The sequence below is a fragment of the Peribacillus sp. P4_B1 genome, from assembly GCF_056402395.1.
Genome location: NZ_JBFUHM010000031.1, coordinates 1 through 57,671, shown reverse-complemented (window position 1 = coordinate 57,671; position 57,671 = coordinate 1). Strand labels below are relative to the sequence as shown.

Below are 57,671 nucleotides of genomic sequence, written 5' to 3'. Positions count from 1 at the left end.
AACTTTTTTCGGACCATATCCCTGAATTTCTATAATCATCTTTCCTTTATAACCCATAGACCTGAATCTAGGTAAAGTTTTGAAATCTGAAACGACAACAACAGCGGAATAATCTCCATCTTCCAATATTTTTTTGATTTCAGCATCATCGTTGGTAATAAATGTTGGGGCACTATGGTCATTCAAGAAATCCCTTCTATTTTCATAATAAAGAAAATGAGCATCGATACTGTATTTTTTCAGAGCGGCAAATCGTTGTCGATTTAATGTTTCCACTCCACCACTTGGAACATAAAAAACAAACAATATATTCATTTTTCCCCTCCTCATTAATAATGGAGCAACAGGACTCATATTTAGGCTCGACCCTACCTATCAAGGAAACAGTTACAATAGATCCTTCCATTTTGAATGGATGTGACAAATAGCCATGTAATATACGTATGACTCACTAATCGGATTTATAGCCGTTTTAATTTGTGATGACTTCATCGGGAATAGTACATTTCTTACTAGGTGTGAATAAATATAAGAATGAAAATGAATCATTATTTATAAACAGATAGTCCTGATGTTCATGAAATAAATGGTAATTATTTGAAAGGCGGTTCATAAATGTCTAAAGTGTCGATTGTTGTTCCATTTTATAATTGTCCATATATCGATAAAGCTTTGGAGAGTTTGGTCAATCAAACCTACAAAAATATTRAAATTATCGTAGTTAATGACGGTTCTACATTATATTCAGAAAAAATCGATCCGTTTCTAGATAAAATCATTTACATTAAAAAGGAAAATGGCGGTACGGCCAGTGCCTTGAATACCGGCATCGAAAAAGCGGCAGGTGACTATTTATGCTGGCTTAGTTCTGATGACATCTTTTACCCAGAAAAAACGGAAGTCCAGTTGGATATAATGAAAAGGGAGAATGCCTATTTTAGTTATACCAGTTATTACTGCATGGATGATGATGGAGAGATCATTTCTCCCATAATAGGGATATACCCGTCTAATCAACTTGAACTTTTTAAAGCAATGATCAGAGGAAACATTATTAACGGCTGCTCGGTCATGATTCACAGGAAGGTTTTCGAGCTCATCGGAGTTTTTGATGAAACGCTTCAATACACACATGATTATGATTTATGGTTGCGGATCTTGCAAAACTTCAAATTTCACTTTGTGCCTCAACCCCTATTACTTTATAGGATTCATACAGAAATGGGCTCTAAAAAACATGAAGGTAGCATCAAATTGGAAAATAGGCTTGTGGTTAATCGACATCATGCCAAAATGAAACAATTATTGGTAAATGAACTTAGGAAACAATAGATGATCATGATGGATAGTGAAGGTCCTTGTTTATAAAACAGGGGCTTCTTTAGCTTGGATATCATCACCAGACCTCGAGAGTGCCCACATTAATTTTCCAACCTCCTCTTAAGTCAATTAACATACATAAAGCTCTTTGCATATCTTATAGAAATCATTCATTTTTCCCTAATAATAGGGGATTGTCACCAATTGGAAAAAGCTTTTGTTAGCAAGACTTAATTCCGATAATCGACAATTGGACGAGCGTAATTCATTGGTAAGTTACCGAAACTTGGCAACATGTAGGTTATAAAAATAAGGGAATGCTCATGTAGGAGGAGAAAATGAGAAAGCTCATTATATTCGCGTTTATCGGATTTCTGGCTCAGCTGATCGATGGGTCATTAGGTATGGCATATGGGGTTACATCCACATCGTTGTTGCTGACATTCGGAATCGCACCGGCAGTGGCCTCGGCATCTGTTCATTTGGCAGAAGTCGTGACAACTGCGGCATCAGGCATTTCTCATTTGAAATTTGGAAATGTGGACCGCCAAGCCCTTTTTAAATTAATCATCCCAGGATCTGTTGGGGCATTTACAGGAGCGTGTTTTTTAAGTAATTTACCAGGAGATGTGATAAAACCATACATTTCAATATTTTTGCTGTTTCTTGGCGTGTATGTACTTTTTCGCTTTTTAAAAACGTCTCAGAAAATAAATGAAAAGAAATCAATTAATCTATCCAGAAAAAAATCGATAGCATTAGGTTTGATAGCCGGTTTCGCAGATGCAACCGGTGGGGGAGGCTGGGGTCCCATCACAACTCCTGTCCTATTATCCCAAAAAGGCGTTCCTGCCAGAAAAGTTGTTGGAACTGTTGACACAAGCGAGTTTGCTATTGCTGTTTCCGCAACCTTAGGGTTCCTCATTGCATTAGGTTGGCAGGAAGTCAACTGGTTTTGGGTAATCTCCCTTATGGTAGGCGGGATTATTGCTGCCCCGATTGCTGCATGGATCGTTACGAAATTGCCATCTTATTTATTGGGCGTCCTTGTTGGGGGTTTTATCATCTTGACGAATGCCAGGACGTTGATTGCCACTTGGACTAACCATGATCATTGGGCACCCTATATATATATGATTATTTTAATTGCGTGGGCAGGTTCTTTAGTCTTTGTCATCAGGAACAATAAAAAGGAGTCCCATAAAGAATAAAGGGGAGATAGTGTGAGTCAACAAGAGAATATCCATCAACATCCTTTTTCCATTACGAAAGAGCTAAGGCAAGCTCTGCACGGACATAAAAGCTATATTCTTTGGTTTACAGGGTTATCAGGGTCGGGTAAGTCTACCATCGCAAATATGGTTGAAGGAAGAATGTATGCGATGGGAATTTCGACATATATTTTAGATGGAGATAATTTACGCAATGGATTGAATGAAGACCTTGGTTTCAGCTCGGATGACCGTAAAGAGAATATAAGGAGAATCGGGGAAGTCTCCAAAATTTTTGTGGATAGCGGAATCGTTGTGTTGGCCACTTTCATTTCGCCTTATGCCAGTGACAGGGAGGAAGTAAGAAAAAAGGTACAACAAGATGAGTTTATTGAAATTTATGTAAAGTGTCCCGTCGAGGCCTGCGAAAAACGGGATCCAAAAGGATTGTACAAGAAAGCTAGAAATGGGGAAATCACTCACTTCACAGGCGTTTCGGATCCTTATGAAGAACCTGGAAATCCAGAGATTCTTATAGAAACCAATCATTACACCATTGAAGAATGCGTGCAGCAGGTCATGAAATATTTAAAGGATAATGGTCTTTAACATGTACATGTCCGAATTTGAAAAGGAGAATATGAAACAAACCAAACCAAATCTAATGATTGAGGAGTTATAAATGCAGGCACAAAGGAACATTATCGATCCACATGGCGGGAAATTGATTCAACGTGAATTATCAGTAACTGACCGTCAAGAGTATTTGGAAAAGTGTAAATCCTTATCGTCCCTGACCATCTCGAAATGGAATGTTTCCGATCTGGAAATGATTTCAAACGGCGGGTTCAGCCCGCTTGTGGGATTCATGGGAAAAGTGGATTACCGGAGCGTCATCAAAGATATGCATCTGGCAAATGGTTTACCATGGACGATACCGATCACTCTTCCTGTCACGAAGGAGGAGGCAAGTCGGCTGAACATTGGGGACGAAGTCGCTTTATACAGTGATGAAGGGGAACTTATTGGTATCATTCAGGTGGAAGAGAAGTTTGAATACGATAAGCAGGAGGAAGCCGAACTCGTATATAAAACAGCAGATCCCAACCATCCTGGGGTTAAAAAGCTGTTTGGACAAGGGGATATATATGTCGCAGGACCTATTTATTTAATAAATGGGGCATCACATGAGCCATTCGAAAAATTTCATTTGAACCCTTCCGAAACGAGAAAGATGTTCAAGGATTTAGGTTGGAATACTGTTGTTGGGTTTCAAACGAGGAACCCTGTACACCGGGCCCATGAATACCTGCAAAAAACAGCATTGGAAACTGTTGATGGACTATTATTGCATCCTCTTGTCGGTGAAACGAAAAAAGATGATATACCTGCCGATGTTCGGATGGAAAGTTATCAAGCTTTACTAAAAGGATACTACCCATTGGATAGGGTATTGCTTGCCATATACCCAGCGGCAATGCGCTATGCAGGGCCAAGGGAAGCAGTATTTCATGCAATTGTTCGTAAGAATTATGGGTGCACACATTTTATTGTCGGCCGAGATCATGCAGGTGTAGGCGACTATTATGGCACATATGATGCCCAAGAAATCTTTAGCCAGTTTGACCCCCTGAAAATAGGCATAAAACCCCTGTTCTTTGAACATAGCTTTTTCTGCAAAAAATGCTTGAACATGGCTTCCATGAAAACCTGTCCCCATAAAGATGAAGACAGGTTTATATTAAGTGGGACCAAAGTCAGGGAAATGCTTCGAAAGGGGCTTATCCCGCCACTTGAGTTTACGCGTCCTGAGGTGGCTGAGGTACTTATTAGAGGCATGAAGAGAAATGAAGCTGAGTAAGCTATTATAAACGCCTTTAGAGATTATACAATAGTTACTCGCTTCTTGGATAGGATCCGGAATAAGGCAATGAAAGTGCAAAGCATACCATTCCATTATTCCTGTTAACATCATTCCTATAAAAATGGCTCTCACTTCAGTTTGGATTGCCAAAATTTAGGGTTTGGGTTATTCTTTATTAAAATAACGGAGCAGGATGGTTTAAGAACAGTTTTTGACGATTCGTAGGTATTAAGTGAATATATCGAATTGGAGGAGGGTAAATGAAAGCAATTGTATACACAAAGTATGGTCCCCCCCACGTTCTTCAACTGAAAGAGGTAGAAAAACCTACTCCTAAAGATAATGAAATACTGGTAAAAGTAAAAGCGACAACGGTAACAATGGGGGATATTCGGTCACGTAGCTTTAAAGTTCCTCTCTCTGTTTGGCTGCCTGCTCGGATCATAATTGGTTTAAGACGTCCAAAAAAATCCATATTAGGCTTGGAGTTATCTGGGGAAGTTGAGTCAGTAGGTAAGGATGTCAAGCTGTTTAAAGCAGGTGACCATGTATTTGCAGCTTCCCAAGTGGGTTTTGGTGCTTATGCCGAGTATAAGTGTCTGCCTGAAGACGGATCAGTAGCCATTAAGCCCAATAATTTATCATTTGAGGAAGCCGCAGCCATTCCAATAGGGGCACGTACAGCATTGTTTTATCTTAGAAAAGCTAACATAGAAAGTGGTCAAAAGGTTCTTGTTTATGGTGCTTCAGGAAGTGTCGGAAGTTATGCAGTTCAGATTGCCAAGTATCTCGGAGCAAGAGTTACAGGGGTTTGCAGTACCACAAATTTAGAATTGGTAAAATCTCTGGGAGCAGATAAAGTAATCGACTACACTAAAGAAGATTTATCCAGAATGGATGAGACCTATGATGTTATATTTGAAGCGGTAGATAAGAGTTCGTTTTCAGCTTGTATGAAATCGCTGAAAAAGGACGGAACTTATCTAAATGTCACTGTACCGTTACCAGGTGTTCGAATGCTATGGACTAAATTGACAAGCGGCAAGAAGCTAATATTGAGTCAGAATTCACCTGAAACCCCCGAAGCTCTAAACTTACTTAAAGAACTTGTTGAAGCGGGGAAGTTAAAAGTGGTCATTGACAGATATTATGCGTTTGAAGAGATAGTTGAAGCCCATAGATATGTCGAGAAAGGACACAAGAAGGGAAATGTCGTAATAACTGTGGAACATAACAGCAAATCCTAATTATGGCAGAGGATATTCAATTACTGTATTCATTGAATGTCTATATATCATGTAATCTGGATTGGGAAACTATGTCAAGCCCTCATAAAGCTAAAGGGTGCGTTCTTATTATAGGGTTAGCCGGTTTTTATACTGGATGACCTTTTTTTGAATGGAAGTCTGATATTTCAGTAGCTAGGGTAGTACGTACGGGTTTGCGCTACAAATTTATGGAGAACTAAAGGTAGTTGATCGAAATTAATCGGCCATGAAAAAAATGGGGATGCACAAAAATTCATGCATATCTAAGTAGGCAATGCGAAGGGACGTGTATAGAAAGTAATTTCAAGGGCCTGGGGCGGTTATTTATATAAATGTTCATAAACAAATAAAGATGGTTTTTCTCAAGGATTTATCCAAGTTTAAACTAATTTGAATGGCTAAGAGGAATCTAGTTTTAAGGAGTGGAGAAATGTTTCCTATATTACGAACTGAACGGTTGGTCTTGAGAGAATTGGTCGAAGGTGATGCATTGGATATATTAAAATGTTTTTCCAATCCAGATGTATTACGGTATTATGGTCAAACTCCATTAACAAATACAGATCAGGTGAAGCAAATTATTAGGAATTTTTCAAAGAATTTCGATGAAAAACGTGGGATTAAATGGGGAATTGAATTGAAAGGGAAGGATGGCATTATAGGAACAATTGGATTTCAAGAGTGGTCTCATGAACATAAGAGAGCAGAACTGAGCTATGCACTTTTCCCAAGTGATTGGGGTAACGGTTATGCAACAGAAGCTGCCAGTGAGGTGATTTCTTATGGTTTTAAAGAGCTTGACCTAACGCGTATTGGAGCAATTGTTTTTATTGAAAATAAAGCATCCAATAAGTTGTTGGCAAATTTAGGTTTCAAAAAGGAAGGGATATTGAGAAATTATATGTACCAAAATGATGTTTCATTTGATACTAATCTATACTCTTTAATAACAGTAAAACCTTAATGAAATAACAAATTCCTATTAAACTAACGCATCCGTTAACTAAAAATCGGAGCTGTCTTAAGGCACCTTTTTCTTTATGGACAAACGGGACTGGCTAATTGAATATGACTAAAGATTCGTTTGCCTTAAATTAAAGAAAATGTTATTAAAGGGAAATGCACAAATTGTTCACGAATAATAAAGTTTTTTTAAAAATAATATAGTCATTTAAAAATAAAAAAGTCGTTTAAATAGATGGTATGAAATGAAAGTTTCATATGTCGTAAAGTATAATGAAAATAAGAATATTTTGATATTCATATAGTTAAGAAATGGGCAGAATAGGAGTGGATAAAGATATTGGATAGATTGAAAAATGCATTTCTATCTAAGGAATTAACTTGTACTAATTGTGGTAGAAAAATCAAAGAAGGTGAACGTTTTACTGCTATTGTAACAATGCCTTCTGAAAAAGATATGTTAGTATCACGATTAGATAATGCAATCGCAAGAACTGCTGATAGTGTATTGTGTGAAGAATGTAAATAAGGGCGCAATTTTAAAAGATTTGTTCTCCGAAAATTAAACAAGTTTATTATTTCTTAAAATCAAAGATCTATAGAAATATTCACTTTTTAAATAGCTTTAATAACTATCTATCAGCGTAATGGATAGATGGTTTTTGTATTTCTAAGAATAGAATTGAACAACTTTATTATCAATACACACAAATGTATATTTCTTGCAAAATAAAAATGGGGATTTTGCATTAATAGCAAAATCCCTTTCTTAATATAGTAATAGAATTTGTAGTTCAAGATTTTTACGCGTTAAACTGTTCCACAGATGTTTCTAAGTCATTAGCGAGCTTTACCATCGAAGAGGTTGAGAAGGAGATGTCCTCCATGGATTTTGCTTGTTGATCTGTTGATTGTGCCACTTGTTTTGAAGCCACTGCAGTTTCCCTTGTTAACTCTGCAAAAACTTCTATCGAAGCATTGATTTCTTGAGAACTTGCTGCCATTTGTTCTATAATGGCGGATATTTCCTGTATTTGATCACTTACATGCTCAAAAGAGCTCATCGTCTGTTTAAAAGTTTCTCTTGTATTCAGGACAAATCTTGTCCCTTCCTCTACCTCTTTAGTTCCAGTTTCCATCATTTTCACTGATTCATTTATGATGGATTTAAAATTAAGTAGGGACTCTTGTATATTGATAGCAGATTCCTTGGTGCCTACTGCCAATTTCCGTACCTCGTTCGATACGACCGCAAACCCTTTACCCTGTTCACCGGCTCTAGCAGCTTCAATAGCCGCATTTAGTGATAGCAGGTTTGTTTGCTCTGCTATTCCAGTAATTAAATGTACAATATTCACAATCTCGTTTGCTTGTTCGTCCAACTTTTTTATTTCTGAACTTGTTTGCAGCATCACATCTTTTACTAGTAGAATTTGATTTGAAAGTTCATTTATATCTTTATTTCCAATGGACATTCTAGTCGAAACATGATTTGTTTGTTCGCTGACTTCTGACGAAGCTTCGGCAATTCTTTGTATTCCTATGGTCATTTCCTCGATGATTCTTCACTTCTGTGCAATTGTACTTCTGCAGCTCCTGCAACTTGTTGAATGCCTTTAACGATATTTTGTGTGGAAGTATCCATTTCTTTGATTTTGTGTTCGATATCACTTGATGACTCCAATAGCTGGAATGATGAGCTTTTCATGGAGTTGACGATCATACATGTATTGGTAATCATTTCTTCAAAGCATTTCACTAAAATCTTGATTTCGTCGTTTCCCTTTACCCTAGTGTTGCTAATCAGTTTATTGGCTGTTAATAAATTTCCATTTGAAATTTCCTTTGCAGCCATACTGACTTTGAGAAGTGGGCTTAACTTTCTAGTCAAGAACCATATTAAGGCACCCACTACAATTGCCATTAAGATTACATTGATAATTATGGTTAGAGGAAGGATGTCACCCAGAACCTTGCTGGTTGTGGCATCGACTTTGCCGGCATCAATATCTACCCCTAATATTCCAATGACCTCGTCACCTTTCTTTATGGGAACAAAAACGGATAAATAGTCACCATAATCAGAATCATGGACGATGGAAGTGGTAGATACCTTTCCCTTCATTACGCTTTCTACATCCTGATATGAAGTTGCGGTTGTGGGGCTTAAAATGGGAGATGCTTTTTTAGCTCTCTTACCCATTCCATCTATAAGAATATGGACTTTTTCGCTATTTTCGTTAATCCCCAATGTATATACATATAATGCTCCAGTTTTTTGTCTATAATCGTTTAACTGTTCGCGTATCTCCCAATATGTAGAAGTTTCGGATTGATTACTTAAAAAATTAACATAAGATGTTGGATTTATTCCTTGAGTGATGYTGCTTGCTAAGTCTAAGCTGCTCATAGCAATTGTTTTCTCAACCGTATCATTTGTATTTTTATACATCAATAGTAAACTTCCAATTAAGGTAATGACCATACCTATTAAAAGAACAAAGCCTATTTTCGTACTGAGTTTATTCATCTTTGTTTTTTCCTTCCCCGTGATGTATTAACCTTGTTTTATATATCGGTAATATATTTAATGAGACCTTTTTAAAATCTTCGGGTGTCCTTTAGTCTTTAAACTGTTGGTAAGAGAGGTTCATTATGAAAAGATCTCAATATTAATAATGAATGGTAATTTTTCAAAAGAGAAAGTAAGAAATAAACCTTTAAAAATGGAATATATCTTTTGAAGGTAGTGGACGGGTTAATAAACTTAATAACAAGGAAAAAAATTAAACAGTCAATACCACTTTGATAAAGCTCAAGTTCAAATAAGAAAAATAATTTCTTATAGACAGATTTTTCATCTGGAAATACCAAATTCCCGACTAAAAGTTAATTTAAAAGAGTAAGGGAATGTATTTTTAAGAAAACCTGGTTTTGTATGATTTTCAATCCTATAAATATCCTAATATAGAAAAAAAAAAATTTTCTTTTCCGTTCTCATCTATAAATCTTGACTGGAAGGATGAAATTATTACATGTTGTACCTCTAAATATTAATAAGTGAAATAGAGGATTTGTTAAATTGTTATAAAATTCAAAAAATTGTTTGACATTAGTGAAAATGGAAGCTTATAATCAACGTAAGATTTCAAATTCAAAAACCGGGTTTTATATTATAGAACAAATTAACCCTTCATTTTATTAAAAGTAATCGTTTAACGTCATGAATCAACTTGAAAACCGTAATTAGAGGTAAAGTGTTTTCCTTACTCCGGATAAAACAAAAACGGAGTTTTATAATATAAAACGATTTAATTTTGCTTATACAAGGGTGAGGAGAAGTTATTAACATCAGCCATAAATGATAACGCTTACAAAAAACTTTGGGGAGGGTTTTTATTGAAAAAAAGAAAGCTTTTTGCATTCTCCACAAGCTTAACTCTAGCTATGGCATTCCTTTTATCAGGATGTGGTGGAGGCGAGGGAGAAAAAACCAGTGGATCTGGAGTTGAAAAGAAAACGATTAAAGTGGCACATTATTTTGCCGAAAATCATCCTCAAAATATTGCCTTGAAAGAAAAATTCAAAAAAATGGTTGAAAAGGAGAGTAATGGTGAACTAGAGGTTCGGATTTATGCGAACAGTACATTAGGTGCAGAAAAAGAATTTTATGACGGAGTCAGAAATGGAACGATCGAAATGGGTGTTCCAGGACTAATTATGCAGTCGGACATTCCTAAAATGGGTGTTCCGGAATGGCCCTTCCTATTTAGGGATTATGATCATGTAAAGAAGGTATTGAATGGACCTATCGGAGAGGAACTGACAGAAGAGCTTGATCCAAAACATGGAGTGACACCGCTTGCTTGGAGTGCAAACGGATTTAGGATGTTTTCGAGTAATCGTCCAATTAAGAGCATGAAAGATTTTGACGGGCTCCGACTGAGAATGCCGAACATCCCGAATTACATAAAATTAGGTGAATCATTGGGAGCGAACGTTAGCCCATTACCCATTTCAGAAGTTTTTACCGCACTTGAACAAAAGGTGGTTGATGCTCAAGATAATCCCATTGCCACGCTGAGATCCTCGGGGTGGAATGAAGTTCAAAGTGATGTATTAGAATCCAAGCATATGTTCAGCCCCAATATTTACATTATCAATAGCAAATTCTATAAAGGGCTAACAAAGGAGCAACAAAAAATCATTCAAAAAGCAGCAAAAGAGTCGGCAGCATATGAGTTTGAATTGATGGAAAAAAGTTATGAAGATGACAAAGCATATCTTAAGGATAATGGAATCAAATTCACTACGCCTGACGAAGACTTTTCAGAAAAAATGTTAAAAGCATCCCAACCTGTTTATGATGACGTCTTTAAGGAAAATGACTGGGCGGAGGAGCTCGTCGGAAAAATAAAAGCAGAATGAAGCAGGCGCTCTAGATTAGGAAGGGGGAGATGTATAGGTGAATAAAATATCCAAAATCTTGGAAAATTCGTTGAACATTATTATGGCATCTGCTTTAGCAATAATGGTCGTACTCGTGTTTGGTAATGTGATCCTTCGTTATTTCTTTAATTCAGGGATTACTTGGTCAGAAGAAATGTCAAGGTATCTCTTTATATGGTTGACGTTCCTCGGCGCCATCGGAGCTTTCAAAAACAAAGAACACTTAGGTGTCGACATGGTCATTAAACGGCTTCCGAATAAAATGAAAAAAGTGGTACTTGTTATTAGTGATTTGATGATGTTATTCGTTCTTCTCTTAATCCTGGATGGAAGCTGGAAAATGACTATGATAAACATTGATAGTGCTGCACCGGCCACTGGAATGCCACTGGCTTTTGTATATGGGACAGGTATTCTTGTAAGTATTTCAATGGGCAGTATGATCATTTTCAATTTGTTTCGGATTTTCTTCAATAAAATTAAAGACGAAGAATTGGTGATGATAAGTGAGTCAGAAGAGCTAATTTCCCTCCATGCTGATGAATTTGAGTCAGATATTAGGATAGTTAAGGAGGAGAAGCAGGGATGATAGGTGTATTTGTCGGATCTTTACTGGGAGCCATGGGACTTGGAATACCTATTGCATTTGCCTTACTTGTTAGTAGCGTAGTCCTTATGTTCTTTCTTGGTATTTTTGATAGTCAAATTATTGCACAAAACCTAATCAGTGGTGCGGATAACTTCCCTCTAATGGCCATACCATTCTTTATGCTGGCAGGAGAGGCGATGAATCGGGGCGGTTTATCACGGCGTATCGTTGAGATGGCAATGAAATTGGTGGGTCATATCAAGGGAGGCCTTGGTTATGTTGCGATCATTGCCAGTGTGTTGTTTGCGAGTTTATCAGGATCTGCTGTTGCCGATACGGCAGCGCTTGGGGCTATATTAATTCCAATGATGGTGAAGTCCGGTTATGATGTGAACCGGTCAAGTGGGTTGATTGCATCAGGTGGTATCATTGCCCCGATCATTCCGCCAAGTATTGGTTTTATCATTTTCGGGGTCGCAAGCGGTGTGTCCATTACAAAGCTGTTCATGGCAGGAATCGTTCCAGGTATTTTACTGGCGGTTGGACTTACGGTTACCTGGGCCATTGTTGCACGAAAAGATAAAGTCGCCGTTAACCCCCGAGCTTCAGCAAAAGAAATACTTACTTCTCTTCGCCAAGGCATTTGGGCTCTATTCCTGCCCGTCATTATCATTGGTGGATTGAAATTCGGTTTATTTACACCGACTGAAGCAGCAGTGGTGGCTGCAGTCTATGCAATATTTGTTGGTCTTGTAATCTATCGCGAAATGAAAGTGAAAGATTTGTATGAGGTTCTTGTTCATGCAGGAAAAATGACGAGTGTTGTCATGTTTCTGGTTGCTGCAGCACTCGTGTCATCCTGGCTGATAACCGTAGCCGATTTACCTGGTCAGGTAATTGGATTGCTGGAGCCATTTATGGATCATCCATTGCTTCTATTAATAATGATAAACCTATTGGTTATCGTAGTTGGAACTGCTATGGATATGACGCCGACAATCCTTATTCTAACACCTGTCTTGATGCCATTGGTGGTCGCTGCAGGTATTGATCCAGTTTACTTTGGTGTCCTGTTTATCCTGAATAACGCCATCGGTTTACTTACACCACCTGTCGGAACCGTTTTAAATGTCATGTGCGGCATAAGTAAGATCAGTATGGAAGAAATCATGAAGGGGATTTGGCCTTTCTTGCTCGTGGAAGTGATTGTATTGATCTTGTTGATTTTGTTTCCTTCATTGGTGCTGGTTCCTCTAGGATGGTTTACCTCCTAACGGAATTAAACAAGTATTAGGGTGTGTATGTTGGTATTCATCTTATTTTATAGGAGGAAAATGATAATGAATAATTTGTTTAAACGTTTGGCGGTCGGAGTTTTACTGCCAGCAGTACTGTTATTAAGTGCTTGCGGAAGCGGACAAAATGAAAGCGCTTCAGCTGACGGTATCCAGAAAAGAACAATCAAAGCAGGGATCGGAAATAGTAAAATGCATCCACAAGGAAAAGGAATGGAGAAATTTAAAGAACTGGTTGAAGAAAAAAGCGGGGGGAAAATGAAAGTCCAAAACTTTTTTGATGCCACCCTCGGAGATGATCAGAAAATGACTGAAGCTCTTCAAGGTGGCTTACAGGAAGTAACTGTTCCTTCAACCTCACCACTTGTTGGTATGATTAAGGAATTTGGAATTTATGACTTCCCATTTGTCTTTAATAATGAAGAAGAAGCTTATACAGTACTTGATGGTGCAGTAGGCAAAAAACTTTTGGATAAATTACGGGAACATGATTTAGTAGGTTTGGGATACTGGGAAAATGGTTTCCGAAACATAACCAACAGCAAACACTCTGTTAAAACGGCTGACGATTTCAAAGGGCTTAAACTTCGTACCATGCAAAATGAAGTGCATTTAGATGCATTTTCAAAGTTAGGGGCGAATCCATCGCCGATGGCTTTCTCAGAAGTATTTACTGCACTGGAAACAGGCACAGTTGATGGGCAGGAGAACCCTCTCGCAACCATTCAAACGCAAAAATATAATGAAGTGCAAGAATACTTAAGTCTTACAAATCATGTTTATACACCATTTGTATTCCTTGTAAGCAAAAAGTTCTGGGATGACCTATCAGAACAAGAGCAAAAAATCATGAGTGAAGCTGCACAAGAGGCTGGAAAGTACCAACGGGAAGTTAACCAAAAAGAAAATGAAAAAGCACTTAAGTATCTAAAAAAAGAAGGAATGAAAATCAATGAAGTAGAGCCGGAAGAAAAGGAAAAAATGAAGAAAATCATCCAACCAGTGACGGACGAATATGCTCAAAAATTCGGGCCGGATCTTGTAGAGGAAATGATGAGCGAAGTTGAAAAAGTACGCGGTAAATAATCCAGACTGTTTGGAGGATTGAAAATGGATATTATCTCTGAACTTTTACGTGAAATACAATTACCGAAAATGGTCAAAGTGAGGCAGAAATTTCGTACACCTCAAATCGCTGATGTAGCTGGTGAGGTGAAGAAGGCGATAAAAGAAGCAGATGTCTTATCAAGAATAAATGAAGATGACAGGGTGGCGATTGCAGTAGGAAGCAGAGGGGTAGCGGATCTTCCTACTCTAGTAAGAGAAACGGTGGCTGCCGTTAAGGAGGCTGGCGGCAATCCTTTTATAGTCCCTGCAATGGGAAGCCATGGGGGTGCTACAGCGGAGGGACAAATCGATGTATTGCTTCAGCTGGGTATTTCAGAAGAATCGGTTGGAGCGCCAATAATGTCATCGATGGAAGTTATCCAACTGGATGAATTGCCAAATGGGCTCCCTGTCTATATTGATAAGCTTGCATATGAATCAGATAAAATCATAGTCATTAATCGGATAAAACCACATACGGCATTTCGTGGACCGGTTGAAAGCGGACTAATGAAAATGATTACAATCGGTTTAGGCAAGCAAAAAGGAGCCGAAGCTGCACATGCATACAGCTTTAAGTATATGGCGGAACATGTCCCTGAAATGGCGAAAATTTCCTTAGCAAAAGCTCCTATCATATTTGGTCTTGCGACTATTGAAAATGCCTATGATAAACCAGCGAAAATCGTCGCAGTCCCAGCGGAGGAACTGGAGGAAGTGGAACCGGGACTATTGCTTGAAGCAAAATCATTGATGCCAAAAATCCATTTCGATTCGATCGACGTACTTATTGTAAATGAACTCGGAAAGGATATTTCGGGCGATGGAATGGATCCGAATATCACGGGTAACTTCGCCACTCCATATGCTACCGGGGGGCCAGAGGTTAAACGGACCGTTGTACTGGGACTTACTGAAAAAACTCACGGTAATGCAAACGGCATCGGCATGGCTGATATGACGACGAAGGCCGTCATGAATGAAATTGAATGGGAAAAAGGCTATGCGAATGCACTCACAAGTACAGTGACAGATGTAGTAAAGCTCCCGATGTTTTTAGATACGCAGGAATTGGCTGTTAAAGCTGCTATCAAAACGTGCAATGCGTTCGATTTGAATAAAGTGAAAGTGGTAAGAATAAAAAATACGCTTGAAATCGGTGAAATTTGGATTTCTGAAAGCATGATGGTAGAAGCTTTAAAAAATAAAAATATCGAGCTCCTTTCAGAACCAGAGGAATTGGCACTAGACTAAAAACCTCCGTTAATATTTTAAGAGAATGGAAGAATTCATTTGAAATCAGAAAAGGAGTGCTGATATGACACACCTATATCCACTTATTGATAACGAAATAAACCCTTACCGCGATAATGTACAGGGAAAAGCAAATGAACCCATTACGGTTGCGGGTTTGTTGGACCGTTCGAAGCTGACGCTTGGCTCCACATATGAAGGGGGGAAGCCTGATTGGACGCTTGAAGAAATTTATTTGCGGCTCGAGAGGAATGCCCCGCGTATCGCAATTATCGGTGGTTCGTCCGATCATCCGGCCCACATAATGGATTACCAAACGTCGGCACGGGCAGCAATACGCATCTGGCAAAACGGCGGCGTGCCGTTTCATTTCTCGACACCGGTAATGTGTGATGGAACTGCGCAAAACAATCAAGGAATGAGTTACTCTCTCCAGAGCCGAAACGCGGTTGCACAAATGGTTGTCAACCAGCTAGAAGCTCACAGTTATCATGGTGCATTCGTCATTCAAGGGTGTGATAAGCAGCCTCTTGGTGTTGTAAGTGCACTCGCACATGTTGATCGTATTCGCCGAAACCGTGGTGAAGCCCCCTTTTTCGCAACATTCGCACCTGCTCACGTATTAGAAGGCGGCTCGATTCCAGCTGACGTGATCGAGGAATTGGAAACTCTTGCGAAAAAAGCGGAAAGAAAAGGAGCTAATGATGTAGCCGTTGATTTACGAGATACGATGGCATATATATTGCAATGTTCATCGAATACTGCATTTCAGGGCGTGTTTGAAAGGGCGTATGAAAGAGGAATATTGACGAAGGAACAGCATAAGTATTTTGAAATGAGACTTGCTGTCGCAACATGTGACGGGCAGGGCGGTGTATGTGCATTCAATGGTACGGGGAATAGTTCACGTCACTTAGTGGCAGGCATGGGTCTCGTTCATCCAGCCGTGGAGCTGTTAACCGATCCACCAACACAACGCCAGATTAACTCGGTGCTTGATAGCTTCGCCGGCATGATAAACGAAGAGCGCTATGGTGTGGCCAACATTGTCGCTGCGAACATAAAAAATGCAATCCGTATTCACAGCGCTTCGGGCGGTTCTACTAACTTAATGATGCATATTGTCGCAGGCATGCTTTATGCAGGATTCAAATTCAGCTTATGGGACCTTGACCGCATTCATCATTCACATCCAATTCCTGACTTATTTGATTACAGTTTGACAGAAGGAAGGGACATTTATTCACTTGCGATGCAGTGTTGCAGCGGGACAAGCAGAGGAATGGAAACACTTTTTTATGAACTTATCGAGAATGGTGTACCAATGGATCAGGATGCGCCGACAGTCTCAGCAAAAACCTGGAAAGAACGTCTTGCGATTACAAGTAGCCTAAAAGCGGTTAATGTAAAGAAAAATCAGGTCATTTTATCCAATCCACGCCGTGGATTCAGCGGTGTTGATGTTTTAAAAGGAAACTTCTTTGAAAGCGCCGTTGTAAAAATCAGCGGAATGCCGACACCACAGCTTGACCATTTCGATGATAAGCTTGCATTTGTCCTTTATTACGAAAATGAAGATGATGCAAATAAAAGCCTGCTCGATTCAAATCTGCTTTCAAAAATAAAAGAGCAAAGGCTTTTCGAACATAAGCTATTGCTAGAATCTCTTAAATACAACAATGAGCCGGAATGGTCTCTTCTAAAAACTGCTACATATGGGGAGTTATTTGACAGGATGGTTGAAGCAGGCACATTGAAAATTGCGGTCATTATCTCAGGGCAGGGGCCAGTAGCATTCGGAATGCCGGAAATGTTTACACCAATGCAACACATCAATGCAAATCGCGTTATGAAAAAAATCGCCACAATCATTAGTGACGGCCGCTATTCAGGAGTCACATATGGTGCTGCTATAGGACATATGACACCGGAATCGTATGAGGGCGGCGGCATTGGTTTACTTAAATCAGGGGATGTAATTCACCTTCAGCTTCGTGATCGCCGGATTGATTTTGTGAATGCTACTCAACTTCATTCAGGAAAGGTTGTTCATGAATTTGCGGATCATTTTAAAGAAGAAAGACAATCATTGGCAGCTGAACGCAAGGAGCGGATGAAAGTTAGACAAAAAATGGTTGCGGCCAGCAACCGGATGTTTGGACATACAGATGCAGCAAATGGTGTTGTCCCTATCGCTGTAATTGAGGATGCGGTACTCGATTATGAACAGGATATTTTACTTCAAGGAAAAAAAGTAGAAATAAAGTGAGGAATGCTCGTCATAAATCCGATAATATAAAGGTAGACAGAATAAAAGGAGTGAGGAACGATGCCTATCATCCAATCGGTGGAGCGTGCCTTGAAAATATTGGATTTATTTGATGAGCGTGAGCGCGCACTAACTATCACAGAGATAAGCAAGCGAATGAATTTACATAAAAGTACGGTTCATTCACTATTAAAAACCTTACAGGAGCATAACTATATTTCACAAGGCGAAGAAAATGGAAAATACTCGCTAGGGTTAAAGCTTTTGGAGAGGGGAAACGTTGTTGTGACCCATCTCGATTTGCGCAACGTAGCAAGAAAACATCTTGAATGGCTGTCAGCAACAACGAATTTAACGCTGCACCTTGTCATATTAGACGGTCAGGAAGGTGTCTATGTCGATAAAGTGGAGGGCACAGGGGTAACGGTCCTCTATTCCCGTATTGGCCGGCGAGTTCCGATTCATACGAGTGCTGTTGGCAAATCTCTTGTTGCAACCAAAACGGATAGTGAACTGGATTTGCTCTTGGCCGGCTATGATTATACGGGTCCGACCGAAAGATCGATTCGATCCAAGGAGCAGTTTTTAGCGGAAATCGAAAAAGTACGTATTAATGGCTATTCAATGGATAATGAAGAAAACGAACCGGGCATTTACTGTCTTGCTGTACCGATAAAAGATTATTCAGAAAAGGTAATCGCTGCAATGAGTGTATCGATGCCTGCTTCGAAAGTAAATGAAGAAACACATGAGTATTATGTACGTCTCTTAAAGGAATGCAGCAGTAAAATTTCGCAGGAGCTCGGTTATGAATATCAAAAAATATAAATGAGGCCTGCCATGTAGGAGGAACTAGAAAATGAGAATTATTCGCTATGTAAAGGAAAATAAGAAACAACTTGCTGCCGTGACAAACGAAAACAATGTGGTGGACCTTCCCTTTACGGATTTTATGTCGTTGATTACAGCGGCACGCCATGATAACAAAACGGCGTTTGACATTGTAAAACAAATTGTAGCCGAAGGGGAAAAGCGGCCATTGCAAGGTCTTCAATTAACAACGCCTATTGATGCACCGGAAGTATGGGCATCTGGCGTTACGTATAAGAAAAGCAAGGAAGCACGTAACTACGAAGCCACACAAGGAAAGCTGGACCGCCAAACTTTCTATGACAAAGTTTATGATGCTGTGCGTCCTGAGATTTTCTTTAAATCGACTGCAGCAAGAACCGTGGGCCCGAATGATCCGGTATACTTGCGTTCTGATTCAAAATGGCAAATTCCGGAGCCGGAGCTTGGTCTTGTCATCGATAAAGAGGGAATTGTACTCGGATATATCGCAGGTAATGACATGAGCTGCCGTGATATTGAAGGTGAAAATCCGCTTTATCTTCCACAGGCAAAAGTATGGAAAAACTCTTGCTCCATTGGACCGGCCATCTTGTTAAAAGAGGCTGTTCCGGATCCATATGAGCTTAAAATCATGTGCCGTATTTATCGAAATGAAGAAAAAGTATTTGAAGGTGAGGCGAAAGTAAACCAACTGAAACGAAAATTGGAAGAGCTTGTCGACTATTTAGTCTTAGATAACACTATTTTTGACGGATCAGTGTTACTTACAGGTACATGCGTGGTTCCGCCAAATGAATTTACATTGAAAGGCGATGACCGAATCGAAATCGAAATACCAGGGATTGGCGTATTAAACAACCCGGTTATCCAAAGTAAAGCAGTTCAAACAATTTAAGGGGTGACAAAATGGGCGAGTACAAAACACTTTACTTAAGTACGAAAGATAGTGTAGCTGTCGCTTTATCCGAAATCCCTGCAAACACATCGGTAGTTGTGAAGACAGACCTTGAAGAACTTGTCGTACCCATTCTTGAACCGATTCGTTTTGGACATAAGTTCGCAGTCAAAGCCATCGAACAAGGGGCAGATATATTTAAATATGGGGAAGTCATTGGGGCAGCCTCAGCTTTTATTCCCGCTGGTGCACATGTTCATGTACACAATTTAGAAGGTAAAAGAGGAAGGGGTGACAAAATTGCTGAATGAAAAAATGCAGTTTTGGGGCTATCGCCGTCCGGATGGCCGCGTCGGAGTCCGGAATCATGTACTGATTTTGCCAACGATAACATGCGCAACCCAAACTGCACAGCGCGTCACAGAATTGGTGAGCGGAACTGTCACATTCATTCATCAGCATGGCTGTGCGCAAGTGGGCTCTGATTTTGATCAAACAGCCAGAACCTATGCGGGAATGGGGATGAATCCAAATGTATATGGTGTCATAGTACTCGGCCTTGGCTGTGAAACACATCAGGCGCACCGTATTGGAGATGAAATTGCTAAATGCGGTAAACCAGTGGAAACTGTATCGATTCAGGAACATGGCGGCACTCTTCAAACCATCGCCGAAGTAGCTAAAATTGCGGTCAAAATGGTCCAGGATGCCTCAATGGTGCAACGGGAATTATGTGATTTTAGCGAGCTGATTGTCGGCACAGAATGCGGTGGGTCTGATGCATGCTCCGGCTTATCGGCTAACCCGGCAGTCGGACGTACAAGCGATTTGGTTGTTAAACAGGGGGGAACCGCAATATTAGCGGAAACAACTGAACTTATCGGTGCAGAGCATTTGATCGCTAACCGGGCTGCAAACGACCAGGTAGCCAAAAAAGCTTATGCGGTTATTAAAATGATGGAAGACCGCTCGATTCAAATGGGCGTAGACATCCGCACCGGAAATCCGAGTCCGGGAAACATTGAGGGAGGTCTCAGCTCAATCGAAGAAAAATCACTGGGGGCAGCGACAAAATCAGGCACAACCAGGCTGGAAGAAGTCATTGATTATGCCCAGGTGCCCACAAAAAAAGGGCTCGTATGGATGGATACGCCTGGCCACGATATTGAGCAATTGACGGGTATGGTCGCAGGCGGGGCCCAAATCGTCCTCTTTACAAGTGGAAGAGGGACGCCAACAGGTTCTCCTATAACACCTGTCATAAAAATCTCAACTAATACACCAATGTTTGACAGGATGAATGAAAATATGGATTTAAATGCAGGTACGATTGTTGATGGTTTAGAATCTGTTGATGAGGTGGGAAGTCGCATCATGGAAGAAATCCAACATGTTTCAAACGGAAAACTAACAAAAGCGGAAATCTTAAAGCAGCATGACTTTGGTATTTGGAGAATTGGACCGACATTCTAAAACGAAAAAGGGGCTAAAGTTTATGATATCAACTACATTTGCAACGAAGACATATAAAAACTTCATTAATAATGAGTGGGTGGATGCATCTTCTGGAAATACAATCGAAAGCATTAATCCTGCGGACAAAGAACCGGTTGGCTACGTTCAAAGCTCAACCGGAGATGACTTAAACAAGGCTGCAGCTTCTGCGCATGAGGCAAAGAGGGATTGGCGCAGGCTCGGGCAGTCTGCACGTGGGCAAATCCTTTTCAAAACGGCCAATATATTGGAAGAAAATCTAGATGAAATTGCCGAAACCATGACTCGCGAAATGGGTAAAACGTTACCTGAAGCAAAAGGGGAGACGGCACGAGGTGTTGCGATTCTCCGTTACTATGCTGGTGAAGGGATGCGGAAAGACGGCGATGTTATACCGTCATCCGATAAAGATGCCCTCATGTTTACAAAACGCTCCCCACTTGGTGTTGTCGGGATAATCACACCATGGAACTTCCCGGTTGCAATTCCCATCTGGAAAATGGCTCCAGCTCTTGTATATGGCAATACAATCGTATGGAAACCCGCTACGGAAGGGGCCGTTACCGCAGCGAAAGTCATGGAATGCTTTACCAAAGCAGGCTTCCCTGAGGGTGTTGTGAATTTTATTACCGGTAAAGGATCAATTATTGGCCAGGGGCTCATCAATCATCCGCTTTTAAATGCAATCACATTTACCGGTTCTGAAAGTGTCGGTCAGAGCGTCGCAAAATCAGCTTCCGCCCGCGGCATAAAATATCAGCTTGAAATGGGAGGCAAGAATCCAGTCATCGTGACGAAAGATGCAAACATCGAACAAGCAGTCGAGGCGGTCATCAACGGTGGATTTCGTTCCTCCGGCCAAAAATGCACAGCTTCTAGCCGTGTTGTTGTTGAATCATCGGTCTATGATGTATTTAAACAAAAACTAGTTGAAGCAGCTGCGAAAATAACGGTTGGCAACGGCCTTCAAGAGGGAATTTGGATGGGTCCCTGTGCAAGCGAAAGCCAGTTCAATACGGTGAAAGAGTACATTGAAAAAGGCAAGCAGGAGGGCGCAAAACTTATACATGGCGGGGAGATATTAACTGGCGGAGACTATGATGGAGGCTTTTTCATTACACCAGCGATTTTTGAAGAAGTGACGACGGATATGGTGATTGCGCAGGCAGAAATTTTTGGACCAGTTATCGCGCTTATGAAAGCTAGCGATCTAGTCGAAGCGATAGACATGGCAAATAATACGAAATACGGATTGAGTGCTTCAATCTTCACATCAAATATTAGCTCGATTCTGGAATTCATCGATGAAATTGAGGTAGGGCTTGTCCGTATTAACGCAGAAAGTGCTGGCGTAGAGTTGCAAGCCCCATTCGGAGGCATGAAAGCATCGAGCACGGGTTCGCGAGAGCAAGGTGAAGCGGCGAAAGAATTTTATACAGCCATAAAAACGGTTTTTATTAAAGGTTCTTAATAAGAGTAAGAGAGGTTTCCATGTTTGAAACTCTCTCTTTCTTCCAAAAAAAAACAATGCGAGGTGCTTGATGAAAATCATAAAAATTTCTTTATACAAAGTTCCACCCCGCTGGCTGTTTTTAAAAATCGATACGGATGAAGGCATTTCCGGCTGGGGAGAGCCTGTCGTGGAAGGGCGTGCTGAAACGGTTAAAGCAGCAGTTAACGAATTGACCGATTATTTGATCGGGAGAAATCCGAACGACATTGAAGACATCTGGCAAACACTTTATCGAGGTGGATTTTACCGTGGGGGGCCAATTTTAATGAGTGCCATTTCTGGCATTGAGCAGGCACTATGGGATATAAAAGGAAAATACTTCAATATTCCTGTATACCAAATGCTCGGCGGTAAAGCTCGCCAAAAAATTAAAGTGTACTCATGGGTCGGAGGAGATCGACCAGTGGATGTTGTGGCAGCTGCAATCGAAAAACAGAAAGAGGGCTTCCTTGCTGTCAAAATGAACGCATCAGAAGAAATGAATTACATAGATAGCTTTTCGAAAGTAGAGGCGGTCATCGAACGCGTTGCTTCAATTAGGGAAGCGGTTGGCAAAGACTTTGGCATTGGGGTGGATTTTCATGGAAGGATTCATAAAACGATGGCAAAGGCGATTGTGAAAGAACTTGAACCATACCATCCAATGTTCATTGAAGAGCCAGTGCTACCGGAAAATAATGAAGCACTTCGTGAGATTGCCTGGCATACTACGTGCCCGATTGCAACGGGTGAAAGGATGTATACACGCTGGGGCTTTAAGCAGCTTCTTCAAGATGGCTATGTCGATATTATTCAGCCGGATCTATCCCACACAGGTGGTATTTTAGAAGGGAAAAAAATTGCCGCGATGGCAGAAGCCTATGATGTAGCGATCGCTCCGCACTGCCCGCTCGGTCCGATGACTCTCGCTTCATCAATTCATTTGGACGCAACGACACCGAATTTCATTATTCAAGAGCAAAGCCTTGGTATTCATTACAACGATGGCATGGACATTCTCGATTATATGAAAAATCCAGAATTATTCGACTATGAAAATGGTTATGTGAACATTCCGGATAAACCGGGTCTTGGGGTGGAAATCGATGAGGAAAAAGTGAAGCTGGCAGCAGAAACTGGTCATGATTGGAAAAACCCCATTTGGCGTAATGAAGACGGGAGCATCGCTGAATGGTAATAAAAGGAGGAAAAACAATGGACTTTCATGGCATCATTCCACCGGTAGTCACCTTATTTGATGAAACGGGGAACTTAGATATGGCGCTGAACAGAAGCTATATCGACCTATTAATCTCACGGAATATAGACGGTATTTTATTGATGGGAAGTTCAGGTGAGTTCTCATCGCTTACAACAGAAGAAAGAAAATTATATGTACGCGAAATGATAAAGCATATAAACAACCGAGTGCCTGTTATGGTCGGGGTCGGGCATACCGCATTAAAAGAGGTGCAAGAACTGACTTCTTATGCAGAAGAGCATGGAGCCGACGGCGTTCTAGTAGTCAACCCATATTACTGGAAGCTGTCTGACGAGCAGTTATACCGATATTTTTCCAGTGTAGCGAATCATACTAATCTGCAGGTTTTCATTTATAATATACCGCTCCTGACAGGTCAAAATTTATCAATCGAATTGATTAAAAAATTAGCTGAAGATCATTCAAACATTACAGGTATTAAAGAGACGGTTAGTGATTTCGGGCATCTTCGTCAAGTGCTGGCGGAAGTGAAGAAAGTTCGCAGTGATTTCCGCGTCTTCTCTGCTTTTGACGAGCACTTGCTTCCGGCTCAAATGATTGGTGCAGCGGGAAGCATTAATGGAAGCGCTGTCTTTGCGCCGGAAATTTCCGTTGATTTATATCAATCGTATCATAAAGGTGACCTTGCTGAAGCACAGAAAAAGCATCAAGTGATTTCAAAACTGATGGATGTGTACAATTACGGTCCGACATTTTTTACTGCCATGAAAGAAGCAGTTCATCAGCGCTGGTTTGACGTTGCGGCTGGACACCGTGCACCATGCGACGTATACCCTGCTGATTTGAGTGACAAAGTAGCTGCTCTTTTAAAAAATATAAATATGAAAGAAGGCGTCCAAAAATGAAAGAATCACGAGACTTGCTTGAACAATTAGGCTACCCATCAACTGATCTTAAAGAACTTCCTACATCAACGAAAACATTTCCAGACGGTGCTCAATACCGCATTGAACTCCCAAGCGTAGAAGGTCCAATAGCACTAAAAGAAACATTGAAAGAAATTGACCGACTCGGTCTGACTATTCACCGAATATCGCAAGGCAGCGGTATCATGCTTCAAACGGATGAAGAAATTATAGAAATGTGTAAAATGACAGCAGAGCGAGGCATGGAACTGAGTTTGTTTGTCGGTCCCAGGGGTTCATGGGATGTCAGTGCTGGACCGCTTACGCCAGGAGGCAAATCTCAGGGAATCCGCCATGAGGGCTCCGATCAGCTTGTTTATGCCATGGAAGACCTGAAAAGAGGGGCTGCACTAGGTCTTCGCGGTGCGTTAGTTGCGGATGAAGGACTCCTTCTTTTAACGAAAGAAATGAAAAAATACGGACAGCTTCCGGAAGACTTTGTTGTTAAAGTATCGGTTCAAATGGGTTCAGCCAATCCAGTATCCGTCAAATTAATGGAAGACATCGGTGCGGATACCTACAACGTGCCACCTGCATTAACGCTGTCTAAACTTGCAGCGATCCGACAATCAATAGACATTCCAATTGATTTATATGTTGAAGTTCCGGATACCTTCGGAGGCTTTCTTCGCTATTATGAAATACCGGAAATAATCCGTGTATTGGCGCCTGTTTACATCAAATTCGGTCTTCGTAATCACCCAGATGTATACCCCTCAGGGAAACAATGGGAAAGTACGAACATCTCACTCACAAAGGAACGTGTACGCCGTTCCGCAATTGGTATTCAAATGATCGAACGATACTATCCAGAAGCAAAAACATCGAAACTCGGTGCAAAAGGACTCGGAATTGCGAAAATTGAAAAGGCAGCAGCGAAATAGTGATATTAACGTGAGGGATCCCCTCTGATATTTACGTATTTGTTACTAAAAAGGAGTTGAGCACAAATGTCCTATAAAATATTATTAACGGATTACGAATTTGAACATTTGAAATATGAAGAAGAGATTTTTCAAGAAAGCGGTCTTGAAATCGAATTCATCAAAGCGCAATGCAAAACTGAAGAAGAAGTAATGGAGCAGGCAAAAGAAGTGGATGCAATTTTAAATCAATATGCTCCTATCTCACGCCGAGTTATTGAATCGCTTGAAAATACGAAAATCATTTCCCGTTACGGTGTTGGCGTCAATACAATTGATCTCAATGCGGCTAAGGAAAAGGGGATTACTGTCGCCAATGTACCAGATTATGGCATGGAAGAAGTATCGAATCATGCATTGGCACTTTTACTTTCTTCGGCGCGTAAAGTAACACTGTTAAACAAGGAAGTGAAAAAGGGTAACTGGGACTTTAAGGTGTGTGTCCCGATTCATCGCTTTAATGAGCAAACTGTTGGGGTTCTGGGATTTGGCCGGATTCCGCGCCGTTTCATTGAAAAGGTGAAACCGCTCGGCTTTAAAACTGCTGCTTACGATCCTTTCGTTTCGGCAGCAGCCATGGCTGCGGTAGGGGTTCAAAAAATGGATCTCGACGAAATTATAGCAGAAGCCGATTATTTGTCGATCCATGTGCCCTTAATTGATGATACATACCACCTGATCAATGAGGAGCGCCTTAAACAAATGAAGAGAAATGCGGTTATCATTAACACGGCACGTGGACCGATAATCGATGAAAAAGCACTTTCTGATGCACTTGAAAAAGGGGTAATTGCAGGTGCAGCACTTGATGTGACAGAGAATGAGCCGGTCAGCACCGATAGCCCGCTGCTAACAATGGACAATGTCATCATTACACCGCACAGCGCCTGGTATTCAGAGGAAGCAATGGTTGAACTTCGTCAAAAGGCAGCGAGAAATATCGTTCAGGTGCTAAACGGAGAATTAACACCATACGCTTTGACTTAGGAAAGGGGAAAAATATGAAAATAGCGGCTTTTTCCGTACAAAACGAACAACACATCGGTCTTGTTAAAAATGATCAAATTATTAGTTTAACGGCTCTCGGTCCAGAAGAATTTCCAGCTTGCATGAAAAAATTCATAGAACGAAGCAGCGAGTTAAGTACACGTGCTGAACAGTTAATTGAGCAACGGGTTAATGACGATGCAATATTCAATCTGTCAGAAGTAAAAATCCTGCCGCCAATCGCAAAGCCGGATAAAATCATTTGCGTAGGACTTAACTATTTTGATCATTGCAAGGAAACGGGGATGGAGCCTCCTGAATCACCGGTCATTTTTTCAAAATATGCAAATGCCATTGCCGGCCATAATGATGCGATTGAAATTCCAATTAATTCAACCGCGGTCGACTTTGAAGCAGAGCTTGCGTTTGTCATTGGAAGAGAAGCGAAACATGTATCAGAAGAAGAGGCAAATGACTACATCTTTGGCTATACAATTATGAATGATATTAGCGCCCGAGACTTGCAATTTCAGGATGGCCAGTGGTCGAGAGGTAAAACGGCGGACACATTTGCTCCATTTGGTCCTGTTATCGTGACACAAGATGAAGTGGGTGACCCCCACAATCTAGCGATTTCGCTTGAATTAAACGGTGAAATTATGCAGGATTCAAATACAAGCAACCTAATTTTTACGGTTCCGAAAATCATCTCATTTTTATCACAGTCCATGACACTAATGCCAGGTGATTTGATTGCAACTGGCACGCCACCAGGCGTTGGAATGGGAAGGAATCCGGAAATCTGGTTGAAAAACGGTGACCGGATGAACATCAGCATTGAGAAGATCGGTACGCTTTCTAATCACGTAATAGCATGACAGAAAGAAGGTGATGTCATGGATGTTGTAACCATCGGAGAAACAATGACAGTGTTTACCCCGAATGAAGAAGGTCCACTTCGCCACGCCCGATCTTTTTCAATGAAGTTTGGCGGAGCGGAATCCAATGTCGCGATCGGGTTAAGCCGACTCGGTCATAGGTCACGCTGGATAAGCCGTCTCGGAGAGGATGAATTTGGCGATGCCATGCAATCGTTCATTCGCGGAGAAGGCGTTGATGTCTCTTATGTAACAAGAGACCCTGTTGCGCCTACCGGAGTCTTTTTTAAAGAATTCAGACGGCTGAATGATACTAGAGTTTATTATTACCGGAAAGATTCGGCAGCTAGCAAAATGACGGCGGATTTACTAACCGATCTTGCCATCCAAGACGCAGCTTATCTCCATATTACCGGAATTACCCCTGCACTAGGGAATTCGTGTCAGTCGCTCTTGGATAAAGCGATCCGCATTGCTAAAGAAAACGGAACAAAAATCGTCTTCGATCCGAATATTCGCTTGAAAATTTGGCCTGATGAAAATGAAGCACGACACATCATAACAAAGTACGCCTCGAAAAGTGATATCGTCATGCCTGGGGTGGCCGAAGCCGAATTTTTATTCGGCTCCTATACACCGGAGATGTTTGCCGATCATTTTCATGAACTCGGTGTCGAAACCGTTTTACTTAAATTGGGCAAAGAGGGCTGTTTAATTTCAGCCCCGTCTGTACCGAAAACATACGTTCCTGGATTCTATGTGGAACGGGTCGTGGATCCAATCGGGGCTGGTGATGCTTTTGCATCCGGTGTACTTTCCGGCCTGCTTGATGGACTGCCGCTAGATGAAGCTGCAAGGCGTGGAAATGCCATGGGAGCAATGGCAACGATGGTAAATGGCGATGTTGAGGGTTTGCCGGCCCGGGCCGACCTCGCTTTGTTCATGAGTGGCGGTTCTGATGATGTGACGAGGTAGAAAGGTGGAAAAAATGACTAAACTTGAAGAGCTTAAACAGGGGAAGCTGGTCGCCGTCATTCGCGGTGCACGCCCAGATCAAATTATACCAATCGCCCGGGCCCTGAAAGAGGGCGGCATCCGAACGCTAGAAATAACAGTGGAAACTCCCAAAGTGTGCCATTTAATTGAAAGAGTGAAAGAGGAGTTCGGTGATGATATCATAGCGGGTGCCGGTACAGTATTGGATCCTGAAACGGCCCGTACGGTCATCATGGCAGGGGCAGAATTCATCTTTTCTCCAACCGTCAATGTCAAAACGATTAAAATGGCGAAGCGCTATGGCGTTATTAGTATCCCTGGTGCGCTTACACCAACCGAAATATTGACAGCTTATGAGCATGGAGCTGACATTATCAAAGTTTTCCCGGCAGATACACTGGGTGTTAGCTACTTTAAAAATCTTAAAGGACCGCTTCCTCACATTCCCCTTATGCCAACTGGCGGTGTAAACCTTGACAACCTTGCATCTTTTTTTAAGGCAGGGGCCATCGCGGCGGGACTTGGTGGTTCCTTGATCAATCCTACGAAATTGATTACAGGTGAAGATTACACCAGGCTGACAGGAATGGCAAAAAAATTTTCAGCTATCGTACAAAAAGGCTAAAGCAATCCGCCGCTTATATGAATTTCGGTCCAATAGGCGCTGGGAATGAAAGTATGACTGTGTTTATTTCCTTCTTTCTTACCAATTTGATGTATCTCTTTCAATCTTTTAGTAGTCCATCAAGGGTGGACAGTAGATAAATTCAGACAAACCAGAAAGGGGAAAAATGCTATGTTACTAGAAAAGTATAGAAATCTGCAGGGGATTCTCCAAAAAATGGAGTCGGTAGTGGTCGCTTTTTCAGGAGGGGTGGACAGCACTTTTTTGCTAAACGTTGCTATTGATACTTTGGGATATGATAATGTGTTAGCCATTACAGCAGATTCGGAAACCTATCCGTCGAGTGAGTTGAAAGAAGCCATTATGCTATCAAAATGGATTGGTGCCAACCATCGAGTCATTCAGACTTCGGAGTTGGCCATTCCTGGTTATTCAGAAAATAATCAGAATCGCTGTTACTTTTGTAAAAGTAGTTTATTTGACCAACTGCTTCCTATTCTTGAAGTATATGAATTTAATAATATAATTTATGGAGTCATCGCTGATGATGCTAACGAATTTCGTCCAGGCATGAAAGCAGCTAAAGAAAAAGGAATCAGGGGACCTCTTCTAGAAGCCGGTTTATTCAAAGAAGAAATAAGAGAATTGTCCAAGCAAGCCGGTTTGCCAACCTGGGATAAACCATCATTCGCTTGCCTATCTTCACGCATTGCATATGGCGATATCATTACGAAGGAAAAATTGATGAAAGTGGATAAATCAGAAGCTTACTTAAAATCATTGGATATTCATCAGGTAAGAGTCAGGACGCATGAGGATACTGCCCGAATTGAAGTTGAACCCGTTGATATGCCGCGAGTTCTCCAATACCATGTGGCGATCACGAAACGACTGAAGCAATTTGGTTATAAGTATGTATCAATGGATCTCACGGGCTATACAAGCGGAAGTATGAATATAGGACTTAAAAAGGAAGAAAAGTTATGATTGATGATATTTTAGAGCAGGTTCAAAATGGTTCATTGACAGCAGTTGAAGCAAAGGAAAAACTTGCATCATATGAAAATTTAGGGTTTGTAAAAATTGATCATCATCGTAAAAGGAGACAAGGCTTTCCCGAAATTGTGTTTGGAGAAGGGAAAACAGCTGAGCAAATTTTAGCGATTGTACAATCACTGCGGACAAGGAATGATTCTGTGCTTGTGACTCGAATTTCCCGGGAAAAAGCAGTATTTGTACAAAAAGAATGCAGTGAATTTGAGTATAACGATATGGCACGGACACTTGCTTGGGTTAAAGAAAAGCCCAAATCCGTAGGTTCATATATTGCAATTGTGTGCGCCGGGACATCAGATTTGTCCGTTGCTGAAGAAGCTGCCGTGACGGCCGAAACACTAGGTATTCCAGTCAGGCGTATATACGATGTTGGTGTTGCTGGGCTGCACCGCCTCCTTGATAATATAGACGAGATACGAGGGGCTACCGTATCAGTTTGTGTAGCGGGGATGGAAGGGGCACTCCCAAGTGTGTTAGGAGGCCTTGTCGCGAATCCAATTATTGCTGTTCCGACAAGTATCGGTTACGGTGCCAATTTTAACGGTTTATCTGCACTTTTATCAATGCTTAATACATGCGCATCGGGTGTAAGTGTGGTGAACATCGATAATGGATTTGGTGCAGCCTACAATGCAGCGATAATATACAAACTTGTACATAAAAAGGAGATCAATGATGATGAGGACATTATATTTTGACTGCTTTTCCGGCATAAGCGGAGATATGGTTATTGGTGCGTTGATTGATGCAGGTGCAGACCCTTTACAAATGGAAGAAGAGTTAAAAAAGCTGAATATAGATGAAGAATATAATCTGTCATGGGGGAAAGTCGTCAAAAATGGCATTACGAGTACTAAATTTGATGTCATTCTTACCAGTAAATCAGAGCAACCACATGAACACAGCCACACTCATGGACATGAACACAGCCACAGTCATGAAACAGAACCCAACCATAGCCATGCACCTCACAATCATCATGGTAGCCGCACCTACAAACAAATTGTAGAAGCCATCAATGAGGCAAACCTAAATGAATCGGTAACAAACATGTCACTCGCCATATTTAAGAAGATTGGTGAAGCAGAAGGGCACATACACGGGCTTCCGCTTGATAAAGTTCACTTTCATGAGGTAGGAGCTGTAGATTCAATAATAGATATAATCGGGGCTGCAATTTTAATCGATCAGCTAGGTATTGAATCAGTTCAGTCATCAGCCATTCCAACGGGATCTGGACATATACATATTGATCACGGTGTATACCCGGTTCCTGCACCTGCTACACTTGAAATATTAAAGGGGGTACCGATTGCCTCAAACGTTATTCGTTCCGAATTAGCAACGCCGACCGGTGCTGCCATCGCAGCGGTTTTAGCTGAAAAATTCGGCACGCTTCCAGCCATGACTGTCGAATCGATTGGCTATGGTGCGGGGACAAAAACATTTGAAAATCACCCGAACGTCCTTCGCATTATTATAGGGAAGATTCAATGAAGCGCCCACCTGATCATGAGCATCTTGATGGACAAATGGTAAAAATGGAAGTGAATCTAGATGATATTTCCGGTGAATGGCTTGGTCATGTAATGGATTTGTTGTTTGAATCAGGAGCAAATGATGTATTTTATACCCCAATCTTCATGAAAAAAAATCGACCGGGGGTGTTATTGCAACTTCTCTGTTCACAGCAGCAGATTTCGAAAATCAAGAAGATATTATTTGCTGAAACGACGACTCTCGGTATACGCTACTATCCTCTTACCGTGCACAGGCTCGAACGATCTTTTTTACATGTAGACACACAATGGGGGCAAGTGACGATAAAAAGAGGGTACCATGAAGGCCAACCCATACAGCAGGCACCTGAATATGAAGATTGCCGTAAAATTGCCGTTCAGAACAATATACCTCTTAAAAGGGTGTATGAAGAAGTATGGAAGTGTCTCGGGGAGGTGGTAGAGAAATGAGCTTGGTGTCGATTCTTACATTAGGATTCCTATTGGGGATAAAGCATTCGTTAGAGCCGGATCATGTTATTGCAGTAGCAACCACGGCAGGAAAAACGAAAAAATTATCACGGTCCACTCTAACCGGGGTGTATTGGGGAATAGGGCATACATGTACGCTGTTTCTTATAGGTATGCTATTCATTTGGATGAAAGGGGAAATTCCAGAGTCGTTAAGCATGACGCTGGAATTCGGCGTTGGTATTATGCTTGTTATGCTAGGGGCGAAAAGTTTATTTAAAGCTCGCCATGATATCACGAACGACAAAGATAGATTTCGTCCTTTTTTGGTGTCTGCTTTAATTGGGTTCGTCCATGGTCTCGCGGGCAGTGCCGCAATGGTCATTCTAACTATGTCGACCGTAAACGGTATAGGCGAAGGATCCATCTATATCATTATATTTGGCGCTGGGACGATAATTGGTATGCTGTGCTTTACAACTTTACTAGGCATACCGTTTGCTTTGAATGGAAAGGATATCGTTTTAAACCGAATCTTCATCAAACTGGCGGGAGCATTAAGTTTTGCATTCGGACTTTATTATATATACAAATTGGGTGTAAAAGAAGGCTTGTTTGCAATCTGGGCTAATTGATTTACTTTATAAGCATGACTGGAATCTCAGGCTGTCCGTGACCCATAGACAGTCTCTTTTATATTTTTTAATATATTAAAACCAATAGTAAGTAAACAATATGTCTTCAACGAGGTTTCTAAGAAAGAAAAGGGCCACAGCTGACAAAAAGGCTTGTCATAATGAACATATTTCTATGGAAATGTCCATGTGAATTTAGGGGTGTTTTGTAACGGATATGTATCTCCAATTATTATTCTGAAAGAATGTTTAAAGGGTTTATAATCATCTGTAGATGGAGGAGAGGGTGGACAAGATAAGCCCCTATGACACTGCTAGGCCATTTAAGATGGTAGTGTCATAGGGGCTCTTATTCTAGTACGAAGAAAAAAGTTACTTAATCTAGGTGATGCCGTTGCCTCTAGGCAGATATACGTTTATTTTTCCTTTGTAGAATCCATATTTCAATTGCACCGGAGCCAAGCAATACCCCCGAAACAATGAAGATCAGTCCAATGAAATGTGCAGGCACAATGGCTTCATTGAGGAAAAATGCTGCCCCTAACAAAGAGAATAGGGTGTTTAAGTTAAGAAAAATGGATGATTCGGCTGCGCCAACCTTACCAATGGCATAATTATAGCTCATGTGCCCGAGGGCAGTGGCAAAAATGGCGGAGAAAATAAAAGCTCCCCATATGGAGTTTGGTGCAGCTGCCAGTGAAGATAAGCCCTCGGGTTCCTTCCATAAGCTGATGGCAAAAAGAATAAAAGACCCGATCAGCATCATGTAGCCGGTTAGTAATCGTGGATCCATTGTTTTTGAGGCTTTATTGATAAGTATGAAACTTAATGCCTGTGAAAGTATGGAAAGTAAAATATCCACATCTCCCAGATTAATAGAATGAAGTCCTCCACTTCCTGCCATAACGGTAAAACTCACACCTAGGGCACCGCATATAAAGCCAAAAAGCCTGATTAAAGTGGGCTTTTTACGAAAGAATATCATGGTCAAGATGACAGTCAGAATTGGCCCCATGCCCAAAATCAGTCCAGCATTCGATGCAGAAGTCTTCGTCAATCCCTCAGCTAAAAAATAATGATGAAAAACGACACTCAAAAGTGCTCCTCCAAAAACGTAAAAAAGTTCACTTTTTTTTGGAAGGCGTATTAGTCCAAGAATGATAAGAATAAGAATTACTACAAGGGAAGCTGTAAAAATTCTCAAAGAGGTGATTGTTACGGGCTGTGTATTCGCAACTAAAATTTTAATAACTGAGACATTTAACCCCCACGTTATCATTATTCCTGTAAGTAAGATGTAAATTTTCAAAAAACTCATTCCAAAAAACAACCTTTCATACTTATTTAACAATTGATATATTATACAACTTTCTCCAAATTAATAGCAAAGAGTTAAATTTGATTGAAAGCTCATGGATGAAAATCAGAAACTCTTAATCATAAAAAAAGAGGGAAGGAATAAGTCCTTCCACTTACCGTATATGGTGTTTTTATCATAAATTTGGCTGAAAAATAATATTAAATAAAAATAAAATTATGAATTATCAAACTTTTATATTGTTTTTGGTAGGGTTTTCATTTACAATTTCCTTATGATTTACCAAACCGGTTTAGTATTTTACTAAATCGATTTAGCTAAGAAATGTAATGAAAGTGATATGATCAAATATTTTTGTTTTTATTTGTGATTGTTCGAAAGAAGGAGGTACTGTATTGTCATCAAAATATGGTGTTTTAACGCTCGGCGACGCCATGATTACGCTAAATCCGGAAGAGACAGGACCTTTAAGATTCGTTAACCGTTTTGAGCGAAAAGTAGGAGGCGCTGAACTGAATTTTGCGATTGGCTGTGCAAGGCTTGGCATGCGGGCAAAATGGATAAGCCGCTTAGGCAAGGATGAATTCGGTAAAGTTATATATAATTTCGCTCGTGGGGAAGGCGTGGACATGAGTGATGTTGCCTATGTAAATGGATATCCAACATCTCTTAACTTTAAAGAAATCCGGGAAGATGGTTCCGGAAAGACATTTTATTACCGTTATCAATCTCCCATTTTAACTTTAAAGCCGGGAGATATAACAGAGAAGATGTTTGAAGAGATTGATATAGTCCACCTTACTGGAGTATTTTTGGCTATAGATCCCAAAAATGTGGATATTGCCAAGAGGGTAATGGATATTGCAAAACAAAAAAATATACCTGTTTCATTTGATCCGAATATTCGCCTAAAGCTATGGTCCATCGAGGAAGCAAGATCAGTATATTATGATATTTTTCCATATGTTGATATTTTGCTTACAGGTTTGGATGAAATAAGATTGATCATCGGAACTGACTCTAAAGAATCTTTGGCGGAATTCGCAAAGGTGAATAATATTGATCAGCTTGTCATTAAGGACGGGAAACATGGTTCAAAACTATATACCAAAAATGATTGGCATGAAAAAGAAGCCTTCCCTGTTATACCTGTAGATACTGTTGGTGCGGGAGATGGTTATGATGCCGGTTATATTTACGGATATCTTCATGGCTTATCGATTGAAGAAAGATTGACATTCGCAAATGGTGTAGGAGCTCTTGTCACCACTGTTGCAGGGGACAATGAAGGATTACCATATTTGGATGAAGTAATGCCTTTCATACAGAATGAGGCTGTTATAGAAAGATAGATGACTGAAAGAAATGAGGGGGAAAAATGGCAACAGTAACGATACAAGCCGAGGAAGCAAAACGATTAGTCATACAACAGCTGACCAAAGTGGGTTTAAATGAAGAAAATGCCGGGAAAATCGCGGAAGTATTGGTTCATGCCGATCTCAGAAATGTCAATTCCCATGGTGTCTTGCGAACAGAGCATTATGTGAAGCGTTTACTGGCAGGGGGAATAAATCCCGATGCCCAGATTTCCTTCCAAAAGACAGGGCCCGTCACCGGTGTAGTTGATGGAGATGATGGATTTGGGCATGTGATTAGTGACGTGGCCATGGACCATGCAATCGAAATGGCTAGAGATCATGGCGTGGGCATGGTGACTGTTCATAATAGCAGCCATTGCGGGGCACTAAGCTATTTTGTTCAAAAAGCCGCTGATGCAAAGTTGATTGGCATTGCGATGTCACACACCGATAAAATTGTGGTCCCGTTCGGAGGAAAAACATCATTTCTTGGTACCAACCCAATCGCTTACGGAGTACCTGCCAAAACGAAGAAACCCTTTATTCTTGATATGGCAACATCCAATGTTGCGCTGGGGAAAATCCTCCAGGCACGCGAAGAAGGAAAGGAAATCCCTGAAGGATGGGGAGTGGATGAAAATGGAGCTAATGTCACAGACCCGAATAAAGTCGCTTCCCTTTCCACTTTCGGAGGCCCGAAAGGCTATGGTCTATCCGTAATTGTAGATGTGTTTTCTGGATTATTGGCCGGTGCGGCATTTGGCCCGCACATTGGAAAAATGTATGACGACCTTGATAAGAAACGGAAGCTTGGACATTATTTTTGTGTAATTAATCCTTCGTTCTTTACGGATACTGATATATTTTTAGAGCAAATGGATCAAATGATCGAAGAGCTGCAACAGGTTGAACCTGCTCCAGGGTTCGATCGCGTATATGTACCGGGTGAGATTGAACAAATCAATGAAGAAAAAAACCTGAAACAAGGTATTACGATAGCATCAAGTGTTTATGAATTTCTTACAAAGTAGGTGGAGAAATGAAAGCGGTTCAAGTACGGAAAGCTCATGAACTGATCATTCAAGAAGTGGAAAAACCTCGGATTTCAAACTCGACGGATGTCCTTGTAAAAGTAAAAAGAGTCGGGATTTGCGGATCGGATATGCATATTTACCATGGTACGAATCCTCTTGCTACGCTGCCGCGTGTCGTTGGGCATGAAGTAGCGGGAGAAGTTGTGGAGATAGGTCAAGGTGTCGCGGGCATAAAAGTGGGGGACCATGTTGTTATTGAGCCCATCAGTTACTGCGGGGAGTGTTACGCCTGCCGAAAAGGCCGCCAAAATGTTTGTGAAAAACTTTCCGTTTTTGGGGTACATGAAGATGGTGGGATGAGGGAATGGTTCGTCCTTCCGGAGAAACAATTACATGTTGTGGATTCCGCTTTAGCTTGGGAAGAAATAGTATTGGCTGAGCCATACACAATCGGCGCACAGGCCGTTTGGAGAGGTGAAGTGGAGGAAGGGGAAACAGTGCTTATCCAGGGAGCCGGGCCTATTGGAATTTGCATATTAAAGATGGCAAAGCTTCAAGGAGCATCAGTGATGATCACGGATTTAAGTGAAAAGCGTTTGGAATTCGCTAAAGAAAGCGGCGCCGATATCACCATCCATGCTGGAAAAGAAGATGTTCAAAAACGAGTGGAAGAATGGACGAAAGGCGAAGGGGCCAACGTTGTCATTGATGCAGTATGCTTACCGATGACATTCGAATTGTCTTTCGATGTCGTGTCAACGGCGGGGCGGATTGTCGTACTCGGTTTTGATGAACGTCCTTCATCGGTTTCCCAGCTACCAATCACAAAAAAGGAAGTATCGGTGAAAGGATCTAGATTGCAAACCAATCAGTTCCCAAAAGTGGTGAAACTTTTAAATGAAGGAAAACTCAGACATGAGGGTTTAGTTACCCATACATTTTCGCTTGATGATATCCAGGAAGCATTTAATTTTGTTGAAAATCATCCCGAACAAGTTCGAAAAGCGATCATCGTTTTTAATTAAGGGGGTAGGAGTTATGGATAAACATTCAATCATACATCGAATAACGGAAACGAAAGTTGTAGCTGTTATCCGGGGACAGTATGCAAAGGAGGCGGCACAACTTTCTAAAGCAGCTGTGGAAGGCGGTATTCAGGCAATCGAATTGACGTATACAACACCGGGAATTGAAGAAGCTTTCAAAGATCTGCAAAATACGGATGCACTATTAGGAGCAGGCTCGGTACTTGATTCTGAAACGGCTCGGCATGCGATTTTAGCTGGCGCCAATTTTATCGTCAGCCCCTATTTTGTCAATGGCGTAGCCGAACTTTGTAATCGATACGGCATTCCCTATATGCCTGGATGCATGACAATTAGAGAAATGGCTACATCATTGGAAGCAGGTTGTGATGTTTTGAAGTTATTTCCGGCAAATCATTTTGAACCTTCTTTCATCAAGTCGGTTAATGGTCCACTGCCCAATGTAAGGATCATGCCAACCGGAGGAATTAATTTGGATAACATGAAGGACTGGCTGAATGCAGGCGCGGTAGCAATCGGGATCGGCAGTGACTTGAACAAAGCATATCAAAATGGCGGATATGAAGCCGCAGTGGAATTAAGCCGAAAATACATGCAAAAAATTGCGGAATAATGGAGGTGCATGATGAACATTACATTTAGATGGTACGGGAAAGACAATGATACCGTTACACTGGAGCACATTAAACAGATTCCTGGAGTGAAAGGTATTGTCTGGGCACTTCACCAAAAACCTGTTGGTGAGGTATGGGAAAAAGAAGAAATTCAAGAAGAAATTGAGTATATCCAATCATTTGGTTTTCACACGGATGTCGTAGAAAGTGTAAATGTCCATGAATCGATTAAATTGGGTAATGAAGACCGCATGATATATATAGAGAAATACAAAGAGACGATCCGGAATCTTTCGGAAGCTGGAGTGAAGGTCATTTGTTATAACTTCATGCCGATCTTTGATTGGACTCGGACGGAAATGTTCCATCCTTTGGAAGATGGCTCAACTGCCCTGTTTTATGAAAAAGCGAAAGTGGATACTTTAGATCCTCAAGATTTAATTCGTACTGTAATGGAAGCTTCAGATTTAACTTTACCAGGTTGGGAACCAGAAAAGATGGATAGAATCTCTGAATTATTCGAAGCTTACAAAACTGTGGACGAAGAGCAGCTATGGGCGAATCTTGAAATATTCCTAAAAGAAATATTACCTGTTGCAGAGGCCTGCGGTATAAAAATGGCAATACACCCGGATGATCCGCCATGGTCCATTTTTGGCTTGCCAAGAATCATCACCGGTGAGTCGAGCTATGAAAAACTGATCTCGATTTCGGATTCACCATCGAATGCGTTTACCTTGTGTACAGGATCTATGGGGGCAAACCCTGAAAATGATATGGTCCAGGTGGCTAAAAAATATGCAGACCGTTCACCTTTCTCGCATATACGCAATGTGAAGATTTATGAAAATGGTGACTTTGTGGAAACATCCCATCATACCCAGGATGGATCGATCAATATACAGGGCGTCGTGGAAGAATTGAATAAGCAAAATTATACTGGTTATGTCAGACCGGATCATGGCCGCCATATATGGGGTGAAGTTTGCCGCCCAGGTTACGGTTTATATGACCGAGCATTGGGAATCATGTATTTGCTCGGATTATGGGATGCATATGAAGCTATTAAATTAGGTGAAAAATCATGATTCCCATTCATGAAAACTTATCGAACAGGGTGGCAGTTATCACTGGAGGCAGCGGTGTCTTATGTTCCAAAATGGCGGTGGAATTGGCCCGTCATGGTGTCAAGATAGCTATATTGAACAGAACGGCGGAAAAAGGGCAAGAAGTGGTCGAACACATTGAACAAACTGGGGGGACTGCGATTTCCATCGCGGCAGACGTTTTGGATAGAACCTCATTGGAAAATGCAAAAGGGAAAATAATAGAATCGTTCGGAAGAGTGGATCTATTAATAAATGGTGCGGGAGGCAATCACCCTGATGCGATTACAGCTCCAGAGAAATATGGGGAAGAAGCAGAAGGAAAATCCTTTTTTGAATTGGATGAAAATGGATTCTCTCAGGTTTTTGCCAGTAATTTCACCGGTACATTTTTGGCCAGTCAGGTTTTTGGGAAAGAGTTATTGCAAGTGGAAGCACCTGTTATCGTGAATGTATCTTCCATGAGCGCCTACGCTCCAATGACTAAAGTACCAGCATATAGCGCTGCCAAAGCTTCGATAAATAATTTTACCATGTGGATGGCTGTTCATTTTGCCGAAGAAGGTTTACGGGTGAATGCCATTGCTCCAGGATTCTTTTTGACGAAGCAAAATCGGGATCTTCTGCTTAATGAAGATGGCAGTCTGACGGCAAGATCTAATAAAATCATTACTTCAACACCCATGAAGCGCTTTGGGCAGCCTGAAGATTTACTTGGTACCTTGCTTTGGCTAGTTGATGAATCCTATTCGGGCTTTGTCACGGGAATTACGGTACCAGTCGATGGGGGCTTCATGGCATACTCCGGCGTGTGAATTCAGCTCCTATATATAGGCAAACAAGTGACCGTAAGTAAATTAGTTCCACTGTATGGGAAATTGACTTTTTTACTGCATCAGAAGGTGATTGTAAAGCTTTCCTTATTATAATAGAATATTCCTTATATATCGAAATCACACGACAGGGATGAATGAAATGAAAACCATTACAATTACTGATGTCGCCAATCACGCGAAAGTATCAAAAAGCACAGTTTCCCAATACCTGAATAAACGTTACGAATATATGAGTGAAAAAACCAGGAAAAAGATTGAAGAAACAATAGAAGAGTTAAACTATCAGCCTAATATAATAGCACGCAGTTTAAAACAAAAATCCACTTTTACCGTTGGGGTGGTGGTTGCCAATATCCTTCACACGTTTTCAACTCAGGTTATTAGAGCTATAGAAAACTACTTTTATGAACAAGGGTTCCATATTATCGTATGCAATGCAGATGACAATCCTGAAAAGGAAAAGAATTATATTGAAATGCTAAGAGCTAAACAAGTGGATGGGATCATCATATTCCCCACAGGGGACAACCTTGATTTATATCAACGTATGAAGAGTGATCATTTCCCGATTGTTTTCATGGATAGGACGATCGAAGAATTGGATATTGCAACAGTCATGCTCGATAATCACCTTGCTTCCAAGTTAGCGATCGACAGGTTTATTGAAAAGGGTTATAAAACCATTGCAATCATAACCACTTCAATAATACGCGATATCAGTCCTCGTATCGAACGGATCCAAGGGTACAAGGATTCACTCGCGACACATGGGATACCATTCAATGCTGAATACATTAAAACAGTGAACGCAGATGAAATTCCGGTTGCACTTTCAGAATTTTTCGAATTGGAAAAGCCGCCTCAAGCCATTTTGGCAGGAAATGATATCGTACTTAATGAAGTGTTGCGTTATATGAAACAGCACGAAATCAATATACCTGATGACATAGCGGTCATAGGGATCGATGATGTGCCCTATGCCAGTTTCTATACACCGACCATCACAACGGTAAATCAACCAGCCATTGAAATGGCCAACTTGGCAGCAGAGTTACTGCTTAGTCAAATCAATAAAATAGGAATAGAGGATACAAGCGTGCATCGCTTGAAACCGACTTTGCTTTCAAGGAATTCTTGCTAGACCGGATGTAAGAATTCCTGTGAAAAAGAAAGCGCTTTTTTACGGGAATTCTAAACCGATTTAGTTAAAGTTCATATAGGCTTTACTCTTGGTTATTAAATGGAAACGTTTCCAAAAATGCTGCTGCATTTATTGAAACGTATAGGGGGGTACTTTATGTTTTCAAATGGTAGAGGAATGGTCATCGTTTTCTTGTTCTTGGCAGGTGTAATAAATTATCTGGACCGATCTGCACTGTCCATTGCAGCTCCGTTCATCCAAGATGATTTATCCTTAACAGCAACACAGATGGGGATTATTTTTAGCAGCTTTTCAGTTGGTTATGCCATATTTAATTTCCTTGGAGGAATGGCGTCCGATAAATGGGGTGCAAAGATCACGCTCTTCGTGGCGATGATCGTTTGGTCTTTATTCAGTGGTGCACTTGTACTTGCTGTCGGTTTTGCAAGTATGATAATCATCCGCATACTGTTTGGGATGGGCGAAGGCCCTCTTTCTTCAACCATCAATAAAATGGTGAATAACTGGTTCCCAGCGAATCAGCGGGCATCTGTCGTTGGTTTGACGAATAGCGGGACGCCGCTTGGTGGCGCGATTGCAGGTCCTATAGTTGGATTTATTGCCATCTCATATGGATGGAGGGTTTCTTTCATTGCCATTATGGTGATTGGCCTGATATGGGCGATTTGCTGGTGGAAGTTCGTAAAAGAAAAACCAGAAGGGTCAAAAGAACAGAAACATACTGGGAAATCTTATGTAGCGGCAACATCGGAAGGAAAGGTGAAATTCACCTTTTATTTAAAACAAAAAACGGTTTTATTTACTGCTCTAGCCTTTTTTTCTTACAATTATATTCTCTTCTTTTTCTTAACTTGGTTCCCAAGCTATTTGGTGGATGCACGCGGCCTAAGTGTAGAAAATATGAGCATCATTACAGTGATTCCTTGGATTTTTGGATTCATCGGACTTGCTTTGGGTGGATTCGTGTCGGATTTCTTCTCTAAAAAATTCGCTCAAAAAGGTGTTTTATTCTCGCGTAAGCTCGTGCTTGTAACATGTTTGTTCTTATCGGCGGTATGTATCGGTTTTGCCGGACTTGTATCCACAACGGTCAGTGCGGTAACGCTTGTCGCACTTTCCGTCTTCTTCCTATATTTGACTGGTGCCATTTACTGGGCAATCGTCAACGATGTTGTCGACCCTGGTAATGTTGGATCTGTTGGAGGTTTTATGCATTTCTTGGCAAATACAGCAGGTATCATCGGACCGACGTTAACGGGGTATATTGTCGATACCTCAGGCACATACACAGTTGCATTCTTGCTTGCAGGAGGATTGGCCATCGTTGCATCGCTTGCAGTCATCCGTTTTGTAAGACCGATAGTAAAGCCTGTGTAATAGATTGTTAGAATGGAAGTGTCTCCCAAAGGAAATATCAAGGGAAGACACTTCCATTTTTCATGTTTACTAGGCATGCTTAGCGCATCCGATTTTCTTTTCGAAATGTTGCAGGTGTTTTTTCATTGTATTTTTTAAAGGTGCGAAAAAATTGGGGCATGCTTTCAAAACCACACATCTCAGCAATATGGGCAATGGTGTGATTCGTTTCCAGCAAAAGTTCCTTTGCCTTGATGATTCTTTTCGTATTTAAATATACTATTAATCCAATTCCAGTCGTTTCCTTAAAAACTCTGCTGAAATGAGCGGGACTGACCAAAGCTTTTTGTGCAAGTGTCGTCAAAGTCAATGCTTCATCGATATGTTCATTAATATAAATTAAAATATCTTTGATCCATTCTGAACGATAGCTATTGCCCTCTGGTATATCCACTTTGCCATTTATCCGGGTACGGTATAAATCAAGTATGATTTGATGAACGGTCAGCAAACAAGCATGCCTCGAGCCCATTGATTGGCTAGTGGTTTCTTGCAGGATGAGTTGTAGCTGTTCCTCCATCTTTTCTTGTTTATTTTTCGGCAATGATATTTTATAATTCTTACTCTTTTTTGTCAGGTCAAACAAATGTAAATATGAAAAAGAATCATCAACCATATCTTTATATATCAATGTGGGGCTGAAAAAGATAATGGTGGAGGTAACAGGGTCGTCCATATTGGGTAAAGCCCTATGAATTGTATTATTAGGGATCAGGAATACATCCCCTTGCTGCATATCATAAAACACATCACCAATAAAAAAGGTCCCCTTACCGTTATAAACATAAACAATTTCATAATAGTCATGCATATGATCGGACAATTCATTCTGGGGACTTTTCGTATCCTGATAGACAAAAGAAAATGGGAAGAGTAAATCATGATTTAATATATTATGAATTTTTTTCATTTCGTTCATCTCCTGAAAGTATAATACAACAAGAATGAGTATATTTATAGCAAAATATGCAATTTATATTTCAAAAATTGATGTTAAAATTAAAATAGATTTAAAAATTAAAAAAGTTCAAGCGAAAAATGAAAGGGCTTTCGGAATGGATTGGCGTTTGGTTTTGAACGTCTTCACTCATGAAAAGGAGGGGACAAAATGAATAAATTTGTTCAATTGCATTCAAATGATGATGTTGTTATTTCCTTGGAGGAGATTCATAAAGGACAGAGCCTCCATATTGAAACGGAAGACAGGGGAATGATCCATATCAAGGCAAGTGATGACATTCCTAAAGGGCATAAAATGTTAGTGAAACCGATAAAACGAGGGGAGGACGTAATCAAATTCGGATACTCGATCGGAAAAGCTAAAGAAGATATCTCAATTGGCGATTGGGTTCACACCCATAATCTAGCATCCGGTTTGCATGGTATATTGGATTATTCCTATCAACCTAGTAGTCAACATACAAAAGAGCCAAGTCAAGATCATACCTTCCAAGGATATATCCGTGAAAATGGGGAAGTGGGTATCCGGAATGAAATCTGGATCATCAACACGGTTGGTTGCATCAATAAAACATGTGAAATTCTCGCTAAAATGGGAAATGAGCAGTTTAAGGATCGACAAATCGATGGGATTCATCACTTTTCCCATCCATACGGCTGTTCTCAATTGGGAGATGATTTGACACATACACAGAAACTATTGGCTGCCTTGGCTCAACATCCAAATGCAGCAGGGGTTTTAGTTGTAGGGTTAGGATGTGAGAACAATCAAATCGAAGCATTTAAAGAGGTCATAGGCGAATTTCCTCCAAATCGCATTAAATTTTTAAAAGCCCAGGAGGTTCAAGATGAATTGGAGAGCGGCTTACGTTTAATGGGAGAATTAGTGGAATATGCCGAAGGATTCGTACGCAAGCCCGTACCGGTTTCAAAGCTGAAAATAGGCCTGAAATGCGGGGGTTCCGATGGTTTTTCAGGCATTACCGCTAATCCATTGGTTGGTGCGGTTTCCGACCTTATTGTAGAAAATGGCGGGACCACGATATTGACAGAGGTTCCAGAGATGTTTGGAGCGGAAACGATATTGATGAACAGGGCAAGAGATGAAGAAACCTTCAATAAAATCGTTGACCTTATTAATGATTTCAAACAGTATTTCATTCGCCATGATCAGGAAATTTATGAAAACCCTTCACCTGGAAACAAGGAAGGCGGCATAAGTACGCTGGAGGAAAAATCACTTGGGTGCACGCAAAAAGGCGGCCATGCCACTGTAGTGGATGTAAGCCCATATGGTGAAAGGGTAATGAAGCATGGTTTGAATTTAATCAATTCTCCGGGAAATGATTTGATTTCGGTGACGGCTTTGGCAGCAGCAGGTGCACATATCGTTCTGTTCACTACGGGAAGGGGAACACCATTTGGCGGACCGGTGCCAACCGTGAAAATAGCAACGAATTCAGATTTAGCCGATCGTAAAAAACACTGGATTGATTATAATGCAGGGCAGTTGATTGAAGGTCAAAAGATCGAGGAATTAAAAGACGGTTTATTCCAATACATTCTTGAACTTTCATCAGGTAAAAAGAAAACGAATAATGAAAAATTCGGTTATAGGGAGATAAGCATCTTTAAAGAAGGCGTCATTCTCTAACAGGTGTACATATCTATTAAGATACTAAAAAGGAGTGTTATTCAGTGAAAAGCATTGTTTGTGAACAACCTTTTGAATTTAAGATGATCGAGACGGAAAAACCGGTTCCAAACTCAGGCGAAGCTTTGGTTCGTGTGCGGCGAATAGGAATTTGCGGTACGGATATTCATGCCTATGGTGGTAATCAACCCTTTTTTAGCTATCCTCGTATACTTGGACATGAATTATCCGGTTATATTGAATCCATACCGGAGAATGAATCAGGGCTGAATGTAGGGGATCAAGTATCGATCATCCCCTATATGGAATGTGGAAAATGCCTGGCTTGCAGAAGTGGGAAAACGAACTGCTGTACGGATATGAAAGTTTTGGGTGTACATGCTGAAGGCGGCATGAGTGAGTGGATGACGGTTCCTTATAATCATTTGGTGAGAACAGAGGGTCTTACACTTGACCAATCCGCAATGATAGAGCCATTAAGTATAGGGGCTCACGCAGTTAGGCGCGCTGCTATTCAAATAGGGGAATTTGCACTGGTAATTGGAGCTGGTCCAATTGGCTTGGGAGTCATGGCATTCGCTAAAGAACAGGGTGCAAAGGTGATCGCAATGGATGTAAATGATGAACGCCTTGCTTTTGCTGGCCAATGGGCAAATGTCGATTATACGTTGAACGTTTTGGAGAATCCAATGGAGGAATTAGCCCAATTGACAAATGGAGATATGCCAAGCGTGGTATTTGATGCGACAGGTAATGCTAAGTCAATGATGGATTCATTTAAATATCCTGCTCACGGCGGAAGGTTGATTTATGTTGGGTTAGTTAAAGCGGATATTTCCTTTAATGATCCTGAATTCCACAGTAAAGAGCTTACATTAATGGGAAGCCGTAATGCAACAAGGGATGACTTTGATTATGTCGTGAAAACGCTGAAGAATGACAAGCTGGATATGGGCAGTTATATTACACACCGCACACATTTGGATGAAATGATCAATCAGTTTGAAGGGTGGTTAACTCCTGAAGCCAAAGTGATCAAGGCTATCGTCGAAATTTAAGCATTACGTATGCTGTCATAAGGGCAACCTCTTAAATCGCACTCCGAATTGGATATTTCAATAAGAAAGGTGTTCTTTGATCATGAACATAAATAAATGTCAGCTAAAGGGTCTGAGTAAAGCTACAAAAGCTGTCAAATATTCACATATGATGGATTTTCCCATAAAAGTATTGCAGATTGGGGAGGGGAATTTTCTTCGAGGCTTCTTTGATTGGATGATTCATGAATGTAATAAACAAGGTCATTTCATGGGAAGTATTGCAGTTACCCAGCCTCGCCGCGCCGGAAAAGGGAAAATAGAGGAAGTGAAGCGGCAAGATGGCCTGTATACATTAATGTTACGTGGTTTACACCAAGGGGAGAAAATGGAACATACAGAGATCATTTCCGTTTTTTCGAAGGTAATTGATCCATATGAAGATTGGGTGGAATTTTTAGCGTTATCGGAAAATCCTGAATTGGAATTTGTAGTTTCCAATACGACTGAAGCAGGGCTCAAATACCAGCTGATTCCTTTGGAAGAAGGAAAACCAATTGAATCCTTTCCAGGAAAACTGACTGCTTTTTTGTATCATCGTTATCTGCATTTCAACGGAGATGCGAAAAAAGGACTGATCATGCTGCCTTGCGAGCTTTTAGAGAGAAATGGTGATTCATTGAAGCAATGCGTTCTTAAGCATTGCAGGGATTGGGATTTACCAAAGCCATTCATGAAGTGGGTGGACCGGGACAACCTATTCCTAAACTCGCTTGTAGACCGTATCGTTACAGGATTCCCAGCCAGTGAGTCGGAAAAACTATTTTTGGAATGGGGATATAAGGATACTCTGCTAAATACGGCAGAACCCTACCATTTATGGGCTATTGAAGGTGACCCTTGTATTGAACAACGTCTTCCTTTACAACAATCAGGCTTAAATGTACGTTGGGTAAAAGATTTAACACCTTATCAAATGAGGAAGGTACGGATTCTTAATGGTTCTCATACCTTGATGGCACCTTTAGGCATGTTATCTGGAATGGAAGAAGTAAAACAGGCAATCGATCATCCGGAATTCAACCAATTTCTGAGCAATGCCATCGAAAAGGAAATAATTCCATCATTACCTTTTGATCAAAATGAGATGATGTTATATGGGGAAAGTGTTCTTGAGCGATTTAAGAATCCTTTTGTACATCACCTCCTGGCCGATATTTCGCTGAATAGCATTTCGAAGTTCAAGGTCCGTCTCCTGCCTACCTTAGAGGAATATCATAAGGCGCGTGGCAGGCTGCCTGACTGTATCGTACGAGGTTTTTCAGGCTTGATCCGATTTTATAAGGTTCACGAAGTGAAGGGTAGTTATATTGGTAAAAGCTTTGCGGGTAAAGTCTACGTCGTTAAAGATGATATAAAGACAATTGAATTTTTCAAGGAACAATGGCTTCGGTATGATAAGGGGGAAATCCCACTTAGACAATTGATAGAGGCTACCTTAAGAAATCAATATCTATGGGGGAAGGATTTGAGCGATATCACGAACCTAGGAAACGAATTATGTCGATATTTGGAAGGGATGATGGACTGAAATTATCGGTTGTTGATTAGGTAAAGTTCATGAATAACCTCCCAATCTCTTATATTATAGCCCGTCAGCGGTGAATGTTTGCACTTGAAAGATCAGAAAAGTGAAATGAACATATGTTTTCCAAAATGAATGTGCACTAACATTCCGTTATTTTTTACTTTATTTTATTTGTATTTTTGGTATAATTGATTAGTGATAAATTTTCTTGGTAGTTTCCTAATGGAAAGATATCAAAAGAATTACATATTCTTTATTCCCGTGAAGGGGAGTAGCGTCAGGGATAACCTGAAATAAAGTCGTCATTACGTGGGAATTCCACCGGCTTTATTGGCCTAATTCATTTAGTGCTTAGCGAGACCTTTGCCATTTATGGCAGAGGTCTCTTTATTTTTGTATAAAGGAGGAAAATGTATTGGATTTTTTATCAGGTGAATTTATTTCAGGACTTTTAGCGATCATTATGATAGATTTGGTTCTTGCTGGTGATAATGCGATCCTTATTGGATTGGCTGCAAGAAAGCTTCCAAAAGATCAGCAAAAAAAGGTGATAATATGGGGAGCTGTCGGGGCAATCGTGATAAGGATCATTGCAACGCTGCTGGTTGTCGTAATCTTAAAGGTGCCTGGACTGCATTTAATAGGGGGATTACTTCTGGTATGGATCGCTTATAAGCTCCTTATCGATGAAGAAGAACACGATTTGAAGCCTGCAGACTCCATGTGGGCTGCCATAAAAACCATTATTATTGCAGATGCTTTGATGGGATTGGATAATGTCCTAGCGGTTGCAGGAGCTTCTCATGGTAATTTCACTTTAGTGGTAATCGGTTTACTTGTATCCATTCCAGTAGTGATGTATGGAAGCACTTTGATCTTGAAACTGATTGAACGCTTCCCATTCATCATAATAATTGGTGCGGGAATTCTAGGCTGGACAGCTTCTAAAATGATTGTAGCTGAACCGTTCATGCACGACTACTTTGTCAATCCCTTCATCAAATATGGATTTGAAGCAATTGTCGTGATTGGAATCCTGGTTGCTGGAACTTCAAGACAGCAAAAGATAGAAAAAGAGAAAGCAAACAGCGATAAAATGCAAATTGAACGTAATGGATAATGGGGACCAAGAGACCTTTCGCAAATGAAAGGTCTCATCTTTTTGTCTAAGCCCGAATTGATATAAGTTACCAAAACAAGGAAAGGGTGTACCAAAGTACTGACTTTGGTACACCCTTTTGCAACTATTTAAGGAAACGATGATATCTTAATGCATGAAAAGAATATGATTAATCTTAAAAATTCCAGCTGCATTCCGATCACTATATCTATCTGGGCCAATCGATCCCTGTTTGATAAAGTGCGTATTTATTAGTTTAAGTTAATCCATACACTTTTAACTTCCGTATAATTATCCAATGCATAACTGCCCATTTCCCGACCGATTCCACTTTGTTTATAACCGCCAAATGGAGATGCTGCATCAAAGGCATTATAGCAGTTTACCCATACTGTACCTGCTTTTAATTCATTGGCCACATAATGGGCTTTTTTTACATCTTGTGTCCATAAACCAGCAGCCAATCCATATTCAGAGTTATTTGCACGGTTTATCACATCGTCCAAATCGTCAAAAGGCATGGCAGCTACAACAGGACCGAAAATTTCTTCTTTAGCGATTGTCATTTCATCTTCAACACCAGCAAATATTGTAGGTGCTACAAAATAACCCTCTCCTTGTCCGTAATTGCCCCCTGTAACCACTTCAGCTCCTTCAGATTTCCCTTTTTCGATATAACTGCCCACTCTTTCCAATTGTTCACTGGATACCAAAGGCCCTATCTGGGTAGATGGATCAAGACCGGCCCCTTGTTTAATATTTTTTGCGTGGGACACTAAGTCAGCTACTACGTTATCATAGGATTTCTTCTGAATGTACAGGCGGGAACCGGCACAGCAAACTTGTCCTTGATTAAACATGATGCCCATTAAAGCACCAGGAATGGCTTTACTCATATCTGCATCCGGTAATATGATATTAGGTGATTTCCCGCCTAATTCCAACGAGATTTTTTTCACGGTACCCGATGCTTGGCGCATGATCATTTTCCCTACTGAGGTTGAACCTGTAAACGCAATTTTATCGACATCAGGATGGTCTACAAGCGGTGATCCTGCTGTTTCACCAAATCCAGGTATCACATTAAGTACGCCAGGAGGAAAACCTGCTTCAAGCGCCAATTGCCCTAAATATAATGCTGAAAGCGGCGTTTGCTCCGCTGGTTTTAAAACGATCGTACATCCGGTTGCGAGGGCTGCACCTAATTTCCATGCTGCCATAAGTAGAGGGAAATTCCAAGGGATGATCTGTCCTACCACTCCAACTGCTTCATGACGGGTATAATTAAAGTAATTCCCTGCAACAGGTATTGTTTGACCTACTATTTTAGTGGTCCATCCAGCGTAATAACGGAAGTGTTCGATTGCAAGTGGGACGTCTGCATTTGTGGTTTCGCCAATTGGCTTACCGTTATCCAGGGTATCTAATTGTGCCAATGCCTCTTTATGATCCTCCATAAGATCAGCTAATTTATAAATGAGGCGACTGCGTTCCGCTGCACTCATTTTTTTCCAAGGACCGTTGTCGAAAGCCTTACGGGCTGCTTTGACTGCTTTATCTACATCTTCCGGACCTGCTTCACTCACGACCGCTAAAACTTTGCCGTTTGAAGGATCGAGGGTCTCAAAGGTTTTTCCTGAAGCAGCCTCCACCAATTCCCCATTAATCAAAAGCTTTTTAGTGCCCTTCAAGAATTCTTGCACTCGCGGATTAAGTTTAATAGTTTGTTCCATGTATAATACCCCTTTTCAAAGTAAAGTTTGATCATGTAAATCTGTTCGGACATGGCGTTGTCTTCAATTTATCTTTGGCTGATCTGTGGCATGCATGAATTTCTTCTGTCATTGGAATCTAAGGTTCTTATTTTTGGGATTATTTCCCTCCTCATCAAAAAGGAATCAATTTCTTGTCATGTAATTATGCAAGTCATATGCCAATAACAAAAAAACAATGAAATCAATCGAAGAGGAGCGAAGGAAGGCGCATAACTGTTCCAAAATGGAACAGTTATGTGTTCCAAAATGGAACAAAAAAGTATAATATTTGGCATAACTCAGTTTTCGTTTTGGTTAATATCTGAATTTTCTGTTATGATTAAATTATATGGATGAACCTTTAATGCTCTGAAACTGAAGAGAGCTTATAGTGACCTTAATGAAAAATTGAATCAAAATAACCGTTGCCTTTTATTGAATTTTACATATGGGAGGACTTATTCAATGTCTGTTAATATTAACGCAGGTAAAGAAACCATTCCGGCATTTATTCAAGAATCTTGGAAGCGGTGCCATTCAAAAGGTCTTCAGCCAAGCATGATGGATAAGGAAGATATGCTTGGCGAATTTGAGTTGGCTGAATATCACGATCAATACGCAGAACTCTTGTACCACTCTTCCCCCCTTTTAGAAGAAGTCTATAGTTCGATCAATGGCCTGGAGTCGATTTTATTACTTGCTGCTCCTGAAGGATATATCATCGAAACAGTTGGCGATCCAGCCTTCATACGGCATGCAGATAACGTTTCCCTCAGAAAAGGGGCCAATTGGCTAGAGGAAACAAAAGGGACAAATGCAATCGGAACGGCCATAGTAGAGAAAAAACCTGTATTGATTCACGGCAATCAACACTTTCATCAGGATAACCATTTCCTTACTTGTGCCGCTTCCCCCATTTATCACCCTGATGGGCATCTACTAGGTGTTTTGAACTTAAGCAGTCATCAACAGAATTATCATCCTTTTTCCATTAGTTTAGTTCAGAGGGTGGCTGATAGTATCAAACAGGCACTCCAATTGTCCCATACTCAGAAAAGGGAGAAAAACCTTTATTTTATATATGATCAATACCCTGATCCTCTAATTACCATCGATAAAGAGGGCAAAGTTACAAATCTCAATATTGCGGCGTCAAATATTATTGGCACATTGAAAAAACCGATATCGAATATAATATCAGGATTAGACCCACTTGTTTTAGGAAAAAGGATTTCAATAAAAGACCAGGAATTCGCAGTTCAAACCCTTGGTGAAAACATGGAACATCAATCCTCCGTGATCCTACGGTTAAAAAAACAAAAATTGAATAATGGTTTAACTAATCGATATCAATTTACCGATATGATCAGTAATGATCCACAAATGAATCAAACCATATCCATTGCTAAAAGAGCTGCAATGCTTGATATCAGCATACTAATTACTGGAGAAAGTGGAACGGGAAAAGAGCTGTTCGCTCAATCCATTCATGGGGCTAGCTTAAGAAGTGATAAACCGTTCATCGCGATCAACTGCAGCGCAATACCCGAAAACTTATTGGAAAGTGAGTTATTCGGGTATGAAAAGGGTGCCTATACTGGCGCAAAAAGCGGYGGAAATAAGGGGAAATTCGAAGCTGCTGATGGCGGAACCCTGTTTTTGGATGAAATCGGGGACATGCCGCTTTCAGCTCAAGCGACTCTGCTTCGCGTGCTTCAGGAACGATGTGTGACGCGTGTCGGCGGACATGCTTCCATTCCAATCGATGTAAGGATCATTGCCGCCACCAACAAAGACTTACAAAAAGAAATGGAAGCGGGAGAATTCCGTGCCGATCTATTTTTCCGACTGTGTGGATTATCATTAAAACTTCCAAATTTAAGGAGTCGTAAAGATTTATTACTGTTAGCAGAATACATTTTAGCTGAAATACCTTATAAGAATGAATATACCGAACTAACGGACGATGCTAAATCATTCATTTTGGAATATTCTTGGCCAGGAAATTTCCGCGAATTACAAAACGTGCTCGGCCAGGCTGTATTCCTAACTGATAATGGTCCGATTACAAGGGGCACGCTCAAGGCACTTTGCCCTGTTTCAACTACACTGGAAAAAAGGGCAGTTGCCGATCGGGAACCAAGAAACTTTCAAGAACATGAAACCCAACTTATTAGAAAAGCGTTGGAAAGAACAAATGGAAATATTAGTACTGCCGCAAAACAACTTGACATCGGCCGAAATACACTTTATAGAAAAATGGGAAAGTACGGAATTGCCTTTCAAAAGTAAGAGTTTCATAGGATATAAAAAGCGGGAATAAAGTGGTTCCCTTTTATTGCCACTTTCTGCCCCCGCCTGATTTGTTGGTTCTTTGTTATCGCAAGCACTACCAAAACAAGCTACATTTCAACCTCAAAAACAATAATTTATGAAGTGCAGAAAATCAAAATCTCATATAGAATGATGTTATTGATATAGTATCTAAAATTCCGCAAGGGGATGTGGTGGTCAAAAGTATGGAATTGTCATTTGAACATATGAAGTATAAAAATGTATTGATTCAATATCTGGAAGAAAATGAATCTTTGTTTTTAAATGAATGGAACAAGACCATTAAAATCGATGAAATAGACCCCTACAAAGAAAGAATTAAAGAAAATGGATATGGCATGTACTCGCTGGTCATCCAAACGTTTAAGGAGGCATTGTTTGAAGATGTGTTGATTAAATTAGCTTACCAGGTTGCGAAAGAACGCCTTGAAGCCAATATCAACATCGGGGACTTTCTATATAATATTAATTTAGGGCGAAATATCATAATCAGGAATGTTTTTGGTGCCAATATCCCCATTTATTATATGCAGAAATTCATTAATGAAATCAATTTGCACTTTGATACGTTCAGCTATCATGCCGTAACGAGATATACGAATCTTACAAATGAAGTGATTGAGGAAAAAAAGTCTTATATCAGTGAAAACCATAAAGATAAATTAGCGGTACTGGGACAGATATCATCAAGCTTTGTACATGAGTTCCGAAACCCGCTTACAGCTATCATGGGGTTCAATAAATTATTGAAGAGGGAGAATCCAGGCTTAAAGTATTTGGATATCATTGATTATGAATTAAATCAGTTGAATTTCAGGATAACCCAATTCCTGCACACCTCTAAATCTGATTTTAATGAGGAACAACGAGAAGAAATTTCCGTGTTAAAGTTAATTGAAGAAATACAAGAACTGACATACGCGAATATTGTGGATGCCAGCGTAAATGTGGAATTAGATATTTATCCAAACTTAGTCATGACAGCGAACAAGGATGGGTTGAAACAAGTGTTCTTGAATCTTTTTATAAATTCCATTGATGCATTAAAGGATAAGGAACACCCTAGAATTTTGAAGATAGACTCTTTAATTGAGGCGAATGAGAAAATAATTCGAATTTCTAATAATGGACCGGCCATTGCCAGTGAATTGATCGAATCAATTTTTGAGCCCTTTGTCACAACAAAAGAGTTAGGAACGGGAATTGGATTATATGTATGTAAAAAGATCATTGAAAGGAATGATGGGTATATGAATTGTGTCTCTAATGAAAATTTAACCACATTCAGCATCCATTTCCCAGATTTGTCATAATTCAATGGTGTTTGATTATGTTTTTATTTTTTTCATATATACATTTACTGCTGCAATAAGTTTTTTGAACTTGTGATTGGTGTAACGACCGAACGTTTACACGTTTCGGATGAGTACTGGAAAATACTTATATGATACTTAATTCGAAACACAAATGCCCTTATCTAATTACTTTTAATAATAAGGTTCTTCTATTTCTATTATTATTTAATACATAATCTATAATTATATCGTTAAATACGAAAAAGAGCTGTAATCAACAATTATGAAAATATCATTATAAATTAAGTGGAAAATGCCTACATTCTCTAAACTTTGAGTGTAGGCTTCTTTTTTTCTAGATATCATTAATTATTAGAAATTTTTAATTTTTTTAGGAAAAAAGATGTGATTCGTTTGTGAATTAAAAAGTAAGAATAATTAATAAATGATTCGTTTTTTTTCTTTTCGATTCAGTAATGAATCGAATCTATGGATATGAACAATCCAAATCCTTATAAACTTATAAACATTTTTTGGCATGGATATTGCTACTATAAATATGATTACAAATTTTTAGTAAGAGGGGATGTTTATTGAGAAAGAGAGTCAGGTATAGATGAATTTGGTGGAATCAGATACATAACCAATTATTCTTTAAAGTCAGCAATTTTCATGTGAAGTGTCCATAAGTTCTATACATATCAACCAAATGTTTTTTTATTACTTCTTTGATAAAGGTTCTCAAGTTTTTGTTTTGTTCTGCAGTCTTTCAAGAAAGGGATGGATCACCATTAAAGAAACTAAAAGTCTAAATAAAGTTCTTTCTAAGGTAGATATATTATTTTTGGCATTCGGAGCCATGATTGGTTGGGGTTGGGTAGTATTATCAGGTACTTGGATTGAATCAGCAGGTACACTTGGAGCGATGATAGCATTTTTAATAGGTGGAGTATTGGTCACTTTTGTAGGTCTGACCTATGCAGAATTAGCTTCAGCCATGCCCGCTGCTGGAGGTGCCCTATCTTATGTATTAAGGGGCGTCGGTCCTAAAGCTGCATTTGTAGCATCATGGGCCCTCGCATTAGGGTATATATCTGTGGTTGCTTTTGAAGCGGTTGCATTGCCAACTGTCATTGAATATGTATTTCCAAATTATAAGGTAGGACTCATGTATTCTATTACTGGATATGATGTGTATTTAACATGGGTGCTTGTTGGGGTAATAGGTTCCATATTAGTTACACTGATTAATTATTTTGGTGTGAAATCGGCAGCCATTCTCCAAATGGTTTTAACCATCGTAATAGGTCTCATTGGTTTAATGTTAATCTTTGGTGCTGGATTCACTAGTGATTTGGGAGATGCGAAACCACTATTTTTGGATGGCACAGTAGGAATCATAACTGTACTGATCATGACTCCATTCATGTTTGTGGGTTTTGATGTAATACCTCAAACAGCTGAAGAAATGAATGTTGAGCCGAAGTTAATTGGGAAAATTCTTATATTTTCAGTAAGTCTTGCCGTTATCTGGTATATTGCCATTATATACGCGGTAGGAGTATCTTTAGATAAAAGTATATTAGCAATTTCCGTATTACCAACGGCAGATGCAATGGCCAAAGTCTATGGATCGAGCATTTTTGCAACCATCTTGATTATAGGTGGTGTTGCAGGTATTTTGACGAGCTGGAATGCATTTATCATTGGCGGCAGCCGAGTTCTCTATTCAATGGCGGAAAAAAAGATGATTCCAGCTTGGTTTGGTAAATTACATCCGAAAACAAATACGCCTACTAATGCTGTTTTGTTTATAGGTGCTTTATCCATGATTAGTCCATTATTAGGGAGACCTATGTTAGTTTGGTTGGTGGATGCTGGCGGACTGGCTATTGTATTGGCATATTTATTCGTAGCTATCGCATTTGTTCAATTGAGAAAAAATGCTCCTGAGATGGTAAGACCTTTCCGTGCTGGAAAATCAAATATTGTGGGCTGGATCGCGTTGATTCTTAGCATAGGATTTATTGCCTTATACTTACCAGGTATGCCAGCGGCTTTAATTTGGCCTTATGAATGGCTGATTTTTGCAGGCTGGTGGGCAATTGGTTTTCTCCTCATGTTCAAAATGAGAAAAAATTATAGTTCTGGAGAAATGAAGTACAACGCAGCCCATTTGCCAATGGATGAGGTAAAAGAAGGGTGAAAGGAAAGAATTGATCTGAGCCACTTTTGGCGAACCATATGCCATAAAGATGGATTATTCTTATTAAAGGGCTGCTCTTAGTGAGCAGCCTTTTTCGCTAGGTCCAAAAGGATGGTAATTATACCGAAGAAAAACTTGTTGGAAATTTGGATATAAACGGTTTTCTATCACTTCATTTCTGGCTGATTTTTAGTGCAGACGGTGATTATGATACTCATTCATTTGCAACTTTGAAATCCTTTGCTAGAATATAATCTATAGAAAAGATTAGGAGTGGTTACTGTGGCTGAAACTCCAGCTGAAGATTTGATTCATTATATCGCACCAAAAGGAGAGTATATCCCTTTTTTAGATGATACGGACTATATCGCTAAAGGATTGGAATGGAAATTATTCACTGCCCGTTCGGTAAAAAGGGAACTATTATATAAAAGCGGTAGCTTTCAAGGAAAAGTCAAATTAGCAGGGTATGAACAATATGGCAACGGTCTTGACACGGTAGTCGTTGAATTTGAAAATGGTAAGCTTAGTTGCATTCACCCTTCCTATTTAAAGGAAATGCAAAGTTCCAGTTTCGGAAAAGAGTTGTTGAGTGGACCGGTTTCCGAAACATCCGCAGTACCAAGTGAAAAGGAACAGGTAATAGATGCTCCAATAACGGAAACTTCCGATCAGCTAAGTGAAGAACCAAAAAAGGCAAAAACCAAAAGTAAAAGGACGACAGCAAAACCTAAATTGGAGTTACCTGGAGAAAAAGTTCATTTCACTGCAACCGTCAAGGAGTTCACGGCGAAAATGAACCATTTCACTGGTGAAGAAGATGAAGTCATACTCTTGGAGAATGTCAAAGTGACAACGGAACCCGAACTTACAATCGGTGATGCATGGTGTGGATATAGCAAGACATTAAAAAAAGCTGAGCTCGAAGAAGGGGACGAAATCGAATTTGATGGAAAAGTGGTCGATAAAAAATACAATAAAGAAATACGATATAAAGTAAATAATCCATCAAAGTTAGTGAAAAAGGGGATGGACGCTTAAAATGCATGAAGTTATACAAAAAAGGGAGTAAGCCGCTGCGAGGCTGCTGAAAAACTCACGTTTTTCTAACTAGTACGGTAAATCAAATTAAAAAAAGACGATTCTCATTCGGTACTTGAATGGAAATCGTCTTTTTTTGCTTCTGTTTGTCACTTTTTTAGGCCATTAATTTCAATATTCTTTTCAAGTTAACGGTGAAAATAGCCATTGCTC

Annotated in this window: 53 protein-coding genes (1 of these 53 running past the window's edge); 47 read left to right on the top strand and 6 right to left on the bottom strand. The window is 40.3% G+C overall.

The window, feature by feature from the left end:
- On the bottom strand, nucleotides 1–315 hold the start of the coding sequence (locus AC1DVK_RS17480; protein ID WP_477627006.1) for a glycosyltransferase family 4 protein. 762 nt of this gene lie to the left of the window's left edge; only the first 315 of its 1,077 coding nucleotides appear in the window; the start codon lies at nucleotides 313–315; its stop codon lies off the left edge, out of view.
- Between the two features lie 300 nt (nucleotides 316–615).
- Here AC1DVK_RS17480 and AC1DVK_RS17475 point away from each other — a divergent pair, with 300 nt between their 5' ends.
- From AC1DVK_RS17475 to AC1DVK_RS17445, 7 genes are all read left to right on the top strand, one after another.
- Nucleotides 616–1,332, top strand: a complete 717-nt coding sequence (locus tag AC1DVK_RS17475) for a glycosyltransferase family 2 protein (protein ID WP_477627005.1) — start codon at nucleotides 616–618, stop codon at nucleotides 1,330–1,332.
- Between the two features lie 326 nt (nucleotides 1,333–1,658).
- Nucleotides 1,659–2,531 (top strand): sulfite exporter TauE/SafE family protein, encoded by an 873-nt coding sequence (locus AC1DVK_RS17470; RefSeq protein WP_477627004.1) that lies wholly within the window; start codon nucleotides 1,659–1,661, stop codon nucleotides 2,529–2,531.
- A gap of 12 nt (nucleotides 2,532–2,543) precedes the next feature.
- Nucleotides 2,544–3,140, top strand: coding sequence for an adenylyl-sulfate kinase (cysC, locus tag AC1DVK_RS17465; protein WP_410862548.1), 597 nt, complete (start codon nucleotides 2,544–2,546; stop codon nucleotides 3,138–3,140).
- Between the two features lie 73 nt (nucleotides 3,141–3,213).
- The gene (gene sat / locus AC1DVK_RS17460; RefSeq protein ID WP_477627003.1) at nucleotides 3,214–4,392 is read left to right on the top strand and encodes a sulfate adenylyltransferase; all 1,179 of its coding nucleotides are present in this window, start codon (nucleotides 3,214–3,216) and stop codon (nucleotides 4,390–4,392) included.
- A gap of 263 nt (nucleotides 4,393–4,655) precedes the next feature.
- The gene (locus tag AC1DVK_RS17455; protein ID WP_061463440.1) at nucleotides 4,656–5,642 is read left to right on the top strand and encodes an NAD(P)-dependent alcohol dehydrogenase; all 987 of its coding nucleotides are present in this window, start codon (nucleotides 4,656–4,658) and stop codon (nucleotides 5,640–5,642) included.
- Nucleotides 5,643–6,093: 451 nt separating this feature from the next.
- A complete protein-coding gene (locus AC1DVK_RS17450; RefSeq protein ID WP_477627002.1) occupies nucleotides 6,094–6,627 on the top strand; it encodes a GNAT family N-acetyltransferase in 534 nt (177 codons plus the stop codon).
- Nucleotides 6,628–6,966: 339 nt separating this feature from the next.
- Nucleotides 6,967–7,155, top strand: coding sequence for a hypothetical protein (locus AC1DVK_RS17445; RefSeq protein WP_477627001.1), 189 nt, complete (start codon nucleotides 6,967–6,969; stop codon nucleotides 7,153–7,155).
- Nucleotides 7,156–7,429: 274 nt separating this feature from the next.
- Here AC1DVK_RS17445 and AC1DVK_RS17440 read toward each other — a convergent pair whose 3' ends face one another.
- Nucleotides 7,430–8,176, bottom strand: coding sequence for a methyl-accepting chemotaxis protein (locus AC1DVK_RS17440; RefSeq protein ID WP_477627000.1), 747 nt, complete (start codon nucleotides 8,174–8,176; stop codon nucleotides 7,430–7,432).
- The gene (locus AC1DVK_RS17435; protein WP_477626999.1) at nucleotides 8,173–9,156 is read right to left on the bottom strand and encodes a methyl-accepting chemotaxis protein; all 984 of its coding nucleotides are present in this window, start codon (nucleotides 9,154–9,156) and stop codon (nucleotides 8,173–8,175) included. Before AC1DVK_RS17435 ends, AC1DVK_RS17440 begins: the two co-directional genes overlap by 4 nt.
- An 869-nt stretch (nucleotides 9,157–10,025) precedes the next feature.
- On the opposite strand from AC1DVK_RS17435, the gene AC1DVK_RS17430 reads away from it, so the two are divergent.
- The 23 genes from AC1DVK_RS17430 (at nucleotide 10,026) to AC1DVK_RS17320 (ending at nucleotide 32,579) form a co-directional block, all read left to right on the top strand.
- Entirely contained in the window at nucleotides 10,026–11,054 is a 1,029-nt protein-coding gene (locus AC1DVK_RS17430; RefSeq protein ID WP_410862540.1) for a TRAP transporter substrate-binding protein, read from the top strand.
- A gap of 37 nt (nucleotides 11,055–11,091) precedes the next feature.
- Nucleotides 11,092–11,664, top strand: coding sequence for a TRAP transporter small permease (locus tag AC1DVK_RS17425; protein WP_477626998.1), 573 nt, complete (start codon nucleotides 11,092–11,094; stop codon nucleotides 11,662–11,664).
- Entirely contained in the window at nucleotides 11,661–12,938 is a 1,278-nt protein-coding gene (locus AC1DVK_RS17420) for a TRAP transporter large permease subunit (RefSeq protein ID WP_477626997.1), read from the top strand. The genes AC1DVK_RS17425 and AC1DVK_RS17420 overlap by 4 nt, the downstream gene beginning before the upstream one ends.
- A 60-nt stretch (nucleotides 12,939–12,998) precedes the next feature.
- Complete coding sequence (locus tag AC1DVK_RS17415; protein WP_477626996.1) at nucleotides 12,999–14,045, top strand: TRAP transporter substrate-binding protein; 1,047 nt, start codon at nucleotides 12,999–13,001, stop codon at nucleotides 14,043–14,045.
- A 24-nt stretch (nucleotides 14,046–14,069) separates the two neighbouring features.
- On the top strand, nucleotides 14,070–15,320 hold the full coding sequence (locus AC1DVK_RS17410) for a nickel pincer cofactor-dependent isomerase, group 22 (protein WP_477626995.1): 1,251 nt from the start codon (nucleotides 14,070–14,072) through the stop codon (nucleotides 15,318–15,320).
- A gap of 64 nt (nucleotides 15,321–15,384) precedes the next feature.
- On the top strand, nucleotides 15,385–17,589 hold the full coding sequence (locus tag AC1DVK_RS17405; RefSeq protein WP_477626994.1) for a dihydroxy-acid dehydratase domain-containing protein: 2,205 nt from the start codon (nucleotides 15,385–15,387) through the stop codon (nucleotides 17,587–17,589).
- 60 nt (nucleotides 17,590–17,649) lie between these two features.
- A complete protein-coding gene (locus tag AC1DVK_RS17400) occupies nucleotides 17,650–18,417 on the top strand; it encodes an IclR family transcriptional regulator (RefSeq protein WP_477626993.1) in 768 nt (255 codons plus the stop codon).
- 31 nt (nucleotides 18,418–18,448) lie between these two features.
- Nucleotides 18,449–19,336 carry a fumarylacetoacetate hydrolase family protein gene (locus AC1DVK_RS17395; protein WP_089363371.1) on the top strand — a complete coding sequence of 296 codons (888 nt, stop codon included), beginning with the start codon at nucleotides 18,449–18,451 and terminating at the stop codon, nucleotides 19,334–19,336.
- Between the two features lie 11 nt (nucleotides 19,337–19,347).
- The gene (locus AC1DVK_RS17390) at nucleotides 19,348–19,647 is read left to right on the top strand and encodes a UxaA family hydrolase (protein ID WP_214792231.1); all 300 of its coding nucleotides are present in this window, start codon (nucleotides 19,348–19,350) and stop codon (nucleotides 19,645–19,647) included.
- 4 nt (nucleotides 19,648–19,651) lie between these two features.
- A complete protein-coding gene (locus AC1DVK_RS17385; RefSeq protein WP_477627008.1) occupies nucleotides 19,652–20,809 on the top strand; it encodes a UxaA family hydrolase in 1,158 nt (385 codons plus the stop codon).
- Nucleotides 20,810–20,831: 22 nt separating this feature from the next.
- A complete protein-coding gene (gene gucD / locus AC1DVK_RS17380; protein WP_410862528.1) occupies nucleotides 20,832–22,301 on the top strand; it encodes an alpha-ketoglutaric semialdehyde dehydrogenase GucD in 1,470 nt (489 codons plus the stop codon).
- A gap of 70 nt (nucleotides 22,302–22,371) precedes the next feature.
- Nucleotides 22,372–23,520, top strand: coding sequence for a galactonate dehydratase (gene dgoD / locus AC1DVK_RS17375; protein WP_477626992.1), 1,149 nt, complete (start codon nucleotides 22,372–22,374; stop codon nucleotides 23,518–23,520).
- Nucleotides 23,521–23,537: 17 nt separating this feature from the next.
- Nucleotides 23,538–24,449 carry a dihydrodipicolinate synthase family protein gene (locus AC1DVK_RS17370; RefSeq protein ID WP_477626991.1) on the top strand — a complete coding sequence of 304 codons (912 nt, stop codon included), beginning with the start codon at nucleotides 23,538–23,540 and terminating at the stop codon, nucleotides 24,447–24,449.
- Nucleotides 24,446–25,393, top strand: a complete 948-nt coding sequence (locus tag AC1DVK_RS17365; protein ID WP_410862523.1) for a U32 family peptidase — start codon at nucleotides 24,446–24,448, stop codon at nucleotides 25,391–25,393. Before AC1DVK_RS17370 ends, AC1DVK_RS17365 begins: the two co-directional genes overlap by 4 nt.
- 66 nt (nucleotides 25,394–25,459) lie before the next feature.
- Nucleotides 25,460–26,419, top strand: coding sequence for a C-terminal binding protein (locus AC1DVK_RS17360; RefSeq protein ID WP_410862522.1), 960 nt, complete (start codon nucleotides 25,460–25,462; stop codon nucleotides 26,417–26,419).
- A gap of 14 nt (nucleotides 26,420–26,433) precedes the next feature.
- Nucleotides 26,434–27,297 carry a fumarylacetoacetate hydrolase family protein gene (locus tag AC1DVK_RS17355; protein ID WP_410862521.1) on the top strand — a complete coding sequence of 288 codons (864 nt, stop codon included), beginning with the start codon at nucleotides 26,434–26,436 and terminating at the stop codon, nucleotides 27,295–27,297.
- A gap of 18 nt (nucleotides 27,298–27,315) precedes the next feature.
- A complete protein-coding gene (locus tag AC1DVK_RS17350; protein WP_477626990.1) occupies nucleotides 27,316–28,272 on the top strand; it encodes a sugar kinase in 957 nt (318 codons plus the stop codon).
- Nucleotides 28,273–28,285: 13 nt separating this feature from the next.
- On the top strand, nucleotides 28,286–28,918 hold the full coding sequence (locus AC1DVK_RS17345; protein WP_477626989.1) for a bifunctional 4-hydroxy-2-oxoglutarate aldolase/2-dehydro-3-deoxy-phosphogluconate aldolase: 633 nt from the start codon (nucleotides 28,286–28,288) through the stop codon (nucleotides 28,916–28,918).
- A gap of 171 nt (nucleotides 28,919–29,089) precedes the next feature.
- The gene (larE, locus tag AC1DVK_RS17340; protein ID WP_410862516.1) at nucleotides 29,090–29,905 is read left to right on the top strand and encodes an ATP-dependent sacrificial sulfur transferase LarE; all 816 of its coding nucleotides are present in this window, start codon (nucleotides 29,090–29,092) and stop codon (nucleotides 29,903–29,905) included.
- Nucleotides 29,902–30,672, top strand: coding sequence for a nickel pincer cofactor biosynthesis protein LarB (gene larB / locus AC1DVK_RS17335; protein WP_410862515.1), 771 nt, complete (start codon nucleotides 29,902–29,904; stop codon nucleotides 30,670–30,672). The genes larE and larB overlap by 4 nt, the downstream gene beginning before the upstream one ends.
- A complete protein-coding gene (gene larC, locus AC1DVK_RS17330) occupies nucleotides 30,653–31,471 on the top strand; it encodes a nickel pincer cofactor biosynthesis protein LarC (RefSeq protein ID WP_477626988.1) in 819 nt (272 codons plus the stop codon). The genes larB and larC overlap by 20 nt, the downstream gene beginning before the upstream one ends.
- Entirely contained in the window at nucleotides 31,468–31,944 is a 477-nt protein-coding gene (gene larC2, locus AC1DVK_RS17325) for a nickel pincer cofactor biosynthesis protein LarC2 (protein ID WP_286140953.1), read from the top strand. Before larC ends, larC2 begins: the two co-directional genes overlap by 4 nt.
- Nucleotides 31,941–32,579: an urease accessory protein UreH gene (locus AC1DVK_RS17320; RefSeq protein WP_477626987.1), complete on the top strand. Its 639-nt coding sequence runs from the start codon at nucleotides 31,941–31,943 to the stop codon at nucleotides 32,577–32,579. The genes larC2 and AC1DVK_RS17320 overlap by 4 nt, the downstream gene beginning before the upstream one ends.
- Before the next feature lie 400 nt (nucleotides 32,580–32,979).
- Here the strand turns inward: AC1DVK_RS17320 and AC1DVK_RS17315 are convergent, their stop codons facing one another.
- Nucleotides 32,980–33,897: a DMT family transporter gene (locus AC1DVK_RS17315; protein ID WP_410862512.1), complete on the bottom strand. Its 918-nt coding sequence runs from the start codon at nucleotides 33,895–33,897 to the stop codon at nucleotides 32,980–32,982.
- A 395-nt stretch (nucleotides 33,898–34,292) separates the two neighbouring features.
- Between AC1DVK_RS17315 and AC1DVK_RS17310 the strand changes: the two genes are divergently transcribed.
- The 8 genes from AC1DVK_RS17310 (at nucleotide 34,293) to AC1DVK_RS17275 (ending at nucleotide 42,430) form a co-directional block, all read left to right on the top strand.
- Nucleotides 34,293–35,249 (top strand): sugar kinase, encoded by a 957-nt coding sequence (locus AC1DVK_RS17310; protein ID WP_089363385.1) that lies wholly within the window; start codon nucleotides 34,293–34,295, stop codon nucleotides 35,247–35,249.
- A gap of 26 nt (nucleotides 35,250–35,275) precedes the next feature.
- A complete protein-coding gene (gene allD, locus AC1DVK_RS17305; RefSeq protein ID WP_477626986.1) occupies nucleotides 35,276–36,286 on the top strand; it encodes an ureidoglycolate dehydrogenase in 1,011 nt (336 codons plus the stop codon).
- 8 nt (nucleotides 36,287–36,294) lie between these two features.
- On the top strand, nucleotides 36,295–37,314 hold the full coding sequence (locus AC1DVK_RS17300) for a zinc-binding alcohol dehydrogenase family protein (protein ID WP_477626985.1): 1,020 nt from the start codon (nucleotides 36,295–36,297) through the stop codon (nucleotides 37,312–37,314).
- Nucleotides 37,315–37,327: 13 nt separating this feature from the next.
- Nucleotides 37,328–37,948: a bifunctional 2-keto-4-hydroxyglutarate aldolase/2-keto-3-deoxy-6-phosphogluconate aldolase gene (locus tag AC1DVK_RS17295; RefSeq protein ID WP_477626984.1), complete on the top strand. Its 621-nt coding sequence runs from the start codon at nucleotides 37,328–37,330 to the stop codon at nucleotides 37,946–37,948.
- A 12-nt stretch (nucleotides 37,949–37,960) separates the two neighbouring features.
- Nucleotides 37,961–39,037 (top strand): mannonate dehydratase, encoded by a 1,077-nt coding sequence (gene uxuA, locus AC1DVK_RS17290; protein ID WP_477626983.1) that lies wholly within the window; start codon nucleotides 37,961–37,963, stop codon nucleotides 39,035–39,037.
- Entirely contained in the window at nucleotides 39,034–39,870 is an 837-nt protein-coding gene (locus AC1DVK_RS17285; protein WP_477626982.1) for an SDR family oxidoreductase, read from the top strand. The genes uxuA and AC1DVK_RS17285 overlap by 4 nt, the downstream gene beginning before the upstream one ends.
- A gap of 160 nt (nucleotides 39,871–40,030) precedes the next feature.
- Entirely contained in the window at nucleotides 40,031–41,032 is a 1,002-nt protein-coding gene (locus AC1DVK_RS17280; RefSeq protein ID WP_477626981.1) for a LacI family DNA-binding transcriptional regulator, read from the top strand.
- A gap of 156 nt (nucleotides 41,033–41,188) precedes the next feature.
- Complete coding sequence (locus AC1DVK_RS17275) at nucleotides 41,189–42,430, top strand: MFS transporter (RefSeq protein ID WP_477626980.1); 1,242 nt, start codon at nucleotides 41,189–41,191, stop codon at nucleotides 42,428–42,430.
- A 79-nt stretch (nucleotides 42,431–42,509) separates the two neighbouring features.
- On the opposite strand, the gene AC1DVK_RS17270 is transcribed toward AC1DVK_RS17275, so the two are convergent.
- The gene (locus AC1DVK_RS17270) at nucleotides 42,510–43,379 is read right to left on the bottom strand and encodes an AraC family transcriptional regulator (RefSeq protein ID WP_176431955.1); all 870 of its coding nucleotides are present in this window, start codon (nucleotides 43,377–43,379) and stop codon (nucleotides 42,510–42,512) included.
- A 34-nt stretch (nucleotides 43,380–43,413) separates the two neighbouring features.
- Here AC1DVK_RS17270 and AC1DVK_RS17265 point away from each other — a divergent pair, with 34 nt between their 5' ends.
- The 5 genes from AC1DVK_RS17265 (at nucleotide 43,414) to AC1DVK_RS17245 (ending at nucleotide 48,828) form a co-directional block, all read left to right on the top strand.
- Entirely contained in the window at nucleotides 43,414–43,581 is a 168-nt protein-coding gene (locus AC1DVK_RS17265; RefSeq protein WP_477626979.1) for a hypothetical protein, read from the top strand.
- A complete protein-coding gene (locus AC1DVK_RS17260) occupies nucleotides 43,578–45,083 on the top strand; it encodes a UxaA family hydrolase (protein WP_477626978.1) in 1,506 nt (501 codons plus the stop codon). Before AC1DVK_RS17265 ends, AC1DVK_RS17260 begins: the two co-directional genes overlap by 4 nt.
- Before the next feature lie 44 nt (nucleotides 45,084–45,127).
- Complete coding sequence (locus AC1DVK_RS17255) at nucleotides 45,128–46,141, top strand: zinc-binding alcohol dehydrogenase family protein (protein ID WP_477626977.1); 1,014 nt, start codon at nucleotides 45,128–45,130, stop codon at nucleotides 46,139–46,141.
- A gap of 82 nt (nucleotides 46,142–46,223) precedes the next feature.
- A complete protein-coding gene (locus AC1DVK_RS17250) occupies nucleotides 46,224–47,711 on the top strand; it encodes a tagaturonate reductase (RefSeq protein WP_477626976.1) in 1,488 nt (495 codons plus the stop codon).
- 412 nt (nucleotides 47,712–48,123) lie between these two features.
- Nucleotides 48,124–48,828 (top strand): TerC family protein, encoded by a 705-nt coding sequence (locus tag AC1DVK_RS17245; RefSeq protein ID WP_061463437.1) that lies wholly within the window; start codon nucleotides 48,124–48,126, stop codon nucleotides 48,826–48,828.
- 251 nt (nucleotides 48,829–49,079) lie between these two features.
- On the opposite strand, the gene AC1DVK_RS17240 is transcribed toward AC1DVK_RS17245, so the two are convergent.
- A complete protein-coding gene (locus tag AC1DVK_RS17240) occupies nucleotides 49,080–50,561 on the bottom strand; it encodes an aldehyde dehydrogenase family protein (protein ID WP_089363397.1) in 1,482 nt (493 codons plus the stop codon).
- A gap of 486 nt (nucleotides 50,562–51,047) precedes the next feature.
- Here AC1DVK_RS17240 and AC1DVK_RS17235 point away from each other — a divergent pair, with 486 nt between their 5' ends.
- The 4 genes from AC1DVK_RS17235 to AC1DVK_RS17220 all read left to right on the top strand — a co-directional run bounded on the left by AC1DVK_RS17235 (nucleotide 51,048) and on the right by AC1DVK_RS17220 (nucleotide 57,458).
- Nucleotides 51,048–52,874 (top strand): sigma-54-dependent Fis family transcriptional regulator, encoded by a 1,827-nt coding sequence (locus AC1DVK_RS17235; RefSeq protein ID WP_477626975.1) that lies wholly within the window; start codon nucleotides 51,048–51,050, stop codon nucleotides 52,872–52,874.
- Between the two features lie 227 nt (nucleotides 52,875–53,101).
- Nucleotides 53,102–54,229 carry a histidine kinase N-terminal domain-containing protein gene (locus AC1DVK_RS17230; protein WP_089363399.1) on the top strand — a complete coding sequence of 376 codons (1,128 nt, stop codon included), beginning with the start codon at nucleotides 53,102–53,104 and terminating at the stop codon, nucleotides 54,227–54,229.
- Between the two features lie 766 nt (nucleotides 54,230–54,995).
- Nucleotides 54,996–56,417: an APC family permease gene (locus tag AC1DVK_RS17225; protein WP_410862564.1), complete on the top strand. Its 1,422-nt coding sequence runs from the start codon at nucleotides 54,996–54,998 to the stop codon at nucleotides 56,415–56,417.
- Nucleotides 56,418–56,699: 282 nt separating this feature from the next.
- Entirely contained in the window at nucleotides 56,700–57,458 is a 759-nt protein-coding gene (locus tag AC1DVK_RS17220; protein WP_155727324.1) for a hypothetical protein, read from the top strand.
- Nucleotides 57,459–57,671 lie beyond the last annotated feature (213 nt).

What these genes read in the sequence shown, in the direction of transcription:
- AC1DVK_RS17470 (WP_477627004.1), top strand. Translation starts at nt 1,659, where the DNA reads ATGAGAAAGCTCATTATATTCGCGTTTATCGGATTTCTGGCTCAGCTG.
- sat (WP_477627003.1), top strand. Translation starts at nt 3,214, where the DNA reads ATGCAGGCACAAAGGAACATTATCGATCCACATGGCGGGAAATTGATT.
- AC1DVK_RS17455 (WP_061463440.1), top strand. Translation starts at nt 4,656, where the DNA reads ATGAAAGCAATTGTATACACAAAGTATGGTCCCCCCCACGTTCTTCAA.
- AC1DVK_RS17450 (WP_477627002.1), top strand. Translation starts at nt 6,094, where the DNA reads ATGTTTCCTATATTACGAACTGAACGGTTGGTCTTGAGAGAATTGGTC.
- AC1DVK_RS17440 (WP_477627000.1), bottom strand. Translation starts at nt 8,176, where the DNA reads ATGACCATAGGAATACAAAGAATTGCCGAAGCTTCGTCAGAAGTCAGC.
- AC1DVK_RS17420 (WP_477626997.1), top strand. Translation starts at nt 11,661, where the DNA reads ATGATAGGTGTATTTGTCGGATCTTTACTGGGAGCCATGGGACTTGGA.
- AC1DVK_RS17415 (WP_477626996.1), top strand. Translation starts at nt 12,999, where the DNA reads ATGATAATGAATAATTTGTTTAAACGTTTGGCGGTCGGAGTTTTACTG.
- AC1DVK_RS17410 (WP_477626995.1), top strand. Translation starts at nt 14,070, where the DNA reads ATGGATATTATCTCTGAACTTTTACGTGAAATACAATTACCGAAAATG.
- AC1DVK_RS17405 (WP_477626994.1), top strand. Translation starts at nt 15,385, where the DNA reads ATGACACACCTATATCCACTTATTGATAACGAAATAAACCCTTACCGC.
- AC1DVK_RS17400 (WP_477626993.1), top strand. Translation starts at nt 17,650, where the DNA reads ATGCCTATCATCCAATCGGTGGAGCGTGCCTTGAAAATATTGGATTTA.
- AC1DVK_RS17395 (WP_089363371.1), top strand. Translation starts at nt 18,449, where the DNA reads ATGAGAATTATTCGCTATGTAAAGGAAAATAAGAAACAACTTGCTGCC.
- AC1DVK_RS17390 (WP_214792231.1), top strand. Translation starts at nt 19,348, where the DNA reads ATGGGCGAGTACAAAACACTTTACTTAAGTACGAAAGATAGTGTAGCT.
- AC1DVK_RS17385 (WP_477627008.1), top strand. Translation starts at nt 19,652, where the DNA reads ATGCAGTTTTGGGGCTATCGCCGTCCGGATGGCCGCGTCGGAGTCCGG.
- gucD (WP_410862528.1), top strand. Translation starts at nt 20,832, where the DNA reads ATGATATCAACTACATTTGCAACGAAGACATATAAAAACTTCATTAAT.
- dgoD (WP_477626992.1), top strand. Translation starts at nt 22,372, where the DNA reads ATGAAAATCATAAAAATTTCTTTATACAAAGTTCCACCCCGCTGGCTG.
- AC1DVK_RS17370 (WP_477626991.1), top strand. Translation starts at nt 23,538, where the DNA reads ATGGACTTTCATGGCATCATTCCACCGGTAGTCACCTTATTTGATGAA.
- AC1DVK_RS17365 (WP_410862523.1), top strand. Translation starts at nt 24,446, where the DNA reads ATGAAAGAATCACGAGACTTGCTTGAACAATTAGGCTACCCATCAACT.
- AC1DVK_RS17360 (WP_410862522.1), top strand. Translation starts at nt 25,460, where the DNA reads ATGTCCTATAAAATATTATTAACGGATTACGAATTTGAACATTTGAAA.
- AC1DVK_RS17355 (WP_410862521.1), top strand. Translation starts at nt 26,434, where the DNA reads ATGAAAATAGCGGCTTTTTCCGTACAAAACGAACAACACATCGGTCTT.
- AC1DVK_RS17350 (WP_477626990.1), top strand. Translation starts at nt 27,316, where the DNA reads ATGGATGTTGTAACCATCGGAGAAACAATGACAGTGTTTACCCCGAAT.
- AC1DVK_RS17345 (WP_477626989.1), top strand. Translation starts at nt 28,286, where the DNA reads ATGACTAAACTTGAAGAGCTTAAACAGGGGAAGCTGGTCGCCGTCATT.
- larE (WP_410862516.1), top strand. Translation starts at nt 29,090, where the DNA reads ATGTTACTAGAAAAGTATAGAAATCTGCAGGGGATTCTCCAAAAAATG.
- larB (WP_410862515.1), top strand. Translation starts at nt 29,902, where the DNA reads ATGATTGATGATATTTTAGAGCAGGTTCAAAATGGTTCATTGACAGCA.
- larC (WP_477626988.1), top strand. Translation starts at nt 30,653, where the DNA reads ATGAGGACATTATATTTTGACTGCTTTTCCGGCATAAGCGGAGATATG.
- larC2 (WP_286140953.1), top strand. Translation starts at nt 31,468, where the DNA reads ATGAAGCGCCCACCTGATCATGAGCATCTTGATGGACAAATGGTAAAA.
- AC1DVK_RS17320 (WP_477626987.1), top strand. Translation starts at nt 31,941, where the DNA reads ATGAGCTTGGTGTCGATTCTTACATTAGGATTCCTATTGGGGATAAAG.
- AC1DVK_RS17315 (WP_410862512.1), bottom strand. Translation starts at nt 33,897, where the DNA reads ATGAGTTTTTTGAAAATTTACATCTTACTTACAGGAATAATGATAACG.
- allD (WP_477626986.1), top strand. Translation starts at nt 35,276, where the DNA reads ATGGCAACAGTAACGATACAAGCCGAGGAAGCAAAACGATTAGTCATA.
- AC1DVK_RS17300 (WP_477626985.1), top strand. Translation starts at nt 36,295, where the DNA reads ATGAAAGCGGTTCAAGTACGGAAAGCTCATGAACTGATCATTCAAGAA.
- AC1DVK_RS17295 (WP_477626984.1), top strand. Translation starts at nt 37,328, where the DNA reads ATGGATAAACATTCAATCATACATCGAATAACGGAAACGAAAGTTGTA.
- uxuA (WP_477626983.1), top strand. Translation starts at nt 37,961, where the DNA reads ATGAACATTACATTTAGATGGTACGGGAAAGACAATGATACCGTTACA.
- AC1DVK_RS17285 (WP_477626982.1), top strand. Translation starts at nt 39,034, where the DNA reads ATGATTCCCATTCATGAAAACTTATCGAACAGGGTGGCAGTTATCACT.
- AC1DVK_RS17280 (WP_477626981.1), top strand. Translation starts at nt 40,031, where the DNA reads ATGAAAACCATTACAATTACTGATGTCGCCAATCACGCGAAAGTATCA.
- AC1DVK_RS17275 (WP_477626980.1), top strand. Translation starts at nt 41,189, where the DNA reads ATGTTTTCAAATGGTAGAGGAATGGTCATCGTTTTCTTGTTCTTGGCA.
- AC1DVK_RS17270 (WP_176431955.1), bottom strand. Translation starts at nt 43,379, where the DNA reads ATGAAAAAAATTCATAATATATTAAATCATGATTTACTCTTCCCATTT.
- AC1DVK_RS17265 (WP_477626979.1), top strand. Translation starts at nt 43,414, where the DNA reads ATGAGTATATTTATAGCAAAATATGCAATTTATATTTCAAAAATTGAT.
- AC1DVK_RS17260 (WP_477626978.1), top strand. Translation starts at nt 43,578, where the DNA reads ATGAATAAATTTGTTCAATTGCATTCAAATGATGATGTTGTTATTTCC.
- AC1DVK_RS17250 (WP_477626976.1), top strand. Translation starts at nt 46,224, where the DNA reads ATGAACATAAATAAATGTCAGCTAAAGGGTCTGAGTAAAGCTACAAAA.
- AC1DVK_RS17240 (WP_089363397.1), bottom strand. Translation starts at nt 50,561, where the DNA reads ATGGAACAAACTATTAAACTTAATCCGCGAGTGCAAGAATTCTTGAAG.
- AC1DVK_RS17230 (WP_089363399.1), top strand. Translation starts at nt 53,102, where the DNA reads ATGGAATTGTCATTTGAACATATGAAGTATAAAAATGTATTGATTCAA.